At 55.1% G+C, this 54113-nt stretch carries 61 protein-coding genes, 1 tRNA gene, 1 pseudogene and 1 riboswitch (2 of these 64 only partly in view); of the genes and pseudogenes, 24 read left to right on the forward strand and 39 right to left on the reverse strand.

Going from position 1 to position 54113, the window contains the following annotated elements:
- A protein-coding gene (locus tag HMPREF3178_RS18695) for a glutathionylspermidine synthase family protein (protein ID WP_017145412.1) crosses the window boundary here: on the forward strand, positions 1-156 show its final stretch. It extends 1005 nt beyond the left edge of the window; only the last 156 of its 1161 coding nucleotides appear in the window; the start codon falls outside the window, past its left edge; its stop codon occupies positions 154-156.
- Positions 157-201: 45 nt separating this feature from the next.
- Here HMPREF3178_RS18695 and ygiD read toward each other — a convergent pair whose 3' ends face one another.
- Entirely contained in the window at positions 202-993 is a 792-nt protein-coding gene (ygiD, locus tag HMPREF3178_RS18700) for a 4,5-DOPA-extradiol-dioxygenase (RefSeq protein WP_004105868.1), read from the reverse strand.
- A 195-nt stretch (positions 994-1188) separates the two neighbouring features.
- On the opposite strand from ygiD, the gene zupT reads away from it, so the two are divergent.
- Positions 1189-1959 (forward strand): zinc transporter ZupT, encoded by a 771-nt coding sequence (gene zupT, locus HMPREF3178_RS18705; protein ID WP_024274733.1) that lies wholly within the window; start codon positions 1189-1191, stop codon positions 1957-1959.
- A gap of 61 nt (positions 1960-2020) precedes the next feature.
- Here zupT and ribB read toward each other — a convergent pair whose 3' ends face one another.
- Positions 2021-2674 carry a 3,4-dihydroxy-2-butanone-4-phosphate synthase gene (gene ribB / locus HMPREF3178_RS18710; RefSeq protein WP_004105870.1) on the reverse strand — a complete coding sequence of 218 codons (654 nt, stop codon included), beginning with the start codon at positions 2672-2674 and terminating at the stop codon, positions 2021-2023.
- Positions 2675-2779: 105 nt separating this feature from the next.
- Positions 2780-2931: riboswitch (FMN riboswitch) on the reverse strand.
- 120 nt (positions 2932-3051) lie between these two features.
- On the opposite strand from ribB, the gene ubiK reads away from it, so the two are divergent.
- Positions 3052-3333 carry a ubiquinone biosynthesis accessory factor UbiK gene (gene ubiK, locus HMPREF3178_RS18715; RefSeq protein WP_017145410.1) on the forward strand — a complete coding sequence of 94 codons (282 nt, stop codon included), beginning with the start codon at positions 3052-3054 and terminating at the stop codon, positions 3331-3333.
- Between the two features lie 53 nt (positions 3334-3386).
- Here ubiK and glgS read toward each other — a convergent pair whose 3' ends face one another.
- From glgS to HMPREF3178_RS18735, 4 genes are all read right to left on the reverse strand, one after another.
- The gene (gene glgS, locus HMPREF3178_RS18720) at positions 3387-3596 is read right to left on the reverse strand and encodes a cell surface composition regulator GlgS (RefSeq protein ID WP_004115630.1); all 210 of its coding nucleotides are present in this window, start codon (positions 3594-3596) and stop codon (positions 3387-3389) included.
- Between the two features lie 273 nt (positions 3597-3869).
- Positions 3870-5303 carry a bifunctional D-glycero-beta-D-manno-heptose-7-phosphate kinase/D-glycero-beta-D-manno-heptose 1-phosphate adenylyltransferase HldE gene (gene hldE, locus HMPREF3178_RS18725; RefSeq protein ID WP_004115631.1) on the reverse strand — a complete coding sequence of 478 codons (1434 nt, stop codon included), beginning with the start codon at positions 5301-5303 and terminating at the stop codon, positions 3870-3872.
- A 58-nt stretch (positions 5304-5361) separates the two neighbouring features.
- The gene (gene glnE, locus HMPREF3178_RS18730; protein ID WP_017145409.1) at positions 5362-8196 is read right to left on the reverse strand and encodes a bifunctional [glutamate--ammonia ligase]-adenylyl-L-tyrosine phosphorylase/[glutamate--ammonia-ligase] adenylyltransferase; all 2835 of its coding nucleotides are present in this window, start codon (positions 8194-8196) and stop codon (positions 5362-5364) included.
- Positions 8197-8219: 23 nt separating this feature from the next.
- Positions 8220-9518, reverse strand: a complete 1299-nt coding sequence (locus tag HMPREF3178_RS18735; protein WP_017145408.1) for a CYTH domain-containing protein — start codon at positions 9516-9518, stop codon at positions 8220-8222.
- A 214-nt stretch (positions 9519-9732) separates the two neighbouring features.
- Between HMPREF3178_RS18735 and HMPREF3178_RS18740 the strand changes: the two genes are divergently transcribed.
- Both HMPREF3178_RS18740 and HMPREF3178_RS18745 read left to right on the forward strand, forming a co-directional pair.
- Positions 9733-10353 (forward strand): TIGR04211 family SH3 domain-containing protein, encoded by a 621-nt coding sequence (locus HMPREF3178_RS18740; RefSeq protein ID WP_017145407.1) that lies wholly within the window; start codon positions 9733-9735, stop codon positions 10351-10353.
- Between the two features lie 60 nt (positions 10354-10413).
- Entirely contained in the window at positions 10414-11655 is a 1242-nt protein-coding gene (locus HMPREF3178_RS18745; protein WP_017145406.1) for a multifunctional CCA addition/repair protein, read from the forward strand.
- 10 nt (positions 11656-11665) lie between these two features.
- Here the strand turns inward: HMPREF3178_RS18745 and bacA are convergent, their stop codons facing one another.
- Both bacA and folB read right to left on the reverse strand, forming a co-directional pair.
- Entirely contained in the window at positions 11666-12487 is an 822-nt protein-coding gene (gene bacA, locus HMPREF3178_RS18750; RefSeq protein ID WP_004105879.1) for an undecaprenyl-diphosphate phosphatase, read from the reverse strand.
- Positions 12488-12689: 202 nt separating this feature from the next.
- Positions 12690-13073: a bifunctional dihydroneopterin aldolase/7,8-dihydroneopterin epimerase gene (gene folB / locus HMPREF3178_RS18755; protein ID WP_004105881.1), complete on the reverse strand. Its 384-nt coding sequence runs from the start codon at positions 13071-13073 to the stop codon at positions 12690-12692.
- Between the two features lie 221 nt (positions 13074-13294).
- On the opposite strand from folB, the gene plsY reads away from it, so the two are divergent.
- Positions 13295-13915 carry a glycerol-3-phosphate 1-O-acyltransferase PlsY gene (gene plsY / locus HMPREF3178_RS18760; protein ID WP_004105883.1) on the forward strand — a complete coding sequence of 207 codons (621 nt, stop codon included), beginning with the start codon at positions 13295-13297 and terminating at the stop codon, positions 13913-13915.
- A 207-nt stretch (positions 13916-14122) separates the two neighbouring features.
- Here plsY and HMPREF3178_RS31810 read toward each other — a convergent pair.
- A pseudogene (locus HMPREF3178_RS31810) lies at positions 14123-14206 on the reverse strand (short-chain dehydrogenase); the annotation flags it as partial.
- Here HMPREF3178_RS31810 and HMPREF3178_RS18765 point away from each other — a divergent pair.
- The 8 genes from HMPREF3178_RS18765 (at position 14196) to HMPREF3178_RS18800 (ending at position 20898) form a co-directional block, all read left to right on the forward strand.
- Complete coding sequence (locus tag HMPREF3178_RS18765) at positions 14196-15020, forward strand: urease accessory protein UreD (protein ID WP_016808008.1); 825 nt, start codon at positions 14196-14198, stop codon at positions 15018-15020. The pseudogene HMPREF3178_RS31810 and the gene HMPREF3178_RS18765 sit on opposite strands and share 11 nt — an antisense overlap.
- Before the next feature lie 9 nt (positions 15021-15029).
- Positions 15030-15332, forward strand: a complete 303-nt coding sequence (locus HMPREF3178_RS18770; RefSeq protein WP_004105887.1) for an urease subunit gamma — start codon at positions 15030-15032, stop codon at positions 15330-15332.
- Between the two features lie 9 nt (positions 15333-15341).
- Complete coding sequence (locus HMPREF3178_RS18775; RefSeq protein WP_004105889.1) at positions 15342-15662, forward strand: urease subunit beta; 321 nt, start codon at positions 15342-15344, stop codon at positions 15660-15662.
- Positions 15655-17358, forward strand: a complete 1704-nt coding sequence (gene ureC, locus HMPREF3178_RS18780) for an urease subunit alpha (protein WP_016808009.1) — start codon at positions 15655-15657, stop codon at positions 17356-17358. The genes HMPREF3178_RS18775 and ureC overlap by 8 nt, the downstream gene beginning before the upstream one ends.
- Positions 17359-17367: 9 nt before the next feature.
- Entirely contained in the window at positions 17368-17838 is a 471-nt protein-coding gene (gene ureE, locus HMPREF3178_RS18785) for an urease accessory protein UreE (RefSeq protein WP_004105893.1), read from the forward strand.
- Positions 17839-18513 (forward strand): urease accessory protein UreF, encoded by a 675-nt coding sequence (locus HMPREF3178_RS18790; protein WP_017145405.1) that lies wholly within the window; start codon positions 17839-17841, stop codon positions 18511-18513.
- Positions 18514-18521: 8 nt separating this feature from the next.
- Positions 18522-19139, forward strand: a complete 618-nt coding sequence (gene ureG, locus HMPREF3178_RS18795) for an urease accessory protein UreG (RefSeq protein WP_004105899.1) — start codon at positions 18522-18524, stop codon at positions 19137-19139.
- A gap of 151 nt (positions 19140-19290) precedes the next feature.
- Entirely contained in the window at positions 19291-20898 is a 1608-nt protein-coding gene (locus HMPREF3178_RS18800) for a purine-cytosine permease family protein (protein WP_017145404.1), read from the forward strand.
- A gap of 47 nt (positions 20899-20945) precedes the next feature.
- On the opposite strand, the gene tsaD is transcribed toward HMPREF3178_RS18800, so the two are convergent.
- Positions 20946-21959 carry a tRNA (adenosine(37)-N6)-threonylcarbamoyltransferase complex transferase subunit TsaD gene (tsaD, locus tag HMPREF3178_RS18805; RefSeq protein ID WP_004105903.1) on the reverse strand — a complete coding sequence of 338 codons (1014 nt, stop codon included), beginning with the start codon at positions 21957-21959 and terminating at the stop codon, positions 20946-20948.
- Positions 21960-22196: 237 nt separating this feature from the next.
- On the opposite strand from tsaD, the gene rpsU reads away from it, so the two are divergent.
- The 5 genes from rpsU to HMPREF3178_RS18830 all read left to right on the forward strand — a co-directional run bounded on the left by rpsU (position 22197) and on the right by HMPREF3178_RS18830 (position 28392).
- Positions 22197-22412, forward strand: coding sequence for a 30S ribosomal protein S21 (gene rpsU, locus HMPREF3178_RS18810; RefSeq protein ID WP_001144069.1), 216 nt, complete (start codon positions 22197-22199; stop codon positions 22410-22412).
- A 233-nt stretch (positions 22413-22645) separates the two neighbouring features.
- Positions 22646-24388, forward strand: coding sequence for a DNA primase (gene dnaG, locus HMPREF3178_RS18815; RefSeq protein WP_016808010.1), 1743 nt, complete (start codon positions 22646-22648; stop codon positions 24386-24388).
- A 149-nt stretch (positions 24389-24537) separates the two neighbouring features.
- A complete protein-coding gene (rpoD, locus tag HMPREF3178_RS18820) occupies positions 24538-26382 on the forward strand; it encodes an RNA polymerase sigma factor RpoD (protein ID WP_004105908.1) in 1845 nt (614 codons plus the stop codon).
- Positions 26383-26623: 241 nt separating this feature from the next.
- Entirely contained in the window at positions 26624-27268 is a 645-nt protein-coding gene (locus HMPREF3178_RS18825; RefSeq protein ID WP_004105910.1) for a TetR/AcrR family transcriptional regulator, read from the forward strand.
- Entirely contained in the window at positions 27265-28392 is a 1128-nt protein-coding gene (locus HMPREF3178_RS18830) for an Acg family FMN-binding oxidoreductase (protein ID WP_017145402.1), read from the forward strand. Before HMPREF3178_RS18825 ends, HMPREF3178_RS18830 begins: the two co-directional genes overlap by 4 nt.
- Here HMPREF3178_RS18830 and mug read toward each other — a convergent pair.
- Entirely contained in the window at positions 28389-28895 is a 507-nt protein-coding gene (gene mug, locus HMPREF3178_RS18835) for a G/U mismatch-specific DNA glycosylase (RefSeq protein WP_004105914.1), read from the reverse strand. The two genes, HMPREF3178_RS18830 and mug, sit on opposite strands and share 4 nt — an antisense overlap.
- Positions 28896-29019: 124 nt before the next feature.
- On the opposite strand from mug, the gene HMPREF3178_RS18840 reads away from it, so the two are divergent.
- Together HMPREF3178_RS18840 and HMPREF3178_RS31360 are read left to right on the forward strand one after the other, a co-directional pair.
- A tRNA-Ile gene (locus HMPREF3178_RS18840) sits at positions 29020-29095 on the forward strand.
- A 210-nt stretch (positions 29096-29305) separates the two neighbouring features.
- Positions 29306-29467: a hypothetical protein gene (locus tag HMPREF3178_RS31360; RefSeq protein WP_175438960.1), complete on the forward strand. Its 162-nt coding sequence runs from the start codon at positions 29306-29308 to the stop codon at positions 29465-29467.
- 147 nt (positions 29468-29614) lie between these two features.
- Here the strand turns inward: HMPREF3178_RS31360 and HMPREF3178_RS31815 are convergent, their stop codons facing one another.
- From HMPREF3178_RS31815 to HMPREF3178_RS18945, 24 genes are all read right to left on the reverse strand, one after another.
- The gene (locus tag HMPREF3178_RS31815; protein WP_077270126.1) at positions 29615-30019 is read right to left on the reverse strand and encodes a hypothetical protein; all 405 of its coding nucleotides are present in this window, start codon (positions 30017-30019) and stop codon (positions 29615-29617) included.
- A gap of 35 nt (positions 30020-30054) precedes the next feature.
- Positions 30055-31734 (reverse strand): hypothetical protein, encoded by a 1680-nt coding sequence (locus HMPREF3178_RS18845; RefSeq protein WP_070585359.1) that lies wholly within the window; start codon positions 31732-31734, stop codon positions 30055-30057.
- A gap of 3 nt (positions 31735-31737) precedes the next feature.
- Positions 31738-32286, reverse strand: a complete 549-nt coding sequence (locus HMPREF3178_RS18850) for a baseplate complex protein (protein WP_070585360.1) — start codon at positions 32284-32286, stop codon at positions 31738-31740.
- Entirely contained in the window at positions 32258-32980 is a 723-nt protein-coding gene (locus tag HMPREF3178_RS18855; protein ID WP_070585362.1) for a hypothetical protein, read from the reverse strand. The genes HMPREF3178_RS18850 and HMPREF3178_RS18855 overlap by 29 nt, the downstream gene beginning before the upstream one ends.
- 53 nt (positions 32981-33033) lie before the next feature.
- Positions 33034-33306, reverse strand: a complete 273-nt coding sequence (locus HMPREF3178_RS18860; protein ID WP_070585364.1) for a hypothetical protein — start codon at positions 33304-33306, stop codon at positions 33034-33036.
- Between the two features lie 10 nt (positions 33307-33316).
- A complete protein-coding gene (locus HMPREF3178_RS30160) occupies positions 33317-35830 on the reverse strand; it encodes a phage tail-collar fiber domain-containing protein (RefSeq protein ID WP_077270128.1) in 2514 nt (837 codons plus the stop codon).
- Between the two features lie 9 nt (positions 35831-35839).
- On the reverse strand, positions 35840-36478 hold the full coding sequence (locus HMPREF3178_RS18870; protein WP_070585366.1) for a hypothetical protein: 639 nt from the start codon (positions 36476-36478) through the stop codon (positions 35840-35842).
- Positions 36471-37655, reverse strand: coding sequence for a baseplate J/gp47 family protein (locus HMPREF3178_RS18875; RefSeq protein WP_070585368.1), 1185 nt, complete (start codon positions 37653-37655; stop codon positions 36471-36473). Before HMPREF3178_RS18875 ends, HMPREF3178_RS18870 begins: the two co-directional genes overlap by 8 nt.
- On the reverse strand, positions 37652-37981 hold the full coding sequence (locus tag HMPREF3178_RS18880; RefSeq protein ID WP_070585370.1) for a DUF2590 family protein: 330 nt from the start codon (positions 37979-37981) through the stop codon (positions 37652-37654). Before HMPREF3178_RS18880 ends, HMPREF3178_RS18875 begins: the two co-directional genes overlap by 4 nt.
- Positions 37978-39858 (reverse strand): phage tail tape measure protein, encoded by a 1881-nt coding sequence (locus HMPREF3178_RS18885; RefSeq protein ID WP_070585371.1) that lies wholly within the window; start codon positions 39856-39858, stop codon positions 37978-37980. The genes HMPREF3178_RS18880 and HMPREF3178_RS18885 overlap by 4 nt, the downstream gene beginning before the upstream one ends.
- A complete protein-coding gene (locus tag HMPREF3178_RS32220; protein WP_416371862.1) occupies positions 39858-40013 on the reverse strand; it encodes a DUF6890 family protein in 156 nt (51 codons plus the stop codon). The genes HMPREF3178_RS18885 and HMPREF3178_RS32220 overlap by 1 nt, the downstream gene beginning before the upstream one ends.
- Positions 40014-40045: 32 nt before the next feature.
- On the reverse strand, positions 40046-40339 hold the full coding sequence (locus HMPREF3178_RS18890) for a putative phage tail assembly chaperone (RefSeq protein WP_217494334.1): 294 nt from the start codon (positions 40337-40339) through the stop codon (positions 40046-40048).
- Entirely contained in the window at positions 40290-40484 is a 195-nt protein-coding gene (locus HMPREF3178_RS31820; protein WP_077270129.1) for a hypothetical protein, read from the reverse strand. The genes HMPREF3178_RS18890 and HMPREF3178_RS31820 overlap by 50 nt, the downstream gene beginning before the upstream one ends.
- Entirely contained in the window at positions 40456-40788 is a 333-nt protein-coding gene (locus HMPREF3178_RS18895; protein WP_070585375.1) for a hypothetical protein, read from the reverse strand. The genes HMPREF3178_RS31820 and HMPREF3178_RS18895 overlap by 29 nt, the downstream gene beginning before the upstream one ends.
- Positions 40788-41129 (reverse strand): M15 family metallopeptidase, encoded by a 342-nt coding sequence (locus HMPREF3178_RS18900; RefSeq protein ID WP_070585377.1) that lies wholly within the window; start codon positions 41127-41129, stop codon positions 40788-40790. Before HMPREF3178_RS18900 ends, HMPREF3178_RS18895 begins: the two co-directional genes overlap by 1 nt.
- Positions 41126-41416, reverse strand: coding sequence for a phage holin family protein (locus HMPREF3178_RS18905; protein ID WP_042920132.1), 291 nt, complete (start codon positions 41414-41416; stop codon positions 41126-41128). The genes HMPREF3178_RS18900 and HMPREF3178_RS18905 overlap by 4 nt, the downstream gene beginning before the upstream one ends.
- Before the next feature lie 9 nt (positions 41417-41425).
- Positions 41426-41884: a phage protein gene (locus HMPREF3178_RS18910; RefSeq protein WP_038431874.1), complete on the reverse strand. Its 459-nt coding sequence runs from the start codon at positions 41882-41884 to the stop codon at positions 41426-41428.
- On the reverse strand, positions 41881-42999 hold the full coding sequence (locus HMPREF3178_RS18915) for a DUF2586 domain-containing protein (RefSeq protein WP_070585379.1): 1119 nt from the start codon (positions 42997-42999) through the stop codon (positions 41881-41883). The genes HMPREF3178_RS18910 and HMPREF3178_RS18915 overlap by 4 nt, the downstream gene beginning before the upstream one ends.
- Positions 42986-43702, reverse strand: a complete 717-nt coding sequence (locus tag HMPREF3178_RS18920) for a hypothetical protein (RefSeq protein WP_070585381.1) — start codon at positions 43700-43702, stop codon at positions 42986-42988. The genes HMPREF3178_RS18915 and HMPREF3178_RS18920 overlap by 14 nt, the downstream gene beginning before the upstream one ends.
- Positions 43702-44205, reverse strand: coding sequence for a phage tail protein (locus tag HMPREF3178_RS18925; RefSeq protein ID WP_070585383.1), 504 nt, complete (start codon positions 44203-44205; stop codon positions 43702-43704). The genes HMPREF3178_RS18920 and HMPREF3178_RS18925 overlap by 1 nt, the downstream gene beginning before the upstream one ends.
- Positions 44202-44654 (reverse strand): head completion/stabilization protein, encoded by a 453-nt coding sequence (locus HMPREF3178_RS18930; RefSeq protein ID WP_070585385.1) that lies wholly within the window; start codon positions 44652-44654, stop codon positions 44202-44204. Before HMPREF3178_RS18930 ends, HMPREF3178_RS18925 begins: the two co-directional genes overlap by 4 nt.
- A gap of 96 nt (positions 44655-44750) precedes the next feature.
- Positions 44751-45452: a phage terminase small subunit gene (gene gpM, locus HMPREF3178_RS18935; RefSeq protein WP_070585387.1), complete on the reverse strand. Its 702-nt coding sequence runs from the start codon at positions 45450-45452 to the stop codon at positions 44751-44753.
- A 3-nt stretch (positions 45453-45455) separates the two neighbouring features.
- Positions 45456-46478, reverse strand: coding sequence for a phage major capsid protein, P2 family (locus HMPREF3178_RS18940; RefSeq protein WP_070585389.1), 1023 nt, complete (start codon positions 46476-46478; stop codon positions 45456-45458).
- Between the two features lie 62 nt (positions 46479-46540).
- Positions 46541-47335 (reverse strand): GPO family capsid scaffolding protein, encoded by a 795-nt coding sequence (locus HMPREF3178_RS18945; protein ID WP_070585391.1) that lies wholly within the window; start codon positions 47333-47335, stop codon positions 46541-46543.
- 172 nt (positions 47336-47507) lie between these two features.
- On the opposite strand from HMPREF3178_RS18945, the gene HMPREF3178_RS18950 reads away from it, so the two are divergent.
- Genes HMPREF3178_RS18950 through HMPREF3178_RS18960 form a run of 3 tightly spaced genes read left to right on the forward strand, consistent with a single transcriptional unit; the run spans position 47508 to position 50652 of the window.
- Positions 47508-49286, forward strand: coding sequence for a terminase large subunit domain-containing protein (locus tag HMPREF3178_RS18950; protein WP_070585393.1), 1779 nt, complete (start codon positions 47508-47510; stop codon positions 49284-49286).
- Complete coding sequence (locus HMPREF3178_RS18955; RefSeq protein WP_070585394.1) at positions 49283-50332, forward strand: phage portal protein; 1050 nt, start codon at positions 49283-49285, stop codon at positions 50330-50332. The genes HMPREF3178_RS18950 and HMPREF3178_RS18955 overlap by 4 nt, the downstream gene beginning before the upstream one ends.
- Positions 50329-50652, forward strand: coding sequence for an Ogr/Delta-like zinc finger protein (locus HMPREF3178_RS18960; RefSeq protein WP_038431884.1), 324 nt, complete (start codon positions 50329-50331; stop codon positions 50650-50652). The genes HMPREF3178_RS18955 and HMPREF3178_RS18960 overlap by 4 nt, the downstream gene beginning before the upstream one ends.
- Here the strand turns inward: HMPREF3178_RS18960 and HMPREF3178_RS30170 are convergent.
- The 4 genes from HMPREF3178_RS30170 to HMPREF3178_RS18975 form a co-directional block, all read right to left on the reverse strand.
- The gene (locus tag HMPREF3178_RS30170; RefSeq protein WP_077270130.1) at positions 50626-50832 is read right to left on the reverse strand and encodes a hypothetical protein; all 207 of its coding nucleotides are present in this window, start codon (positions 50830-50832) and stop codon (positions 50626-50628) included. The two genes, HMPREF3178_RS18960 and HMPREF3178_RS30170, sit on opposite strands and share 27 nt — an antisense overlap.
- Before the next feature lie 108 nt (positions 50833-50940).
- A complete protein-coding gene (locus tag HMPREF3178_RS18965) occupies positions 50941-52962 on the reverse strand; it encodes a replication endonuclease (protein ID WP_070585396.1) in 2022 nt (673 codons plus the stop codon).
- Positions 52959-53816, reverse strand: a complete 858-nt coding sequence (locus tag HMPREF3178_RS18970) for a DNA adenine methylase (RefSeq protein WP_070585398.1) — start codon at positions 53814-53816, stop codon at positions 52959-52961. Before HMPREF3178_RS18970 ends, HMPREF3178_RS18965 begins: the two co-directional genes overlap by 4 nt.
- A protein-coding gene (locus HMPREF3178_RS18975; RefSeq protein WP_070585399.1) for a 3'-5' exonuclease crosses the window boundary here: on the reverse strand, positions 53813-54113 show its 3' portion. 290 nt of this gene lie beyond the right edge of the window; only the last 301 of its 591 coding nucleotides appear in the window; its start codon lies beyond the right edge, outside the window; its stop codon occupies positions 53813-53815. The genes HMPREF3178_RS18970 and HMPREF3178_RS18975 overlap by 4 nt, the downstream gene beginning before the upstream one ends.

The following is a 54113-nucleotide window of genomic DNA, read 5'->3' on the forward strand; positions in this document are numbered from 1 at the left end:
CAGGAGTTCTATCCGTTGCCGAAGTTTGGCGACAGCTACACGCTCATCGGCAGCTGGCTGATTAACGACCAGCCGGCGGGTATTGGCATTCGCGAAGACCGGGCGATGATCACCCAGGATCTATCGCGTTTTTATCCGCACATTTTCGTTGAGTAACCTCTAACCCCGGCAGTATCGCGTACGGCCGGGGTTTATCTGTTCTCAAGCGCCAATCACCACTGACAGCATGCTCAGGGATCCCATTTCCATTCCTTCTACCGGGATCGTAATCGGCTCCTCGCCGTCCCAGGCCCCCAGTACGTACAGCAGCGGCAGGAAGTGATCGGCCGTTGGGTTAGATAACGATCCGCCTTCATGCGTCAGGTAATTCACCAGCGGATGTTCCGCCACGGGGCCTTTCCATGCCAGGTTCGCCTTCACGTAGTTATTAAACGACTCCGCCCAGGGATAGGCCGTATTCTCGCCGTGCCAGCGTGCGGTGCGCAGGTTATGCACCACGTTGCCGCTTGCCACCAGCATAATGCCTTCATCGCGCAGCTGAGCCAGCTTACGCCCCATTTCGAAATGCCATGCGGCGGGTTTCGTGCTATCAATACTTAGCTGCACCATCGGAATATCGGCGTCGGGATACATTTTAATCAACACGCCCCATGAACCATGGTCAAAGCCCCAGGCTTCTTTATCCAGCGTCACCGGCACCGGCGCCAGCAGCTCAACCAGGCGCTGGGCCAGTTCAGGTGAACCCGGAGCCGGATAATGCATATCGTATAGCGCCTGTGGAAAACCGCCAAAATCATGAATCGTTTTCGGCGCTTCCATCGCCGTCACTCCCGTACCGCGAGTGAACCAGTGAGCGGAGATAACCACGATGGCTTTCGGCCGCGGTAAAGTCTCGCCCAGATGCCGCCAGGCGCGAGTATAGATGTTATCTTCCAGCACGTTCATCGGGCTGCCATGGCCTAAAAATAGCGCGGGCATGCGGATACGGGACATAGTGATATCCTTGATTGAGAGAGAGTTGATGTATTTACATTACGCGCTTTTGATTCAGGATAAACTCAGATAAGCATGATGATGATCGTCAGAAAATTTGAATGTAAGGGGCGGTAAAGAGTGAATCCGTGCACTCGCGATCGTCTATGAATAGCGATATTCTCAATAAGAATCATTTTCATAAGGAGGTGAATGTTGTCCTCACCCATCATTTTGACTCTGCTGGCAGGGAGCGCCACCTTTATTGGGGCAATATTCGGCGTGCTCGGCCAGAAACCCTCGAACCGCTTATTGGGTTTCTCTCTGGGTTTCGCCGCCGGGATCATGCTACTCATTTCCTTAATGGAGATGCTGCCCGCTGCGCTGGCGACTGAAGGCATGTCGCCGCTGCTCGGCTACGGCATGTTTATCATCGGCCTTCTCGGCTACTTTGCGCTTGACCGCATGCTGCCTCACGCCCATGCGCAAGATCTGATGAACCCCGGCATCTCCCGCCCGCGAAATCTGCGACGTACGGCGATATTGCTGACGTTAGGCATTAGCCTACATAACTTTCCTGAAGGTATTGCCACTTTTGTGACGGCCAGCAATAACCTTGAGCTGGGCATGGGGGTCGCGTTAGCCGTCGCGCTGCATAACATCCCGGAAGGGCTGGCAGTAGCAGGGCCGGTCTATGCCGCCACGGGTTCCAGGAGTAAAGCGGTATTCTGGGCAGGGCTTTCCGGGATGGCGGAAATCTTCGGCGGCGTGCTGGCCTGGCTGGTACTGGGCAGCGTGATCTCTCCGGTGATGATGGGCGCGGTCATGGCCGCGGTTGCCGGTATTATGATTGCGCTATCGGTTGATGAGCTCATGCCGCTGGCGAAAGAACTCGATCCGCAAAGCAACCCGAGCTATGGCGTGTTGTGCGGAATGTCGGTAATGGGATTAAGCCTGGTGGTTTTGCAAACGGTAGGGATTGGCTAAACAAAAGCTAAAAACAATAAAGCCCACCATAAGGCGGGCTTTATTCAGCAACCAGCGGCAATTAGCTGGCTTTACGCTCGTGTTCGCGACGGTAAGCCACTAAATCTTCAATGGTGACTACTTCCATATTGTGCTGTTTAGCAAACTCAATGCACTGCGGCGCACGCGCCATAGAGCCGTCGTCGTTAGTCAGTTCGCACAGTACGCCCGCCGGTTTGAGGCCAGCCAGGGTGACCAGATCGATTGTAGCTTCGGTGTGGCCGCCGCGGGTCAGAACGCCGCCCGGCTGAGCGCGCAGCGGGAAAACGTGGCCAGGACGGTTCAGGTCTGACGGCTTCGCGCCATCGGCAATTGCCGCACGTACGGTCGTTACGCGGTCAGCGGCGGAAACGCCGGTAGTCACGCCTTCAGCAGCTTCGATGGTGACGGTAAAACCGGTACCGTAGGCGCTGGTGTTGTTCTCTACCATCATTGGCAGGTCGAGCTGTTTACGACGATCTTCCGTCAGGCACAGGCAGACAATGCCGCTACCGTGGCGAATGGTCAACGCCATCTGCTCAACGGTCATGGTTTCTGCGGCGAAAATCATATCGCCTTCGTTTTCACGGTCTTCATCGTCAAGTACCATCACACCGCGGCCTTCGCGCAGTGCATCTAAAGCACGTTCCACACGTTCAAAAGCGGTACCAAAAGAGGAAAGTAGCGTCTGATTCATGGTAAATAAACCTCATTAATTGTATGGTTACCAGAATCAGGGCAGTCTTAGGAGCGCCGGTTTAGCGGCAAAAGTCAACGCAAGCGGGCGAAAACCCGACTGAGCCGTTACTCTCTCCCATCCGGACTCTAACCGTCGGCCCCGGAATTACACCGGATCTGCTGACCTTTCTGCATTTACAGAAAGCGCTCGCGGGCTTTCAACGCTATGGTTGATTTACCGCCGGTGGGGAATTTCGCCCCGCCCTGAGAATAAGCGAAGTAACTATAACGCTATTGACTATCGTCGGCAATGCATAAGCTTCAAACATTTATGGTTTATAGGTACCGCCGATCGCACTACAATGAGCGAATAACCGACCAGAGCAGGAAACCACCATGATTGACCCGAAAAAAATTGAACAAATCGCCCGCCAGGTTCATGAATCGATGCCGAAGGGGCTCCGCGATCTGGGGGAAGACGTGGAGAAAAAAATTCGTCAGGTGCTCCAGTCGCAGTTAACTCGCCTGGACCTGGTAAGCCGCGAAGAGTTCGACGTGCAGACGCAGGTGCTGCTGCGCACGCGTGAAAAGCTGGCGCTTCTGGAGCAACGTCTGAGCGAGCTGGAAAATCGTCCTCTAAACGCGCCGGCGACGCCGGACGCCGAAGAGAAGCTCTAAAAATAAGCAACGGGCCGTCAGGCCCGTTGTCGTATCGGTTGAGGGTAAGTAGATTAGTGCTCCAGCTCCGCTTCAGGGGTCATGGCTTTATTCGCCTGCTGGCAGTAAAGTTCATAGCGTTGACAAAACCATTCACGATGCTCTTCATCCATATTGCCGACAATGGCCTGAAGATCGACGGGCTGACCTTGTGCGTTCATTCTGGCGAAACTCTGGGCCAGAAAATCAAAATTCTTCATTAAATACATGTCTTTATTCTTCATACGCATACTCCTTCAGCCGTTGGTGTTCTGATTGGTCATATGCTTTTTACTGACTTCAGTATTTATCCTTACCTTAACTTTTTTTGTACGAAAAATGCGCCTGAAATGGCTATTTATTGAGCCAAATCATTTATGCCGTCATTAAATAGAAAGAGGCCCACGATTAGACGATCGCGGGCCTCTGTTGTACGAATTTGCAGCGTTATCGCTGGTTACGCTTATTTTCGCTTACCAGATCCGGATTAGCAGCCGCTCCAGTGAAGAGAGAAAACATTACTGATTGTTATCTTTCTGGATCTTCCTGATGATATTGGTCGTTGAGCAGCCATCTTCGAAGTTGAGCACCAGCACCTCGCCGCCGTTTGCCCACACCTCTTCGCTGCCGGCAATCTGCTCCGGCTTATAGTCCCCACCTTTCACCAGCAGATCCGGCAGAATTCCGGCAATCAGCCGCTGCGGAGTATCTTCTTCAAAAGAAACCACCCAGTCGACGGCCTCCAGCGCGCCCAGCACGATCATTCGCTGATCCAGCGGGTTGACCGGACGAGACTCGCCTTTCAGACGCCGGGTTGAAGCATCGCTGTTCACCGCGACAATCAGCCTGTCACCCAGTTTGCGAGCGTTCGCCAGGTAGGAAACGTGGCCCGCGTGTAAAATATCGAACACGCCGTTGGTCATCACAACTTTCTCGCCGCGCTTGCGCGCCGCGGCTACCGCCAGCTTGAGTTCTTCTTCGCTCATCACGCCAAAACCGGTCTCGGAGCGCCCGCGTACCGCGTTCTCCAGTTCGATAGGCGAAACGGTAGAGGTACCGAGTTTACCCACCACGACGCCAGCCGCCGCGTTGGCAAAGTAGCAAGCTTCTTCCAGAGTATTGCCGGAAGCCAGCGTCGCCGCCAGCACGCCGATGACCGTGTCGCCCGCGCCGGTAACGTCATAGACTTCCTGGGCCTGCGTGGGCATATGCAGCGGCGGTCGCCCCGGCTGCAGCAGCGTCATCCCCTGCTCGGAACGGGTCACCAGCAGCGCAGAGAGGTCGAAATCGGCGATGATTTTCATGCCGCGTTCAACGATCTCTTCTTCATCCTTACATTTACCCGCTACCGCCTCAAATTCTGAGAGGTTAGGCGTCAGCAGGGTAGCGCCGCGATAGCGTTCAAAATCCGTGCCTTTCGGATCGATAAGCACCGGAACGCCCGCATCGCGCGCCAGCTTGATCATGGTCTGGACGCTGGTCAGCGCGCCTTTGGCGTAATCAGAGAGCACCAGGGCGCCAATAGAGCCCAGCGCCTGCTGAATACGTTCGTGCATCGGCTGCGGATCGACGCCGGAGAACCCTTCTTCAAAATCGAGACGAATCAGCTGCTGGTTGCGCGACAGCACGCGCAGTTTGGTAATCGTCGGATGCGTCGGGACGGATACGAAGTCGCACTTCACGTTGACGTCAGCCAGCGCCTTACTTAACGCACGGGCGGCATCGTCAATCCCGGTCAGACCAACGAGGCGGGAGGTCGCGCCGAGCGACGCAATGTTCATCGCCACGTTTGCCGCGCCGCCAGGACGTTCTTCGATATTTTCCACCTTCACCACCGGTACCGGCGCTTCCGGCGAAATACGGCTGGTGGGACCATACCAGTAGCGGTCCAGCATCACATCGCCAACCACCAACACTCCTGCACGTTCAAACTCTGGCAGCGTTACTTTCATTACTCTCTCCTGCGAGACGCAAACTTTGCGCGCGATAATAGCACACCCGGTTTTTTAGTTAAGCCATCAACCACTTCTGCCAGCTGGCGCTGACCTGTTCACGCTCCTGGCTAAACGCATCTGGCGCCACGTGCCCCGGCTGTTCCTGCAGCGCCAGGTGATGTAGCGCATCGCGCAGCGTAGTGTAAGCGTGAGTTAACGCCCTCGCCTCTGCCTCGTCCATAATGTCGTTCTGCGCCAGCAGTTCCAGGATACGAACGTTATCGGACCAGCGCGTGAGCTTCGGTTTATCACTGGCATAGCGTAGGACCAGATACTGAGTAATAAATTCAATATCGGTGATCCCACCGGCATCGGCTTTAATATCAAAGCGATCGTGATGCTTATTCCCCAGGTGAGCGCGCATTTTTTCGCGCATTTCCCGCACTTCGGTCTGCAGTTTTTCGCCTTCTCGCGGGGTAGTAAGAATATCCCGACGAATGGCGTCAAAGCGCGCCTGTAGCTCAGGATCGCCATACACTACGCGGGCGCGAACCAGCGCCTGGTGTTCCCATGTCCATGCCTCATTCTGCTGATAATCAGCAAAGGAATCGGCGGTAGTGACCAGCATCCCCGCTGCGCCAGAGGGGCGTAAGCGAGCATCCACTTCGTACAGAATGCCTGACGAGGTGCGGGTACTGAAAAGATGCATGATGCGCTGCGCCAGGCGCAGATAAAACTGACGGCCGTCGATTTCGCGTTCGCCGTCGGTCATCACCTCCATCGGGCAATCGTGGAGGAACACCAAATCGAGATCGGAACTGTAGCCCAGCTCCCAGCCCCCCAGCTTGCCGTAGCCGACCACCGCAAAACCGCGCCCCTGGCGATCGTGCAGGTGCGTCGGCTGCCCGTAACGGGCCACCATCTGCAGCCATGCCTGCTGGACGACTGCGTCAATCATCGCCTCCGCCAGCCATGTTAAGTGATCGCTCACTTTCATCACTGGCAGCGTTCCGGCGATATCGGCCGCAGCGATGTGCAGCAGCTGCGCCTGCTTAAACTGGCGTAGCGCCTCCAGCTGCTGCTCTTCATCATCTTCCGGTACGCGCAGCAGATACTGGCGCAGTTCATCGCGATAGGCATCGGTGGCCGTTGGCTGATAAAGCGTATTCGGGTCCAGCAGTTCGTCCAGCAGCAGCGGATGGCGGGCCAGCTGACTGGCGACCATCGGCGACGCCGCGCACAGGCTAATCAGGTGCTTTAACGCGCCGGGGAATTCGCTCAGCAGCTCCAGGTAAGTGGTGCGGGTGACAATTCCGGTGAGCAGCGGCGTAATACGCGCCAGCGGTACCGGAGCATCGGCGCGCGAACAAATTTCGCTAAGCAGATGCGGCATGAGCTGGTCAAGCACCTGACGACCGCGCGGACCAATCGTGCGCCGGTCCAGCTCTTTGCGAAAATCGGCGATCAGCGCCAGCACGCTGCGGCGATCGCTGTCTACAAGATGCGCCAGCGCCGGGCTGGTATCATCTTCCTGCAGCGCGTCCTGCCACAGCTCGCGCCAGTACTCTTCAAGCTGCTCATCCGGCGACTGCGTTTCATCGTCGCCGATCAGTTCATTAAACACGCGCCGCACGTTAGCCATCTGTTCCGCCAGCCGCGCGCTGAGTGTCTCCCAGTCGGCAACGCCCATCCCCCAGGCCAGCCGGGCGCGATTAAGTTCATCCTGCGGCAAGGTTTGCGTCTGCTCGTCGTTGATGCTTTGCAGCAGGTTTTCCAGGCGACGCAAAAACAGATAGGCTTCGCGCAGCCTCTGCGCATCCCCTTCCGGCAGCAGATGTAGCTCTTCGATGGCGGCCAGCGTCGGCAGCAGCGCCCGCTGCTGCAGCATTGGCTCACGGCCGCCGCGAATCAACTGGAAGACCTGGACGATAAACTCCACTTCTCGGATGCCGCCCGCGCCGAGCTTGATATTGTCTTTTAATCCCCGGCGGCGCACTTCCCGGGCAATCATGCCCTTCATGTTGCGCAAAGACTGAATCACGCTGAAATCGATATAGCGGCGGAAGACAAACGGCCGCAGCATGGCGCGCAGCTCGTTGGCATAGACGCCATCGTTATCGCCCATAATTCGCGCTTTCACCATCGCGTAGCGCTCCCAATCGCGTCCCTGCTCCTGGTAATAATCTTCCAGCGCGGCAAAGCTCAACACCAGCGGACCGCTATCGCCAAACGGGCGCAGGCGCATATCCACGCGGTAGACAAAACCATCCTGGGTGGGTTGATCCAGTACCTTAATCAGGCGCTGCCCGAGGCGGGTAAAAAACTGGGCGTTATCCAGTTCGCGACGCCCGCCGCGCGTGGCGCCATGTTCCGGCCAGGCGAAAATCAGATCGATGTCGGAGGAGAAGTTCAGCTCGCCGCCGCCGAGCTTGCCCATCCCGAGGATGAGTAGCGGCTGCGGCGAACCTTCAGCATTACATGGAGTGCCCCATTCGCGACAGCAGGCAGCGTATAGCCAGTCGCGCGCGGCGACGATTAAGGTCTCCGCCAGCGCGCTTAGCTGCTGCAGGCTGCTCTCTTCGCTGACCAGCGATAGCGCCTGGGCCCAGGCGATACGCACCATGATCCGACGGCGAAACTGGCGCAGCTCGCGCATCAGCGCGGCTTCATCATTGACCTCGGCCAGGCGCACCTGCAGCCATTCGGCGTAGTGATGCCACTCCTGCGCCTCGGGGGGCGCACTTTCAAGCTCCGCCAGCCACTGCGGCTGCGCGATCAGACTCTGTTCGACGAAATCGCTGAATGCCATAACTGATTGCGCCCGATCGCTCAACGTCGATACGGGAAAATCCGCTGGCAGCCGGCCAGCGACCGTCTGCCAGTGCTGCTGTAATTGCGAAGAAAGCGGCATCTTAGGGGCTCCCTGGCCTGAAATTATCGTTTTCCACTATGCAGCCAGAACGGCTCTGCGGCCAGCGCCTGGCGACGAAAATATTCGATAACGCTGCTGTCATTATGCGTAATCGCCCGGCGGGTTTCTTGCCAGTTTTCCAGCCACGGCGCGGCAGCATCGGCATAGGCGCCGGATAACAGCTGAACGGTGTCAATTTCGCGGGTCAGACGCGGAAGCTGATCGGCATAACCGTCAGCGGACGGCTGACGAAAAGCGTTTTTCAGCTCCGCCGCCGCCCTGGAGAGCTGAATATCCGCAAAGCGTTTAAACGATCCGGCAATTTTCTGCTCTCCGGCTGCGTTCAGGAAAGGACGCCAGCCGCGGTTAACCAGCAGATCGGTGAGCGCCAGCTTCGCTCTGACGGTCGCCACGCTGAAAAGCGCCGCCTGGGTCGTTTCGGCTTCCGCCAGCGCCGCCTCGGCTTCGCTCAAACGTTCACGCAGCAGCGTGGTGGCCTTGCGCGGGACAATACCGCCAAACAGTACCAGCGCGTGCCGCACGCGGGCGATAGCGTGCAAAATCTCCGCTTTCGCTTTCGCATTGCCGCGATTGAGGACTTCATCATGATATAGCCAGTGCGCCAGCGCGCTTTCCAGCGCCGCCTCCAGCCCCTGTTCGACGCTGGCTTTCGGCGCGACGCGAAGGATCGTTAACGCGGTCAGCGGGCGTTCTTCGTTGCCCTGCGCCAGATGATAACCTCGCGCCGCTTTGCTCAGGCTTCCCTGACGCAGTACGCCGGTATCCAGCAGGCCGCGGGCAAGGGTCAGAATATCCTGCGTATTACCGGACAGAAGCTCCAGCTCCAGCTCGCAAATGGGTTCCTGATGCTCGCCGGCTTTGACTTCGCCGCGATCGAGTGCGATTTCAATTTCGCTGTCGCCTTCTTTGACCACCCATCGCTCACGCTCAAAATCGGTGCTGAAAAGCGGCTGTACGTTCTCAGCAAGCTCCGCCGGCAGTTCACCCTGCGGCCAGACTTCAGCCGGAAGCTTTTCCAGCGCCAGCTCAGGGCTTTCCAGCGGAATGTTATATTCCGGACGCTGATGCAGACCGCCGACGACGCGCCCGGCGATTTTCAGCGTCATCTCATAGCGCCCCTGGTCGCCGCGAACGCGCAGCCCCATGTCGTGGCGGCGCAGCCAGTTATCCGCCGTTTCATAGTAAATATTCAGTAATTGACCCGCGGGCGTGTGCTTTGCCTCCAGCGTATTGAGGTGCTGACGCAGCGCGTCAACGCCATTCTGATCAACGATAAACTTTAATTCGATTTCTTGAGCCATGACTGAATTCTTCCGCTTATATGCTGTGCCGGGAAATTGCGGCGAACTAACAACGATATTTCTTGTCAGTAAATAGTATTTTGCGGCGAATCGCCATGCAATGCGCATTTTGCCGGGCCACCTGATGGATGATTCCGATTGTGGCGGAAAACTTTGCGTCGCTTCGGCGATGCCACTACTATCGTTCAACTTTTTATGACCAAACGATGACCTGATGCCAAAATTACGCCTTATTACATTGACTTTGCTGGCGCTGAGCGCCGCCACGGCGGTTCACGCGGAAGAAAAACGTTACGTTTCAGATGAACTGAATACCTGGGTGCGCAGCGGTCCGGGCGATAACTATCGCCTTGTGGGCACCATCAACGCCGGCGAAGAAGTCGCAGTGCTGCAAACTAACGACAGCACTAACTATGCTCAGGTGCGCGACAGCAGCGGCCGTACCGCCTGGATCCCCTTGAAAGAGCTGAGCAACGAGCCCAGCCTGCGCACTCGCGTGCCGGATCTGGAAAACCAGGTCAAAACCCTGACCGATAAACTGAATAACATTGATACCACCTGGAACCAGCGCACGTCGGACATGCAGAAGAAAGTCGCCGGTAGCGATGCCGTCATCAACGGCCTGAAAGAAGAGAATCAAAAGCTGAAAAATGAGCTGGTTGTCGCGCAGAAGAAGGTGAACGCCGCAAATCTGCAGCTTGATGACAAACAGCGCACCATTATCATGCAGTGGTTTATGTACGGCGGCGGCGTGCTGGGCGTCGGCCTGATTCTGGGACTGGTGTTGCCGCACCTGGTACCGAGCCGCAAGCGCAAAGACCGTTGGATGAACTAATTCGTCTTCTCTGCCAGACTTACGTATCATCGTAAGAAAATGAAGACGGGAGAGTAAGGCGTGAAGGTTTATCTGGTCGGTGGTGCAGTACGAGATGCGTTATTAAGGCTACCGGTTAAAGACAAAGATTGGGTCGTGGTTGGCGCCACGCCTCAGCAACTCCTCGACGCGGGCTACCAGCAGGTAGGCCGTGATTTTCCCGTGTTCCTTCATCCGCAAAGCCGTGAAGAGTATGCCCTGGCGCGCACCGAGCGCAAGTCCGGTTCCGGTTACACCGGTTTTACCTGCGATGCCGCCGCTGACGTTACCCTTGAGCAAGACCTGCTGCGCCGCGATCTGACGATCAATGCGCTGGCCCAGGACGCCGACGGTCAGATTATCGATCCCTACGGCGGCCAGTCTGATTTACGCCAGCGCCTGCTGCGCCACGTCTCGCCCGCCTTTAGCGAGGATCCGCTACGCGTTCTGCGCGTGGCGCGTTTTGCCGCCCGCTACGCGCATCTGGGGTTTCGTATCGCCGATGAAACCATGGCGCTGATGCGCGCAATGGCCGATGCCGGTGAGCTTGCACATCTCACGCCGGAGCGGGTATGGAAAGAGACGGAAAGCGCCCTTACCACCCGCAACCCGCAGGTCTTCTTCCAGACCTTACGCGACTGCCGCGCGCTCAAGGTGCTGTTCCCGGAAGTCGACGCCCTTTACGGCGTACCGGCTCCGGCTAAATGGCACCCGGAAATCGACACCGGCCTGCACACCCTGATGACCGTCACCATGGCGGCGATGCTGTCACCCGAAGTCGACGTGCGTTTCGCTACCCTGTGCCACGACCTCGGGAAAGGACTGACGCCAAAAGAGCTCTGGCCGCGTCATCATGGTCACGGCCCGGCTGGCGTAAAGCTGGTCGAACAGCTCTGCGCCCGTCTGCGGGTACCCAACGAGCTGCGCGATCTGGCAAAGCTGGTCGCCGAATTTCACGATCTGATTCACACCCTGCCCATGCTGCAGCCAAAAACGCTGGTCAAGCTGTTCGATAATATTGATGCCTGGCGCAAGCCGCAGCGGGTCAGGCAAATCGCCTTGACCAGTGAAGCCGACGTGCGCGGGCGCACCGGTTTTGAGGCCTGCGATTACCCTCAGGGTCGCCTGCTGCTGGAAGCCTGGGACGTTGCCCGAGCGGTCTCAACAAAAGAGGTCGTTGCGGAAGGGTTTCAGGGAATTGAGATTCGTGAAGAGCTGACGCGTCGGCGGATTCAGGCCGTCGCCCGCTGGAAAGAAAAGCGTTGCCCCCAGCCGCAGGACTGAGGGCTGGCGCTTAGAAGAAGACCACGTACACCGCTGCCGCGACGATAAAGCGATAGATGGCGAACGGGATAAACGAAATACGTTTAATCAGCTGCAGGAAGGTTTTAATCGCAATCAGCGCGACGATAAACGCCGTGATAAAACCGACGGCAAACATCGGAATATCGCTGGCGTTGAGGAAACCAATACTTTTGTACATATCCAGTACGGTCGCGCCCATCATCATCGGCACCGCCAGCAGGAATGAGAACTCAGAGGCCGCATAGCGGCTTACGCCCATCAGCATCCCGCCGGAAATTGTCGCCCCGGAACGCGAGAAGCCCGGCCACAGCGCCAGACACTGGAAACAGCCGATCACGAACGCCTGACGATAGGTCATATCATCAATGCCCACCGCGCGGGGCTGTTTTGGCTTCAGCACTTCCGCTGCGATCAGCAGCACGCCGCCGACAATCAGCGCGTACATCACGTTTATCGGGTTAAACAGAGACTTGATGGTATCGTGGAAAATCAGCCCCAGCACTACCGCCGGGATCATCCCCAAGAGAATATGGATAAGCGACAGGCGACCGCTGCCCTGGCCTTCATGCTCGGGCTTTTTGCCGAAATGAATACCGATAAGGCCGAACAGACGACGCCAGAACATCACAACAACGGCAAGAATGGAACCAAGCTGAATCACTACTTCAAACGTATTTGCGGTATCGCCTTCAAAACCCAGCAGATGACCGACAATAATCATATGACCAGTACTGGAAACAGGTAAAAACTCGGTCAAACCTTCAACCACACCCAATATTGCCGCCACCAGCAGCGAGTGTATATCGCTCATCCAATTAAACCCTTTAAAAAGTAATATGAAAAAAACCAGAAACGAATAACCAGGCTATCAGGCTTCAATATTGGCCACGGACAGCGCGCAGAAACGGGAGCGTACAGGTTGTACGCGCGGCTTTCGGGCGCTTCCCGGGGACAAAACGGCAAATAAAATAGCCTGATGGTCGGATTCTATGACCGGTATAAACACAATTTGTTTAACGAGTATGACCTGAAAAGTTTTGTTTCAGATTAAGGCCACGTTCAATCACGACGCCAACGTTGGCCGCCCGGGCTACCGCGCCAGGCTTGCTGACTTTAATACGCACCCATGGAGATTGAAACTTTTCCAGCAGCAGGTCAGCAATCTCTTCCGCCACGCGCTCGACCAGCGCAAAGCGCCCGCCTTCAACGTGGTTGATGACCGCCTCGCTGATATCAGCATAGCTGAGACAATCGCTGACATCATCGCTGGCCGCCGCTTTGCGGTTATCCCACGCCATTTCGATATCGAACACCAGCTTCTGTTCAATGGTTTGTTCCCAGTCATAAACACCAATAGTGGTGATTACCGAAAGTTGCTCTATAAATACAATATCCATCACGACCTGCCTGCTTTTTGGCTAAACCGGATACCACTTCCGGCCAATTATGCGTATTATCCACAGATGCAAAGACATCCCCTAAATAATTTGCGTTGCAGGAAGAGAGCGACGCGGCAAGGCCCCAGGAGCATAGCATCGCTATGGGTCTCTGCGAGCCAATGCGCGGATAACGCGCAGCGCACCGGGGATAAAACGACACTTTCAAAATGGAACAGCTGATGAGTGCAATCGCGCCTGGACTGGTTATCCTCGCCTACCTCTGCGGCTCAATCTCCAGCGCCATTCTCGTTTGCCGCCTCGCTGGCCTTCCCGACCCTCGCGACAGCGGCTCCGGCAATCCAGGGGCGACTAACGTCCTGCGAATTGGCGGCAAGGGCGCAGCCGTAGCGGTGCTTATTTTTGACGTACTGAAAGGCATGCTGCCGGTCTGGGGAGCGTGGGCGCTAGGCCTGACGCCGTTCTGGCTCGGTCTGGTGGCCATTGCCGCCTGCGTAGGCCATATCTGGCCGGTATTTTTTAACTTTCGCGGCGGTAAAGGCGTGGCGACCGCTTTCGGAGCCATCGCCCCTATCGGCTGGGATCTCACCGGCGTGATGGCCGGAACCTGGCTGCTTACGATTCTGCTCAGCGGCTACTCCTCGCTGGGGGCGATCGTCAGCGCGCTGATCGCGCCGTTCTATGTCTGGTGGTTCAAACCGCAGTATACTTTCCCGGTTTCGATGCTCTCATGCCTGATTCTGCTGCGCCATCACGACAACATTCAGCGTCTGTGGCGGCGTCAGGAAACCCGCATCTGGACCCGGTTCAAAAAGAAGAAAAAAACGCCGGAGCAGAAATAACCTTTGCTTCGACGCAACTTCGCGGCAAGGCGGTGAGTGAGTCCCGATGAGCTTACTCCAGTCAGTGATTCGGGCGAACGACAAATCTGCCGGGAGCAGATTTGAACGTCGCTTGCGACGGCCCGCCAGGGCGAGGCCCATGGATGGGCCGAGTAGCCCGTAGCCAACGCGGCTGCGGCTCGAAGTATGACGGGCATAAGCTTTTCATATGACCGGGATGATCCCCCCCCGATCAATACTCTTCGCTGCTGTTTTATCTTGATTTTGCAGGGGCGCGACATTGCACGGCACGGTGTTACCACAGAATAAAAAAGGCTGGCAGGCCACGCTGGACCTCCGCTTTCAGCTTCTCGGCGGGAAAACAACGCTCGCCTCCCGTCGTCATGTCGGTCCACTCACCGTTCAGCGTCCGTTTTATCCCGAAGAAGAGACCTGCCACCTCTATCTGCTTCATCCGCCCGGCGGTATCGTCGGCGGCGATGAACTCACCATCAGCGCCACGATTGAGTCCGATTGCCATACGCTGATCACCATGCCCGGCGCCAGCAAGTTTTATCGCAGCAGCGGCGCGCAGGCGCGGCTTCTGCAAACCCTGACTCTGGGCGATAACGCAACGCTCGAGTGGTTGCCGCAGGATGCCATTTTCTTTCCCGGCGCTCACGCCGCTTTGCATACTGTGTTTCACCTCTCCTCCTCCAGCACGCTGCTGGCCTGGGACCTGCTATGTCTTGGCCGTCCGGTCATCGGCGAAACCTTTAGCCACGGCGCGCTCGCCAACCGACTGGAGGTGTGGGTCGACGGCTCTCCGCTGCTGATTGAGCGCCTGAACCTGGCCGATGGAGAGCTGGCCTGTATCGCGCAGCAGCCATGGGTGGGAACAATGCTGTTCTACCCGGCGAACGAGACGCTGCTGGAAGGCGTACGCGAAAAACTTACGCCGCTGGCAAACTATGCCGGCGCGACGCTCACCGACGGCCTGCTGACGGTACGCTTTTTAAGTGACGATAATCTGCGTTGCCAGCGGGCGATGCGCGATATCTGGCAGTTTATGCGCCCGCACCTGACCGGCAAATCTCCGGTACTCCCCCGAATCTGGCTGACTTAAGAGAACGCTATGGAACTGACACCCAGAGAAAAAGACAAACTGTTGCTGTTTACCGCTGCGCTGGTGGCGGAGCGTCGCCTGGCCCGCGGCCTGAAGCTCAACTATCCCGAATCCGTGGCCCTGATTAGCGCCTTTATTATGGAGGGCGCGCGCGACGGCAGAAGCGTCGCAGAGCTAATGGAAGAAGGGCGCCACGTCCTGAGCCGCGAGCAGGTCATGGAAGGCGTACCGGAAATGATCCCCGATATCCAGGTCGAAGCCACCTTTCCGGACGGCTCGAAGCTGGTTACCGTCCATAACCCGATAATCTGAGGTAGCGCGATGATCCCAGGAGAATATCAGGTTAAACCGGGCCAGATAGCGCTTAACGTCGGCCGGGCTACCTGCTGCATTATCGTTGAAAATCACGGCGACCGGCCGATTCAGGTCGGCTCCCATTATCACTTCGCCGAGGTCAACCCGGCGCTGAAGTTCGATCGCCAGCAGGCAACGGGCTACCGTCTCAATATCGCGGCCGGAACCGCAGTGCGCTTCGAGCCGGGCCAAAAGCGCGAGGTGGAGCTGGTAGCGCTGGCCGGAGCCCGCGTCGTGCACGGTTTTCGCGGCGAAATAATGGGTGAGCTGGAGGCAAATGATGAGTGAGATTTCACGTCAGGCCTATGCCGACATGTTCGGCCCCACCACCGGCGATAAAGTTCGCCTGGCGGACACCGAGCTGTGGATCGAGGTTGAAGATGATTTGACCACCTACGGCGAAGAGGTCAAATTCGGCGGCGGTAAAGTGATCCGCGACGGTATGGGACAGGGGCAGATGCTTTCCGCAGGGTGCGCGGATCTGGTGCTGACCAATGCCCTGATCGTCGATTACTGGGGGATCGTTAAAGCCGATATCGGCGTCAAAGATGGAAGGATCTTCGCCATCGGCAAAGCCGGCAACCCGGATATTCAACCCAACGTCACGATCCCGATCGGCGCGGCCACGGAAATTATTGCCGCAGAAGGCAAGATCGTCACCGCCGGCGGCGTCGATACGCATATTCACTGGATCTGCCCGCAGCAGGCGGAAGAAGCGCTGGTCTCCGGCGTCACCACCATGATCGGCGGCGGGACCGGCCCGGCGGCGGGTACCCACGCCACGACCTGCACCCCGGGTCCGTGGTACATCTCGCGGATGCTGCAGGCTGCGGACAGCCTGCCGGTCAATGTCGGCCTGCTGGGTAAAGGCAATGGCTCGAATCCGGATGCGCTGCGTGAGCAGGTCGCGGCCGGGGTTATCGGCCTGAAAATTCACGAAGACTGGGGCGCGACGCCAGCGGCAATCAACTGCGCGCTGACCGTAGCCGACGAAATGGACGTTCAGGTTGCGCTGCACAGCGATACCCTTAACGAGTCGGGATTCGTTGAGGATACCCTGGCGGCCATCGGCGGGCGCACTATCCATACTTTCCATACCGAAGGCGCGGGCGGCGGCCATGCGCCAGATATTATTACCGCCTGCGCACACCCTAATATTCTGCCCTCGTCGACTAATCCGACGCTGCCCTACACCGTCAACACCATTGACGAGCATCTGGACATGCTGATGGTTTGCCATCATCTCGACCCGGATATCGCCGAGGACGTGGCGTTTGCCGAATCGCGCATTCGGCGGGAAACCATCGCCGCGGAAGACGTCCTGCACGACCTGGGCGCCTTCTCCCTTACCTCGTCCGATTCGCAGGCCATGGGTCGCGTCGGCGAAGTGGTGTTACGTACCTGGCAGGTGGCGCACCGGATGAAAGTTCAGCGCGGCCCGCTGGCGGAAGAGAGCGGCGATAACGATAACTTCCGCGTGAAGCGCTATATCGCCAAATACACCATTAATCCGGCGTTAACCCACGGTATCGCCCATGAAGTCGGTTCGATTGAAGTGGGGAAACTGGCGGATCTGGTGCTGTGGTCCCCGGCATTCTTCGGCGTAAAACCGGCGACGATCGTCAAAGGCGGCATGATCGCCATGGCGCCGATGGGCGACATCAACGCATCTATCCCGACGCCGCAGCCGGTGCACTATCGCCCGATGTTCGGCGCGCTGGGCAGCGCTCGTCACCGCTGCCGTTTGACCTTCCTGTCGCAGGCGGCGGCGGAAAACGGCGTCGCTGAACGGCTGAACCTGCACAGCGCGACGGCGGTGGTTAAAGGCTGCCGCACGGTACAAAAAGCCGATATGCACCACAACGGCCTGTTGCCCAATATTACCGTGGATTCACAAACCTACGAGGTGCGCATCGACGGCGAACTGATAACCAGCGAACCGGCGGACGTGTTACCCATGGCGCAACGTTATTTCCTGTTTTAAGGAGCGCAAATGCTTTATTTGACCCAGCGGGTAGAGACCCCGGCGCAGGCCACGGCCAGCGTTACCCTGCCGATTGACGTGCGGGTAAAAAGCCGTATTAAAGTCACCCTCAACGATGGCCGTCAGGCGGGCCTGCTGCTGCCGCGCGGTCTGCTGCTGCGCGGCGGCGATATTCTCAGTAACGAAAACGGCAGCGAATTCATTGAAGTGATTGCCGCCGATGAAGCCGTTTCGGTCGTGCGCTGCGAGGATCCTTTTATGCTGGCGAAAGCCTGCTATCACCTCGGCAATCGCCATGTCCCGCTGCAGATTATGCCCGGCGAGCTGCGCTACCATCACGACCACGTCCTGGACGATATGCTGCGCCAGTTTGGCCTGGCCGTGGATTTCGCGCATCTGCCGTTTGAACCGGAAGCCGGCGCCTACGCCAGCGAGTCGCACGGCCATCATCATCATCACAATCACGAGCACAGCCACTAAATGCCGACGCCGGAAAAACGTCTGCGGCTGATGCAGCTTGCCAGCAGCAGCCTCCCGGTTGGCGGCTACAGCTGGTCCCAGGGGCTGGAGTGGGCGGTGGAAGCGGGCTGGGTAGCGGATACCGCCGCCTTTGAGCGCTGGCAGCTGCGGCAGATGGAGCAGAGCTTTTTTACCGTCGACCTGCCGCTGTTTGCCCGGCTCTACCGGGCCTGCGAAGCGGGCGATCTGGAGTGTGCCCGGCGCTGGACCGCTTATCTGCTCGCCTGCCGGGAAACCCGCGAGCTGCGCGATGAAGAGCGCAACCGCGGCGCAGCCTTCACCCGGCTGCTGGCCGACTGGCAGCCGGACTGCCCGCCCGAGTGGCGCAAGCTGTGTCAGCAAAGCCAGTTAACCGGTATGGCGTGGCTTGGCGTACGCTGGCAAATAGCCATTCCTGATCTGGCCCTGAGCCTTGGCTATAGCTGGATTGAAAGCGCGGTGATGGCGGGCGTCAAGCTGGTGCCCTTCGGCCAGCAGGCGGCCCAGCAGTTGATTCTGCGCCTGTGCGACCGCTATGCGGCGGACATGGACAGCGCCCTTGCGGCCCCGGATTGCGCAATCGGTTCGGCGACGCCGCTTGCGGCTATCGCTTCCGCGCGACACGAAACCCAGTATTCCCGACTATTCCGTTCTTAGGAGAAGATATGAACATGATTAAGCAACCGCTGCGCGTCGGCGTCGGCGGCCCGGTCGGCTCCGGAAAAACCGCGCTGCTGGAAGCCCTCTGCAAAGCCATGCGCGACACCTGGCAGCTGGCGGTGGTGACCAACGATATCTACACCAAAGAAGATCAGCGCATTCTCACCGAAGCCGGCGCCCTGGAGCCAGAGCGAATTGTCGGCGTCGAAACCGGCGGCTGCCCGCATACCGCCATTCGCGAAGACGCATCAATGAACCTGGCCGCAGTGGAAGCGCTAAGCGAGAAATTCGGCAATCTCGATCTGATCTTTGTAGAAAGCGGCGGCGATAACCTGAGCGCGACCTTCAGCCCGGAGCTGGCGGATCTCACCATCTACGTCATCGACGTGGCGGAAGGGGAAAAGATCCCGCGCAAAGGCGGGCCGGGGATCACCAAATCCGACTTCCTGGTGATCAACAAAACCGATCTTGCACCGTACGTGGGCGCGTCTCTGGAAGTGATGGAGCGCGATACCCTGCGCATGCGCGGCGAACGTCCGTGGAGCTTCACCAACCTGAAAAGCGGCGACGGCCTGCAAAATATCATCGCCTTTATCGAAGACAAAGGCATGCTTGGCAAATAACCTCTGCACCATCCCGACGCAAAGATGTCGGGATGGTGCATACCCTGCCCTCTCTTTAGCCATCCCCTTCATGAAGCCCTGACAGCGCCTGCCCTGCGATGTGGCATAAGGTTTGCTAATTCCAGTCATGCCCAACCATTAAGGAATGACTATGTCATCACTGGATATAAAAACTGATTTACCTGCGCAAACCAGTGCCTCCGGCTCCAAAGAAACGCTGGAAGACTATACGCTTCGCTATGCCCCGCTGAGCTTTCGCCGCTGGGGACCAGGGGTTGTCGCGGTGACGGCATTAGGCGGTATCGCCTACCTGGCCGACTTTTCTATCGGCGCCAGCATCGGCATGGCCTGGGGCACCACCAATGCGATTTACGCGATCCTGCTGGCGGCACTGGTTATTTTTCTTACCGGTATTCCGCTGGCGATTACTGCCGCGCGCTATAACATCGACCTCGACTTAATCACCCGCAGCGCCGGTTTCGGCTACTTTGGCTCGGTGATCACCAGCATTATCTTTGCCGGATTTACCTTTATCTTTTTCGCCCTCGAAGGCTCGATTATGGCGCAGGGGCTGCTGGTGGGCTTAGGGATCCCGCTGTGGATGGGCTACCTCATCGCCACCCTGATGGTATTGCCGCTGGTGGTCTACGGCATGAAGGCGCTGACTCGCCTTCAGGTCTGGACGACGCCGCTGTGGCTGGTCCTGATGGTGGTTCCGGTGGCCTGGCTTATCGCCAAAGACCCGGATCTGGTGGATGGGTTTATGAACTTCGCCGGTAAAAACCACGCAACAACGGTAGATTTAACCGCCATTATGCTCGGCGCGGGGGTATGCCTGTCGCTGATCATGCAGATTGGCGAGCAGATCGACTACCTGCGCTTTATGCCGCCGAAGACCGCAGAAAACAGCAAAAGCTGGTGGCTGGCGGTGTTCTCCGCCGGTCCGGGCTGGGTCGTGTTAGGTGCGATTAAACAGATTATCGGCGCTTTTCTCGGATTCTATCTGCTGACCCGCTTCCCGGCGGTGCACAACACCGAACCGGTACAGCAGTTCGTCAGCGTCTTCGATAACCTGGTTCCCGGCTGGCTGGCGCTCACCCTCGCGGTGGTGCTGGTGGTTATCTCGCAGATAAAAATAAACGTCACTAACGCCTATTCCGGCTCGCTGGCGTGGACCAGCGCCTGGACGCGCACCACCAAACGTTATCCGGGGCGAATTATTTTCGTCATCGTCAACCTGACGATTGCTCTCGCCCTGATGGAGGGCGACATGTTTAGCGCTCTGGCATGGATCCTCGGCTTCTACTCTAACTTTGCCATCGCCTGGGTGGTGGTGGTCGCCACCGATATCACCGTCAATAAAGGGGTGCTGAAGCTGGCGCCGGCGCAGCCGGAGTATCGCCGCGGGATGATCTACAACGTCAACCCAGTAGGCGTAGTCTCTTTTGCCCTCGCGGCAGGCCTTTCGATTAGCGCCTTCTTCGGCCTGTTAGGCGACACCCTGGCGCCGTTCTCGCCGCTGATCGCGCTGGCGGTAGCGTTCGTGATGACGCCGGTCATGGGAATCGCCACCCGCGGGCGCTATTACATTAAACAGCACGATGACGGTATCGCCGAGCCGCGCTACGATGCGCAGGGTAATGCGTCGATCACCGTTTACCGCTGCCTGAGCTGCCGGGAAGAGTACGAACGTCCTGACGTGATGCATTCGCATAAACATCAGGGGGCGATTTGCTCGCTGTGTAAGAGTATGGAATAAGTCGAGAAGGCAGGCCGACAGGACGTCGGCCTGTAAAACAGCAGAAATTATGCCGCCGGAAGTTCAGCCAGCGGCCAGCGCGGACGAACGGTGACGCCCAGCTCCGCTTTTGCCCCGGAACGCAGACGAACCATACCCGCATAGGCAATCATCGCACCGTTATCGGTACAGAATTCAGGACGGGCATAGAAGACTTCCCCGCCGCGCTTTTTCATCATTTCCGCCAGCTTCGCGCGCAGCGTACGGTTAGCGCTGACGCCGCCAGCCATCACCAGCCGTTTAAAACCGGTTTGCTCCAGCGCCCGGCGGCACTTGATCATCAGCGTATCCACGACCGCGTCTTCGAAAGCGCGGGCGATATCGGCGCGCGTCTGGTCGTCATCGCCGTTGCTGCGGATGGTGTTGGCAGCAAAGGTTTTCAGGCCTGAGAAACTAAAATCCAGCCCGGGACGGTCGGTCATCGGGCGCGGAAAGACAAAACGCCCTTCGGTGCCCTGGGAGGCCATCTTCGACAGCATCGGGCCGCCAGGGTAATCCAGGCCGAGCAGTTTAGCCGTCTTATCGAAGGCTTCCCCTGCCGCGTCGTCAATCGACTCGCCTAACAGCTCATACTGGCCAATACCGGTGACGCTAATCAGCTGGGTATGGCCGCCGGAAACCAGTAGCGCGACAAACGGATACTGCGGCGGATTATCTTCCAGCATCGGCGCCAACAGATGCCCTTCCATATGGTGTACCGGGATCGCCGGCACGTTCCACGCGAAGGCCAGCGAGCGGCCTACCGTCGCGCCGACCAGCAGCGCGCCAACCAGGCCTGGGCCCGCCGTATACGCAACGGCATCAATATCTTTTGCCGTCATCCCGGCCTCTTTGAGCGCCGCCTGAATCAGAGGGACGGTTTTACGCACGTGGTCGCGCGAGGCCAGTTCAGGCACCACGCCGCCGTAGTCAGCATGCAATTTCACCTGACTATACAGCTGGTTGGCTAACAGACCTTTTTCGTCGTCATAAATGGCGATGCCGGTTTCATCGCAGGATGTTTCAATTCCCAGTACACGCATGGCTAGTTTTACCTCGTTTCAATACCGCGCAGTGTAGGACCAATGCGGGTTGATGTAAAACTTTCCTCACCCCTGGCGCTCACTTCGTGTATACTCCCTGTCCTTATAAAAGTCCCTTTCAAAAATCGCGTCGGTGCTTTACAAAGCAGCAGCAATTGCAGTAAAATTCCGCACCATTTTGAAATAAGCTGGCGTTGATGCCAGCGGCAAACCGAATTTATCAAAGGTGAGAGTTACATGCCGGTAATTAAAGTACGTGAAAACGAGCCGTTCGACGTAGCGCTGCGTCGCTTCAAACGTTCATGCGAAAAAGCAGGTGTTCTGGCGGAAGTTCGTCGTCGTGAGTTCTATGAAAAACCGACTACCGAACGTAAACGCGCTAAAGCTTCCGCAGTGAAACGTCACGCGAAGAAACTGGCTCGCGAAAACGCACGCCGCACTCGTCTGTACTAATCTGTTGGGAGCCAGGCTCTCAATTCAGACCGAGTTGTAGTTGTAAGGCCGTGCTTCCGAAAGGAATGCGCGGCTTATTTTCGTTTATGCATTAGCATATACACCCAATCATTCAAGATGCATCAAGGCGGCAAGGGAGTAAGTCCCCGGAGCTTACTGAAGTAAGCGACAGGGGTGAACGAGCGAAGCCAACGCAGAGGCAGTTTGAAGGGGAAGTGTATACAACGGGGCATATGGCTGGACGAATTCCACGAGTATTTATCAATGACCTGCTGGCGCGCACCGATATCGTCGATCTGATAGACGCGCGGGTGAAGCTGAAAAAGCAGGGCAAGAATTATCACGCGTGCTGTCCGTTCCATAACGAAAAAACCCCCTCTTTCACCGTCAACGGTGAAAAACAGTTTTACCACTGCTTTGGCTGCGGTGCGCACGGCAACGCTATCGACTTCCTGATGAACTACGACAAGCTCGAGTTCGTGGAAACCGTCGAAGAGCTGGCTGCTATGCATAATCTTGAAGTGCCGTATGAAGCCGGAACGGGCCTGAGTCAGATAGAGCGCCATCAGCGGCAAAATCTCTATCAGCTAATGGAAGGGTTAAATGACTTTTATCAGCAATCCTTCAACCAACCTAATGCCGAACCTGCGCGCCAGTACCTGGAGCAACGCGGCCTGAGTGCCGAAGTTGTCCAGCAGTTTGCTATTGGTTTTGCGCCGCCAGGCTGGGATAACGCATTAAAACGTTTCGGCGGTAATGTCGACAACAGGAAACTGCTGCTCGATGCCGGAATGCTGGTCAATAATGACCAGGGAAGAACTTACGACCGTTTCCGCAATCGCGTGATGTTTCCGATTCGCGACAAACGAGGCCGGGTGATTGGATTTGGTGGTCGCGTACTGGGTAACGATACGCCGAAATACCTCAACTCCCCGGAGACCGATATTTTCCATAAGGGCCGCCAGCTTTACGGCCTTTATGAAGCGCAGCAGCACCAGGCAGAACCACCGCGGTTGCTGGTTGTCGAAGGGTATATGGATGTCGTCGCTCTGGCGCAGTACGGTATTAACTATGCCGTTGCATCGCTGGGTACATCGACCACGGCCGACCACATGCATATATTATTCCGTGCGACGAACAACGTAATTTGCTGTTACGACGGCGACCGCGCCGGTCGAGATGCCGCATGGCGTGCGCTGGAAACGGCAATGCCGTACATGACCGATGGTCGTCAGCTACGCTTTATGTTCCTGCCCGATGGTGAAGATCCGGATACGCTGGTACGTAAAGAGGGTAAAGAGGCTTTTGAAGCACGGATGGAGCAGGCTCAGCCGCTCTCCATGTTTTTATTTAACAGTCTCTTACCGCAGGTCGATCTGAGTTCGCCGGATGGCAGTACGCAGCTGGCCGCACTAGCGCTGCCGCTCATTAGCCAGGTGCCTGGCGATGCGCATCGTATTCAGCTGCGCCAGATGCTGGGCCTGAAGCTGGGCATTTTTGATGATACCCAGCTTGATCGTTTAATGCCGAAACAGGCAGAAAGTGGCGTCGTACGCCCGGCTCAGCAGATAAAACAGACGCCTATGCGTATACTTATAGGACTGCTGGTGCAGAATCCCAATCTGGCGCCGCTGGTGCCCCCTTTGCAGGGGCTGGCGCAGAGCAAATTACCGGGACTCAGCCTCTTCTCCGAGCTGGTGAACCTCTGTGTTGCGCAGCCGGGCCTGACCACGGGGCAGCTATTAGAGAACTATCGCGGGACTAGTGAATACTCAACACTTGAAAAACTCTCAGCCTGGAACGATATAAGGGATGAGAATGTTGAAAAAATGTTCACCGACACGCTAAACCGAATTTTTGATGCAATGCTTGAACAGCGGCAAGAAGAGTTGATAGCTCGCGACCGCACTCACGGTTTAAGCAGTGAAGAACGCCGGGAGTTCTGGGAAATCAGACAAGCCCTGGAAAAAAAATGAATTTAACGGCTTAAGTGCCGAATATCGTTCGGGAAGACCCCGACAGCCGCGCGAGGCGCAGCGGCAAAAATATAAGTACGCCCTCGCTTTAAATGTTGGCAGTTCATCTGCTTACACCAATCAAACGAATTAAGTGTGGATACCGTCTTATGGAGCAAAACCCGCAGTCACAGCTGAAGCTTCTTGTCCAACGTGGTAAGGAGCAAGGCTATCTGACCTATGCCGAGGTCAATGACCATCTGCCGGAAGATATCGTCGACTCCGATCAGATCGAAGACATCATCCAAATGATCAACGACATGGGCATTCAGGTGATGGAAGAAGCACCGGATGCCGATGATCTTTTGCTTGCTGAAACTAACAACAATACTGACGAAGATGCGGAAGAAGCTGCGGCGCAGGTTCTCTCCAGCGTTGAGTCTGAAATCGGACGCACTACCGACCCGGTGCGCATGTACATGCGTGAAATGGGTACCGTCGAACTGCTGACGCGCGAAGGCGAAATCGACATCGCTAAACGTATCGAAGACGGTATTAACCAGGTGCAGTGCTCGGTTGCTGAATACCCGGAAGCCATCACCTATCTGCTGGAGCAGTACGATCGCGTTGAGGCGGAAGAGGCGCGTCTGTCCGATCTGATCACCGGTTTTGTTGACCCGAACGCCGAAGAAGACATGGCGCCAACGGCGACGCACGTCGGTTCTGAACTCTCTCAGGAAGAGATGGATGACGACGAAGACGAAGATGAAGAAGAAGACGACGACAGCAGCGATGATGACAACAGCATCGATCCTGAGCTGGCGCGCGAGAAATTCGCCGAGCTGCGCACGCAGTACGAACTGACCCGCGATACCATCAAAGCGAAAGGTCGTAGCCACGCCGCAGCGCAGGAAGAGATTCTCAAGCTGTCTGAAGTGTTCAAACAGTTCCGCCTGGTGCCGAAGCAGTTCGATTACCTGGTTAACAGCATGCGCATCATGATGGATCGCGTTCGTACTCAAGAACGTATCATCATGAAGCTGTGCGTTGAGCAGTGCAAAATGCCGAAGAAAAACTTCATCACTCTGTTTACCGGCAACGAAACCAGCGAAACCTGGTTCAATGCGGCCATCGCGATGAATAAGCCGTGGTCAGAAAAGCTGCTTGACGTGAAAGAAGACGTTCAGCGCGGCCTGATGAAACTGCAGCAGATTGAACAAGAGACCGGCCTGACCATTGAGCAGGTAAAAGATATCAACCGTCGCATGTCCATCGGTGAAGCGAAAGCGCGCCGCGCGAAGAAAGAGATGGTTGAAGCGAACCTGCGTCTGGTTATCTCGATCGCCAAGAAATACACCAACCGCGGTCTGCAGTTCCTCGATCTGATCCAGGAAGGTAACATCGGTCTGATGAAAGCGGTAGATAAGTTTGAATACCGCCGCGGCTACAAGTTCTCCACCTACGCAACCTGGTGGATCCGTCAGGCGATCACCCGCTCTATCGCAGACCAGGCGCGCACCATCCGTATCCCGGTGCATATGATTGAGACTATCAACAAGCTCAACCGTATTTCCCGCCAGATGCTGCAGGAGATGGGCCGCGAACCGACGCCGGAAGAGCTGGCCGAGCGTATGCTGATGCCGGAAGATAAAATCCGTAAGGTGCTGAAAATCGCCAAAGAGCCGATCTCCATGGAAACGCCGATTGGCGACGATGAAGATTCGCATCTGGGAGATTTCATCGAGGATAACACCCTCGAGCTGCCGCTGGACTCTGCCACCACTGAGAGCCTGCGCGCCGCCACCCATGACGTTCTGGCTGGCCTGACCGCCCGTGAAGCAAAAGTCCTGCGTATGCGCTTTGGTATTGACATGAATACCGATCACACGCTGGAAGAAGTGGGTAAACAGTTCGACGTAACCCGCGAACGTATCCGTCAGATCGAAGCGAAGGCGCTGCGTAAACTGCGCCATCCGAGCCGTTCTGAAGTGCTGCGTAGCTTCCTCGACGATTAATCATCGCCGCTTAGCGCAAAAAAGCCAGTCAACTGACTGGCTTTTTTTATGGCTAATCGCAAATCATTCCTTTAATAAATATTAATACCTGCATCCAGAAATTATCAATATATATCCGGGTCATATTCTTATTATTTAATACCATAAAGCCAAACAGCTGGACTCATAGTTTTATATTTGTACTATTGGTTCATGAATCGCACTTAATGGACAATGCGAATCTAAATAATAGGGATATTCAATGAATAGCAAACGAAAGATTCAGCTGGCTGATTTTAATAGAACGGTTATTCTGGCCACCGCTAATACGTTATTTCTTAACCATGGTATAGAAGGAACGACCATGGATGAGATTGCGCACGAAGCCGGATTCAGTAAAACCACGCTTTATACCTACTTTGACAGTAAACAGGATATTGTCGATCACCTTATTCTCGATGGAATGGAGCGCTTTCACCAGGAGGTGGTTAAAATAGTCAGCCGGCAGGCCCCCTTCCGCGAGTTTTATCATGAGCTTTGCCAGTCGTTGGTTGCTATCCACGACTCCGGCATCGTCTATTTCCCCGGCATTACCGGGAAAATAGGTTGCTCAGAAAAAGAGATGAAAAATAATAAAGTACTGACTAATATCTATATGCTCGGCGAGGAGATTAATCATATTATCGCCGGAGAAATTTCCCGCGCGGCAGCAAACAAAGAGCTTCAGTTAAATGCTCCAATGGCAGACGTCATGATGCTGTTCTGGCTCTGCCTGACCGGGCTGATAGAGAAATCAGCAAGTAAAGAAGCCTATATTTTGCGGCATCTTGAGAAGGACCGAAAATCCTTTCTTAACTTCGCTTTTGACGCTTTATTATTAATGATAGAAAAAGGCGAGAGTCGATGATAAAGAAAATATTTCTGTCCTTACTAATAGGTATGATAGTGGTTTGCGCCTGTGCCTATCATAAAGCGAAGCCCCTGCGCCTGACCAAAGATCTTTCACTACCATTTGCGCTGCCAACCGAACAGCGCCATATAGTGTATTACGCCTCGCTGGCGCCAAATGCGCATAATGTCCAGCCCTGGCATATTCGCTATAACCCGGACGCACGGCGATTCACCCTGGCGTTCGACCGCAGTAAAGCCCTCCCGCATATCGACCCGACGGGGCGAGAAGCCTGTATTTCTCTGGGCGCGTTCCTGGAGAACTTCCGCCAGGCAGCCGCCGCATTTGGCATGCTGGCGGAAATAGACATTTTACCGGTGATGGCCCGCAATGGTGATGTTGCCCGCATGACGTTAAGCCCCCTCCACCGCGCCTCTTCTCTCAAACAGCCCGCCGTGCTGAAGTTAATTGAGCGCCGGCACACCGACAAACGTCCGTTTCAGGATATTGCCCTTGCGCCCCGCGATCTCGCTGCCCTGCTCAAACAGCACCAGCCGTATTTAAATTATTATCCACGCGGCAGCGCCGGGTTTAATAAGCTTGAGAGTTTTGCCATCCAGGCAGCAAAGGCTCAGGCGCTCGATGCGGCCAAAAGAGCGGAGTTCGCTCACTGGCTGCGCTTTTCCAACGAAGAGGCCCGCCGGTTGAAAGACGGCCTGCCCGCAGAACAGTTAGGCATCACCGGGATAAAAAAACTGCTCTATTACTCATTTTTCGATCGGCAAAAAGCCCAGGGAGAAGCCTTCGCCGCGGAAAGCATCAGTAAAACGGCCAGCAGCGTAGCGCAAAGCGCCGGATTTTTTATCATCGGCGGAGAAGAAACCTTTCCGCTGATGATGCGCAGCGGCATGAATCTGCAGGCCTTCTGGCTGGATGCCGTCCGCTACGGCATCTCTGTTCAGCCGGTGAGCCAGATGCTGGAGGATAAAGCGTTCCGTAAACAGCTGGCGGAAACCTTAGGCTTAAGCCAGCCGCCGCAAATGATCCTTCGCGCAGGCTACGTTGACGACTATGGCGAAAATAATAGAATTCGCCGTCCTATCGGCGAATTTACCCGCCTGGAACCGCCCGGGGCGAATTAAAGCCCTCGCGTTGCCAGCGCCTCGTCAAGCTCCCGGTAGGCCTCCACCAGCTTATCCAGCGTCGCCCGGTTGAGCCCGCTGGGATTTGGCAACACCCATACTTCCGTCGCGCCTATGGTCACCTGCTGTTTGCCCCATTTTACGCCGCGTACCTGAAACGCTTTCTCGAAAGCCTGTTTACCGAGGATCGCCAGCGCGCGCGGCTGATACTCTTCCATTTTCCTCACCAGCTCTCTTCCGCCATCGCGGAGCTCCAGCAGCGCGACCTCGCTGGCCTGTACCGTCGGGCGCTCGACTAGCATGGTAATCCCGCAGCGGGTATCCAGCAACTGCAGCTCCTCTTCGGGTTTCAGAAGACGGTCGGTAAACCCGGCCTGATGAATCACCTTCCAGAAGCGATTTCCCGGATGGGCGAAATGAAAACCGGTATGGGCGGAAGACTTCCCCGGATTGATACCGCAAAAGACCACCCGCAGGTCCGGCGCCAGAATATCGTTGATCATGTTTTCCCCAGCTCAATACCTAAAAGGTAATTATAAAGGATTGAAAATGCGTTGTTTATAAAAACAGCAGGCGTGCGTTTTAGGCTGGATTGCGGGCAACAGTTACTTTATAATCCTTCGCCACGGCCCCTTAGCTCAGTGGTTAGAGCAGGCGACTCATAATCGCTTGGTCGCTGGTTCAAGTCCAGCAGGGGCCACCAAATTTTAGCTTTAAAATCATATAATTAAGCCACTCGAAAGAGTGGCTTTTTTCATTGCCTCACATACAGTGTCGCAAAAGTGTCGCACGGGTTTTTCTTCATCCCAGCAATCCCATCTTTGAAATCCTCAGAGTCTAAAGATAATTTTTACTACCATAATTTTTCATATAGTGTTTTACTATATCAAATGTAATATTAAAGGACTCTATTATGCCCCTGCTTGACTACATCAAAAAATATTACAACGGTAACCAGGCATCCTTCGCCCGTTTGACAGGCGTTCAGCCTGCACAGGTAACGCAATGGCTGGAAAAAAAATTCATCGTTGTGGATCACACGCTTTACAGTCCGCGCCGCAAGCTCGGCGTATAATCCGGCTTTCGCTCTGTTCCCTCACCATCTGGATTGCTTAAAATGTAACCACCAGAATTCACAACACCGTTTACCTTTTTTCAGTTCAGCAGAATCGACAACATCTGCCAGAAGCCGCTCCGCTTCTCGGTTATCACTTATCCCAAATCAAAACCCCTCAAACGCAAACGATCCCTCCCACTCACATAAAATTAAAAATTCCTCTTTCTTTCTGATAGTTATCTTTTTTCTTGAATCCTCAGCAGATCCTTTTAACTGAAAAATACTGAAATTCTTTTCACTCTTTTCAGTTTGCGGCCAGCGACAGCGGCCCAGCCGTGGCGCGGGCTGACGGTGCCGTTTGTAAAAAATCCCGACTGAAAATTTTTTACGATCCAAAATGTGCAGGCGGGTGCGGTGTAGCGCCGATTTCGTCCGGGAAAGATTTATTTTGTCGGGCCGTGGCGCAGCCAGCGCCCCGCTGCTGCGACGATCTGTTTTGCTGATTGTCGGCGTGTCGGTGGTGTTATGTGCGCTCTGAGCGCGTCTTGCGCGGTCTGGTGGCGGGTACAAAAAAAACCCGCATTACGCGGGCTGAGTAAGAGGGGTTATTTAGCGATGACGGGGGAGTATTTCTCGTTGAGGGTATCGGTCTTCACCGCTATGCCTTCAATCTCTCCGGCATTGGTTGGCAGGCCGGTGTCCGGGTGGGTATGGCTGGCAGTGAGTGTGGCCAGTTCTTTTACCACGTCGAGCGTGTCCAGCATCAGTTGTGTCACATTGATTTGCTCTGATCCGATCCAGACCACGGGCGCAACAATCTGCTGCTGCACGGCGGCGACGCTGCGGCGTATCGCACCAATTTTCTCTGTCAGGCCTTTGCCAGTGGTTGTGGTCAGCTGGCCAGCAACATCCGTCTCATCATCGCCGCTGATTGTTGCCAGGCGGTTTCGACCTGTGGCCACAGCATAATCCCCGGTAGCAATCTGCTGAATGGCCCCTGCCGTCAGCTGCGCCGTGCCAATCACCGTGGTTTTGTCAGTGGCTTTCACCATCGTTTCCCGCGTGACCAGCTCGCGTTTTTCCGTATCGGCGGTCACTTCCCTGGACATGGAGTCTTCACGGATACTCTGATCGGTTTTTCGTTCCCAGTCTCCGGCCTGGGTGACGCGCTGCGATACCTCTTCGCGCTGCTGTTGCAGCTGCTCTCCCGGCTTCAGGTCAGGCAGACTTGTGCCGTCCGGGTGGCTGCCACGGATAAAAGGCTTATCCGGACGGCCTCCGGTGAACCCCATTTCGACCAGCGTCCCCAGTGCCGGGAACTGAAACAGTCCGGAATCATGCCCCGCCATCGGCACAGGCAGCGGTACGGCTGAATACACCGGCGTGCTGCCGTCCGGGTTGCCGTTCGCGTCCAGCAGCTGCACATCAACGGCGTAGCGCGGGCGAAACGGATCGGCAAAATTACCACTGCTGACCGGTTCGGTATGCGCCACGACCCGCCCCATTTTAGGGGTATGCAGTCCGCTGGCCAGCTCCGGGTAGTACGCCTCAATCTGGCGCTGAAGCGGCGTTTTCTGTAGTGACTGGCCGGTCTGTTTATTGCGGGGCGTCCAGGTCACGGTCATATCCGCATTATGCAGATGAACGCGGGTGATCCGCTGGCCGTTCATCTCCACCCCGGGGCGCAGACTCTGTACCACCGGCAGCGTCATACTGTTGCCGCCCGCCGTGCTTTTGGCAAATTCAGCCGGAATGTCCACTTCCCGACCTGCAAACATGGCACCTTCAGCACCACCCAGATACAGCCCACCGTCCGGCAATGGATGCCAGATATAGTCCGGCACGTTAAATGCCTGCCCCAGAGCCTTCAGCAACTGAAAGCCAGTGCCGCTGTGGGTAAAATGGGGGATCGGCGTTGTCGCATACGCGACGTCCGGCACCTGAACCGTGATGCCGCTCTGCTCTGCCAGCCAGCCGCCAATTTGTTTCAGTGTCGGGTGCTGCATGGAGCATGGCCACTGTTTATCAAAAACACCTGCCAGCTCGCGCACAAAGAGACGCTGGAAGCCGTTCTCCGCTGGCTGGGAGCGCTCAACGTATCCGGTAAACCAGCGCAACAGCAGATCGGTATAGCCCACATCGACCCGCACCAGCTTGCCGGTATAGTCCTGATCCGTCTGCGCGGTGATAAATCCCCGGCCGCAGCTGTTCAGTTCCAGCACAAGGTCGATATCCGGGCAGTGAACCTGCTGCGTTGATAAATAGACTCGTTGGATTGGTTTCACGCATTACCCCAGCGCTTCATTTACGGGCTTAAGCACCTTGCTCTCAAACCACGTCAGTTTCTCGTCACTTTCCCCGGCTGAGGCTGTTCCGCTCCCCGTGGCACCTGTACCCGCTGTTTGTTTCTGTGCGGAGACCTTTCTGGCCGCACGCTCTTCCCGCTTTTCCGGTACGCTGATAAATTCGGTCAGCGTGAACGTGACCAGCCAGGACATGCGTCCTTCCTGCTGCGGCGCGTCCAGGCTCCCGGTAAACGTGGCTTCACGAAATCCCACCGCACGGGCTGCATCATGCGCAACCCGGTATTTCTGGCGCTGACCATCATCGCCAGTGGCGCTGGCCAGTTCAAAGATGCGCTTCAGCACTTCCGGGGTTTTAAACGGCACTTCGCCGGATACGCGCAGCTCTTTGCCCTTCGTTCCCTGCTCTGCCCTGGCAGTGGAACTGGTCTGCCCGGACTGCTCTTTGTCCTGAAACTGCATGGTGAGCGTGACCCGCATGTTTTTCAGCGGGATACCTTCGCCGTTAAGCGCCAGTGTCGCTATCGAGTTCATGTATCATCTCCCTGAGTCCTGCCAGATTTTCCCCTCCCATCATCACCGCAGCGCAATGCACCGCCGACGCGGCCGGAATATCTTTCACCATGCTGCGCAGCGTGGTGGTGATATCGCCCTGCGCGGTGAACGCCCAGGCACGGGCGCTTTTTTCTTTCAGCGATTCCAGGCCGCTGGCCACCTCACTGAGAATATTGCTTCTTTCGTGGATGAAACCCGTCAGCGCCGCCTTTGCCTCCGACAGACTGAATCCGGATGCGGCCTGCATCTGCCCTTCTAAAATTCGTTGCGCATTCAACGCAGCGCGGGTTGTCAGTGTGGACAACGGCACAGCCGCAACTGAACCGGTAGCAGATGACGGGATCAGCATTTTTTCTGTGGCCAACTCTGCTGACGACTGCGCCAGTCGCTTAACCTGTGTCATAGCGGGCAGCGGTAGAACATCAGCCAGTTCGCCAAGACTTTGCATAAAATCTTCATGCTGATTGCTGGCGATCATTAAGATCACCACTTCAATGCTCTTTCCAGTACTGGCCAGCTGCTGCGCCAGATAAGAAATAGCATTTTGTGGACTTAAATAAATACCGTTGGCTGTATCCTGCCCCAGCCCAAATACCCACGGATGAGCCGAAATAGTTGTACATATTGAATGCTCAATTTCGCCAGACAGTGATATTTTCGAATCACGCCACATATGAGGTATCACCTACTACTTTTTATTGCCGAAATAAATTCACATACTTCAAGTCATGCAAAATCAGGAAGTAATTTAATCTGGCATTCTGCCTGTTCAAGTACATTCACGCCGGAAGTGTAATCAGGCATAAACTCGTAAGTATTAAATAACTGCCATGATTCACCATCAAAACTGCTGTATAAGTCAGCCGTCGCACCATGTGCTGTAACATAGACGGTTCTTACCTTGAAATTAGTTTCAATAATCTGTGATTCTGTGCCAAGAGATACACCATTAGCCGCTGTTTTATTGAAAGTGAATGCAACATCTTTTTTAAATGTCATATTTATACCTTTATGAATTAAAACCACTGCTGTGAAACTTCACGCTGGAGTTTGCCTGTAATACATTTATATTAAGTACGCCCGTCCCCGCAGATAAAGTGAATAATCTTTTACCGCCTGTACTCCCGCTGGTTCCGGATGGAGTCTGATCGTGCTCACCGATGATGGTGAATGTAACTGTGCCTTCTCTGTTCGTGACAATAGCCTCAATTGTCTGTGCCCATGTTGTCTGAACAGAAGACCAGACATCAATGAATAGCTTGACTGACATTCGGTTAGGGATATTTACAGAAACCACATCACCTGTTGTATACAGTCCGCCTGTTCTGGAGTGCTTTTCTTTCCACTCCAGATTATATCCGGGAGACCCGGCCGTAGGCGACTGTGAAGTGTAAGCCCATTTAGTGACCTCTCCCGTCTGATCGGCAGCGTATAACAGCCTTGAGAACTGATCTCTCAGACCATAGGCATATTTACGGGAATTAATCGCCTGTAAATCAATATCAGCTGTTTTCGGGTTTGGATACAATCCTGTCCCTCCGACCTCTAATACATCATAATGACTGGCGGTCGGGGCTGTCCATCCATTCCTGTTAACATTCGAAAAAAACTCCTGAAAGGCCAGCCAGTATGATTTTTGATGCCCGAATAAGTTCGGATGCACATTCTGTCCTGGATTAAAGAGTGTTGTTTCACCATATTCTGCCACTGCATCAAACCAGTATTTTTCAACATCTATCAGGACACAATTAAGTTCTGTTGCAATTTTTCGGATCGCGTCATTTCCTCTGAGGAAACGAACGGCCGCAGGAACAGATGCCTCCCCCCACTTAATTTTGACAACAGAATCGGCCGCTGAAGGTACAATTAGCTCATCAGATACAGGCGCGGGCACAGCCCAGGGCCACGTCTGAGATACCCCCTCCGGCATACTCCAGCTGTAGTTAACTGAAAGAGGATGAGGCGTGGTTGTTAAAACCACGTCTCCGCCCGCATTCCTTACTTTCCGGATCGCCTTTCTCAGACGGTTTTTAAAACCATTATCACCAAAAGTCTGCCCGGCATTAAACTGGGCTGTAGGAAAATCGTTCATCCCATAAATGAACAAAGCCAGATCCGGATAAATCCCTTCAGAAACAACATCCGGCCATTGTTTATCCAGAAAATCATTAACTGTAGAGCCATTTACGGATTTGTTAGCAAATGAAACAGGATAAATCCCTCCCCGGTTTACAGTAGCACTGAGATATTCATAAAATTTTGCAACCGGGGCCTGTGTATTCTTATCTGGTAGTGTTGCTCCGTCCCCTACAGATGAACCAAATCCATATATTCTGACCTGTTCTCCATTTGTATAGCGATAACTGGTTAACTTATCCATGAATAACGGAAAAAGAGAATGTGAAGCTCCTGAGGTTGAACGAATAGAGTCTTCTACATTACGCCCCGTGCTCGTCACAATTTTTGCGGCACCCTCAGGATTATCCAGCCCCATGCAGGATATGGCTTCATTTTCATTTTCACTGGCGATAAGAAGCCGTCCGTATCCGGTTAAACTGGTTGCGTCCACTTTCCTTTCTTCATTAAAAAAAGGAACCTTATCCCGTTCTGATTTCAGCTCAGATAGCTCTGTTAATGTCTGGTGTAAAGGTTGCTTATCTTTTAATTGCGATAATATACCCTTATCAGAGTCATTTAATTTATCACGAAAATCCTTAATCTTCCCGGCAGCATCTATTTCCGCGAGAGGGCAAACATAATGCTGTTCATCATTTATTTTATAATCTTCAAGATTATCAGCAATGACTATTTTTGATGCAGAAGCCCATACGCTGGTCAGCGTTCCTTTCCAGCACACATCCACCCATACTATTGCAGGAGGTACAATATCTATATGCTGGTCAAAAAGTAACTCTGCCCGAATACCTGAAACATATCCGGTTCCTTTTTTAAGGATAAAATCACCCGCTTCTTTTGTAACAAGAAATCCATCACCAAAAAAACGGGATACACCATAGAGATCGATATTTTCCTGACGAATACGCTCATCAACCCCGTTCAGGCGGGCAGTAAAATCTATCTGCCAGGTATCTGCCGGGGTGATAATCTGGGTCTGTTCTGACGCGCCGTTATACTCCATCAGAAATGAGCGGGTTAAAACGTTCCCCTGCTGGCCGGTGGCCGTTTTGATTTTCTTCTGCGTGGGCGCATGAACAATCATCGCCACTACATTGTTAGCCGAGTTAACCAGCCCAACCCAGTTGAAGTCAAAATCCCCCACATCCGCACCCATCACCACGGAGTAAACCACAGCGTTGTTATTCACCATCCCGGTTTTACCCACAGCCTGACGATGGACAATCAGCGCCTCGTCCGGCAAACCTTCGCCACGATCAATTGGGCTGGTAATGTCCAGATTTGGGACGTTGGCAAACACGAACTTATCAAGAATGACAACGCCACCGTTTGCCGCTTCCTGGGCTTTCAGCTGTTCAAAGGCGGAAGTAATCACCGTCTGACTCATAAATAATACCTACAGTTTTGCGCCAAACATGGCGTTATCATTGATTCCATCACTGGCCGGGAAACAGACATATTCCCCGTCCAGCCGTTTTTCCCCGCCGATATATTCCCCGGCGTAATAGCAGATTAATTCCCCGTCATTCCACCCGGCGTTGATATACAGCTGAAGCGTGGTCATCACCTCAAACCGATAGCGCCGGCAGGTGCGGCCGTACTGGCGAATGATCTGCATCATCAGATCGGCGTTCTGGGCAATCTGGCTGTCCGAAACGCGGACAATAATCACATCCCAGTCTATGTCCGGCTGGCGCTCCAGCAGCTCCACGTAGCCGATACCCAGACGTTCAAAGATGGCAATAAACCCGGCGATAGAACCTGAGTCCGCCGCGTTCACAAAGGCATACGCCACACGCTTTCTGAACAGGTACAGCGGCTCACCATTGAAGCGGGTAATATCCCGGTCATAGGCCATCAGCCGTAAAATCGACTCCGAACAGGTCAGCGGATCGAACTGGTTCACCGGCCAGGTTATCCACTGCCAGACCTGCTGCCAGAAGCGCCGGGCCGTATTCAGTAACTTGCGCGGCTCGCCTTTGTTCATCCATGACGGCAGCGTTAACCCGGCCAGTTTTTTATTAAAATCAGTCATGTTCGATACTCACCGTCAGGCTGGCCAGGCGCGGCACATTCAGCTCACTGACGATATCCCGAAGCGAGAAAGTGACTGAATCCACCGCCGTAAATGTCCGGTGGATCTCCCGGCCCAGATTAGAGAAGGAGAACCGACCATATGGCCACGTCTTCTTCACGTCATAATCCGTATTTTCCCGAAACGCGCTGCGCACCAGATTTTCCACCCCGGACAACAGCGCATCACGCTCATCGGCCAGCATGTTGTCCGGATCAGGCAGGTACAGGACAACATCCAGATCGTGGGATGTTTCCGGCATAGCGAAACACTGCATATCATCGCCGTGTCCGTGGTGGCCCTGCGTGTTGATGTAGTCATTCACCACCGCTACAAACGGATCGGAGATCACGCCGCTGTCCAGCAACAAATAGGCGTTAGCGGTTCCGGGGCCACGGGGAGCGTCGTGCTCAAAATAGATACGGTCAATACTCAACCCGGCGATACCCGCAATCATGGATCGGTAAACCGCATCGGTGTGGTAATTACCCACCAGGTTGAACTGGTTACGGCAGCGTTCACGCAGTTCATCGTCGCTCTCCTCATCAGCACCCGGCACCGTCAGCCAGTTTTCTTCACTCACCACATGGCTGATACCTGACACCGCCACAGGCAAAATCCGGTAATATCCCGGCGCGAGGTTATACGCCCCGCCCGTCCCCTCCGCTTTCACCGGCACCAGTGCGCTGGCGGTGCCTGCGGTGAGGGTGAAATCTTCCGTGACCGCCAGGCGGTATACGGTGCCGTTGATTCGCTCGGTCTGCACCAGCGTTCCGGCTTTAATCGTGACGGCTGCGGCCGGTGAGGCTTTATAGAATCGGATCACACCCTGAGCGGCCGTTGCCGGTTTCACCTTGATATTGACCGCCCAGGCCAGCAGACGCAGCATCTGCCCGGTTGCCGTCGCTACAAACATATTGGCCAGCACGGTATGGATCATCACATCGCGCAGCCACATCACCGGCGCAGTGACGATGGATGTGATCAGCCGCCAGAACGGCGACATTTTCGACGTGTTTGTGATAATGCCCTCATCAGCGGCGATGGCATTAAACCGGCTGCGGGCCTCGTCGGCCGTTGCAGGCATACCGCTTTCATTGACCAGGGTTTCAAAATCCACCTGCGGTTTTTCCGTCATAGATCCACCCTCAACGACAGCGGCCCAAAATCATAGGTGTCTGCCGTCACCCACAGGCGCGACAGGGTTTCTTCGGTAATGGATACCGTGCCGGGTATCAGCCGTTCATCGTCTTCAATCAGCAATTCCATGCGGGTAAAAATATCGCCGCGCAGTGTCGGGCTACGTTCGGCAATTAATTCCGTTGCCAGCCCGCTTTCAATAATGCTGTGAATCACGTCCTGTCCGATACTCTGGCGGTTATTACATAAAACAGGCTCATTACCGGTATTCAGGACAAAATCATCATTTGTAATCAGCAGGTCGATATATAACACATCACTCATAACCCCATCTCCTGCCATTCCTGCAATTTGCCCGGCGTAAACGGCTCCTGCGGATAAATATTCACCGTACCAATGCTGTTTCCGCGCTTATCCACTTTATTATTGTTGCTGTTATTAATGGTTCGACTGATACCGCCCGGCTCAACGCTGCGTAACTGGCCACCCGTTGAAATTTTATTTTCTGTAACGGGCGGCGTTGTTGTTGTGCTGATATTCACGCCGGGGATCATATTTAGTTTATCGACAATCCAGTTCCACGATGTGGTAAAACTTTTTTTAATGGCCTGCCATATTCCATCAAAGAGTTTCATTATTCCCGACGCCATGCCGCTTAATGCGTCGAGCGGTGAAAACCCCGTCAGCAGCGCAATAAAGCTATTCCAGCCCGCTGAAATATATTCCCACACGGAGGTAAAGAGATTCGCCAGCCAGCTGACGGCCTGCGCCACAACCTGAAATGCAGCCGTATCCATCACGGCGGCTTTGACCGTGTCCCAGTGCTTAATCAGCAGATAACACCCGGCGACCAGCAGCGCGATGACCCCAATAACCAACAAAACCGGCCAGCTCATAAAGTTAATGGCGGCACCGGTCAGCATCGCTGCCGTACGAACCACCGTCAGCGCTCCACTGACCAGTTTCAGCGCGGCTCCCCAGCCGGTCAGGATGAAAGCAGACAGCCCCATGACAATATTCAGGATCGCCCCCACCGCAGCAAACCCCAGTACCGCCATTGACACCCATCCCACCACGCGGGCGATATTCGGAAACAGGCTCATCCAGCGGGCAAAGGTCTGGCCTGTCCGCGCGGCCCAGTCCAGCAGAGGGTTAAGCGCCGGAACCAGCGTTAACCCGATGGCAATCTGAACGGCCCGGATAATGGCCATAAACCGATCCATCGGTTTAACCAGTTTTGCTGCCGCCTCCTGGGTGCGTTTAAGCCCATCCGCGCCGCCCAACTCGGTGATATTTCGCTGGAGCACGGACACATTGCCGTAAAGCTGCTTTACCACCGCCGAACTGTCGCCAAAGGCGTCGTCAAGCTCCTTCTGGGCCTTCAGGTTTCCTTCCAGGCTCTGGCCGTATTTCCCCTGTAACTTAGTGAGAATATCCGGCATGGAGAGCATTTTCCCGGCTGTATCGGTGAACGAGAGGCCCAGTTTTTTACCGCCCTCAATAGCTGAGGTCATAAATCCCTCGTAGGCGCTACTGGCTTCCGTTCCCAGGGTGCGACTCAACTCACCCATCACGGCCAGTTGCTCATTCATGCCGACCCCGTAGTTGGTGCCCGCGCCGCGAGCACCTTCCATCAGGTCTTTTACCATCCCCATTTCCAGCCCGAAGCGCTGGCGCATCAGCGTCATTTTCCCGGCCAGTTGCTCGGCAAACTGCACTTTCCCCAGCGAATCGGCATCAGTGCGGAAGTTAGCGAACATCTGGCGCATAAACTCAGCCGTTTCGCCCGTGGAGGACTTCATCTCGAAGGCCATCAGGTTGGCGACCTTCGTCACCTTCGGCAGCTCCTGCCCGGTCAGCCCGGCGATGGCGCTGTTAATCTCCGCGGTTGAACTGACAAAATCTGTGGCCACCGTACCGTAAGTGGTGCTGAAGGCCAGCGCGTCACGCTGAACACTCTTCAGCACACCAGAATCAATGCCCCTCGCGGACTGCTCCTGAAGTGCGTTAAACATATCAAATGCCGGTGCCAGCATTCCGCCGATGGACTGCCCCACGCCATACAGGGCAGCACCACCGATACCGATACGTTTAAACGCCTGAACGGACTTATCCGCGAACTGAACAGCCGAATTCTGCGCGGCCCTGAGCGGGCGCGTGAATTTATCAATCAGACTTAACGTAAAATCCAGGCTGTTCATTAGTTTCCCTTAAAAGCAGTCCCAATTCCGTTCGCTACTGCCACACTCATATTTTCCCAGTAGCGATTATCCAGCCACAATGCAGCAGCAATATCATCCAGTGAATCATCACCGCATGGTAAATAATGTCTGCGCAAAATATAATACTGCTCCATCCCGTTCTGATTAATGGCGGTAATCCGGGAGCTCAGTTTTTTGCGACAATATCCAGCTCAGGCGCAAAGCGTTTATTTACTTCGTTAACCAGCTGCAATGCTGCACCCGGTAACTTCAGAATATCCGCCAGATTCTCTTTGGTTTCCGCCGTCACAATACGCATCAGATAATTATGTGCCGGTGACACTTTATTATCCATTGACATATCGTTAATTAATTTATTGTATGCCGCGATATTCGGTTCAAAAGCAATATCCTTTCCGGCCACGGTCAGTTCAATAATCTGTTTTTCCACGCTGTAAATCCTCTCGTAAATTAATTTCATCAACCAGCTGGTTATGACGGGCGGCACACTGCCCGTAAAGGTCGAGATAAAATGTTAATAGCTCTGCGGCATCCCTGCCCGTAACACCTGCAAGCCTCGGCAGGCTCACTACACATTTAGTTTTCAGGTTTTCCTGAAAGCGCACGTTCGGTACTGGCAGCGGCGTCGTTGTACATGCGGACAAAATCATCAGACATGCACACGTTAGTGAACACCGGCTTAACCACTTCGGTGCGGATCTCACGCGGTGGCGCATTTTTCAAAGCCTCCAGTTGCTCTTCAAGCCTGCGCCCGGACTGGCTTGCCACGTCCGCCAGGCGGTTGCCGGTAGCCGTCGCCGCCTTGCTGATTTCCAGCGCCACGCTGTCATGCTGCCAGGTGGCCACTTTCCACCCTCCGGCAAATGCCAGCACGCAAAGCAGCAGCACACCCGCGACAAGCCTTTCCATCAGCGCACCCCGTTATGTTCCAGGCTGAAGTGATTGCCGTCCGGGTTGGTTTTGAAGCGACCGCCCCAGCTGCCGCCCAGCGACTCCCAGTATTCGCCCAGGGGGCGGTAATCCTCTGTGCGGGTCTTATACTGGCCGTTCATAAACAGATTGAAATCCACTGCCAGACGCTGGGTGTGCAGACTATTGGAAATCCCGCTGCCCTTTTTCGCGTTCAGCGCCGCCTGCTCCGGTGTGCGGTAGGCTTCACCAAACGTCAGACGGTAGCCGTGCTCTTCGGCCCAGTGGATCAGATTGGCCACCATCACCACAAACAGCTGTTGTTTTTCGCTTAACGTCATTTCCCGACTCCTTTACCCAAATCAAAGCCTTTTTTACGCAGCCACACTTCCACGCCGTTCAGACCCGCAATACCCAGCGCGGAGCCAATCCCTGCCAGCGCCAGCGGGTGGATATCCGGCACAAAGTACAGCGCCACGCCTGCGGCGAGAGACAATGCACTGCCGACGATAACGCGCCCCAGGATCAGGCGGGCGGTAATCGGCTCATTACTGGTCAGCATCTTACCCAGCGCAATCAGCGCCCCCATGATGGCCAAAGTGATAAACCCCTTTTCATACTCCTGCATAACTCTCCCTTACGATGCGATCAGGCTCTGCGTGGTTTCCGGCTCCAGATACGGAATGCCGTCGATATTGATAAAGCGCGGGTCTGTAACCAGCACTTTGATTTTGCGGGTGGACAGAGAGCCGCCCTTCGGATCGAGGTCGAGAATGCTGCTCAGTACCAGCTTGACGCCGAAGGCTTCAATTTTGGCCTCTTCCTCTCCGGCTTTGCCGTAAAAGAGCATGTCCGCAACCGGAATACCACGCCACGACCCTGCTGAACTGGCCTGCGCCTTGAGGGTGGCCAGTGCCTTGATGGACAGTTCAATTTCTCCCTCAGCGGACACATCCCCGTCCACATAGCCATCCGGCACCCCCTTCGTCTGCGCCAGCGCAGTGTTATCCGTAATATCCAGCGTCAGCTTTTCGACGTGGATCAAATCCGTCCCCCAGTAGGTGTCAAACGACGCCCCGGAAATACGCTTACTCATGCGGCCCCCTCAAGGCTGGCATCCAGCATCAGATTGATGGTGATTTCCAGCGGCATCTCATACGGACGGATCACTACATAAACCTCCACTTTTTTGCGCGTTTTCCAGACAATAGTCACATCGCCGTCTTTCGGTGATTTGATCTCCCCTGGAAACTGCACCCCGTTAATTTCGCTGGATTTCGACATTTCGCGCAGTGGCCGGGCAAAATACAGCTGGTTTGCCGCAATGCTTCCCGGCGTGCTGTTCAGCGCCCGATCGGCAATTTTGGCAATGGCAAGCAGTCGCACGCGACGGGCGACTTTATCGACGATCCGCACCATCTCCAGCGCCTGGTAATCGCCTCCCTCCGCATCCAGCGTGCGGCAGTCAGACCAGTAGTAACCGTCATAGTCCGCATACCACATCGGTACACTAAAACGCTGGGCTTCCAGTGCCTGAAGCGTGGCCAGCTGAAGCGATACACCGTCGCCATCTACCGGCACATCATCACTTCCCATGCTGACCAGCGCCCCGGTTTTGACCCGTGCCGGGCTGTCCGCGATGGTCACGGCGCGGTTACAGAGTCGCCCGGCAAGCACGCCTGGCTCATTGCCCCACAGCACCGGCACCAGACAAACGGATTTTTCAGATATCCCCGCCTGTAGCGCAGTCAGTCGCGCCAGATAATCGGCCTGGGCTTCGTCCGCCTGCATTGCCTGAACAGCCAGGATAAACCACACCCAGCGGCCATATTTCGCGATCAGGGTGCTACGCAGCGTGATGGCTTCATTAATCACAGCCTTCTCTGAAACCGCATCGCACAGCACTACACCTTCCACAGAGGCCACCTGCTGCGCATCCTGCACAGCATCTGTCCACTTCCCGTCCTCATCCAGCACCCGCACAAACGCCCACCAGTTTTGCCCGGCATTGTCGCGGGCCGCAGTCAGCTGACGTTTCAGATCGCTGTCAGCCTCACCCAGCAACACATCCAGATCGCTCTGGCTGTTCACCGGCAACGTTTTGCCGGTATTCACGGTTCCCCGGCCGACAAACAGCAACACGCGTTCCACTTCCGTGGTTTCGCCCTGCTGCTGATTCAGCTGATTCACCCCAACATTAGGCCACGCCATTTCGTCCCCTTATATCCTGTGCTCTTACATCCCAGCCGAAGCCAATCCCCTGCAACTGACGAGCAAGTGCCTGACTGAAATCCTGGTCACTCATGCCCAGAAACTCACGGGCTGGCAGATCAATCGTCCAGCTGTCCTTTACCGCCTTACCCGACAGTTTGCGGATCAGCAGACCGGCCTGGTCATAGGGCATTGACGCCAGCATTTCTTTGCCCGTGGGCTTACGCCAGCGCTTACCCTTCCTGACCCGGTAGCCCAGCCCCCGCAGGCGTTTTACCTGAGCGGGCGTCGCCATCTGCCCGGCCCTGTTGCCGCGCCTGACGCTGCTGCGGTTGACCCTGACGCTCATTCCGTTCTGCTGGCTGTACGCCACCACCCCGGCAGGCACATCCCCTGTGCCGTTGCGGTAGCCACCTCCCTGGAGATACACCCGCACTGCGCTGATTTCCGGCATATCCCTGATATGCAGCAACTTCGGCATGTTGCGCAGCATTTTGCCTTTGCGCTTCGTCCTGCGCCCCGGCCAGGCTTCCCCATCCGGATCAGCCTGATTGCGGACGTTTCGCTTTGCGGCGGCGATCAGCCCGTATTTGGCCAGACGCCACAGCAGGCGCTGCCGCTTCGCTTTTGGCAGGTCTGCGCGGGCCAGCGTTTTGCGCAGCTCCGCAAGCTGGGATTTGTTCAGCTCGCCACCGATAATCATCAGGCATCCCCTACCGGCGCACCGGTGCTGTCAGCGCCAAAAATCTGCGCACTGAATGCCGTCCAGATCTCAGGGTCAGCCAGTCGCCAGCGTTGCCCCCGCCACGGAATGGCCCCTTTTTCATCAGGCACCAGAACCAGCTCTTCCACCATCGGGACACTGACCAGCACCGTGGCCGTTTCTTCGCTGTCCACCGATACATCCCAGTCAGGATCGGCCTCGTTAATCCCCAGCTCGTCGAACAATTCCCGGTCTGTGTCGTCAAGCCACGCGGCCATCAGCGAAAACAGCAGGCGCGGATCGCAAATCCGGTACGGAAAGCGCTCCCAGGAAAGCACGGCGCTGTAACGGATAACCGCCTGGCGGTACTGTCCCAGCCCCAAATCCTTTGCAGCGGGAATAAACTGCATTTCGTCCATGACGCTGGTAAATGCCCCCATTGCGCGGGCGGGTACGTTTTCCCTGAAAAAGGCGGTCAGTGATTCCAGCTGTGTGTTTTTCATACCTTTTTCACCGTTGCTCTCTTCAACCCCTTCATTCTGCGGATCACCACCGAGGCTTCAGTTAACAGCCCGGCGCGTGTCTCCGCGCTTTCCTGCCCCGGGTGCGAGTCACGCCGCCCGATGGTAGCGAACTCGCCCAGCAAATCCGCCTTTCCCCGCGCAAACACCGCTTTGGTGTACTGGGCGCATAAACCGTTCAGGCCATTCATCGTGACACCCGGCACCGCTTCTGCCGTCAGATGCCCTTTTGCCAGATATCCGGCCTGTACCCCTTCCAGCTCTGCGTTAACTTCCATCACAGCACTCAACAACGCCTGCGCGAGTGTTTCTGCGTCGATATCTGGCGGCAGGGAGCGCTGTACCTGAAAATCCTTCAGGTTTAAGTCCGGCCAGAAGCCGTTATTGCTCAGTTGCTCATCCTGGTAATCAATCGGGTTGCCACTGAACATAAATCCCCCTTAAAAAGACGGGCTGACCGGTTTCCACGGCGCAAATTCACATCAGTGATTTGCCCTCCACCGCGCCCGTCTGGCGGTTGGTAGTTGTCAGCCTTGCGTCAGTTTGCGCAGACGTGCGGCGATGGTCTGCCGGGCTGTTTTCACGCCGATTTTGAAATAGTGCTGTTCCGCGACAGCCAGTAACCGATCGGCTTTTTCCAGCGTGTCGATATCGTCCACGCCCGCCGCCGTCTTCTGGCCATCCTCATTGCGCAGCAGTTCCAGTCCGGCGAATTTGAACCACTTCGCCGTGACCTGCTCATGCAGCCGCCAGGTATTGGCGACGCGCTCAAAGGTGCGCGAAAAATACGGTTCGATACTTTCCCCGCGTCCGGCAGACTCTTCCGCCCACGCCAGCATCGTATCGGCCACGAACGTGGGAAAGTTGCTGCGCAGACGGTCAGGCGTGGCCTGCTGCTGTCTGATAGCGATATCCGCCCAGTCAAGCGCCTTATCCAGATTTCCCACATCAAACAGCCAGATCACGCACCAGGCGAAAACCGGGTTTGCGTATACCTGGCCGCTGGCCAGATAGGCTTCCACCGTGGGCACCCAGCGAGGAAGCAGCACATCCCGCTTAAATACAATGCGATCGGGAATAAACTGAATGCTCCGCGCCTGTTCCACGTCCTTTTCCAGCGCTTTCACCAGAATGTGCATACTCTCGCTGCTGTCCACTGCCTGACTGCGCTGTAACTGGCGTTCAGTGGCGATGCGCTGACTGTGCCGTTGTGCGGGAGAAAGTGCCATTTATTAGCCCTCCGGCTGCTCACTGACCTTGCCGATGGTCACGGCGGACTCGTCGATCGCGGCGTACAATTCCGGCACCTCAACGGCGTAACCTTCGTTGCGCAGGTATTTGTTTTCAAACTGCTTACGGTCATCAACAAACTCAGCCTTGCGCTGACGGGTGTTACGCTGGGTGTAGATGTGCAGGTTACTGAGTGGCGTTACAACCATGCGTTTTCCCGGCATAAACGGCGGAATAATGGCCTTACGGCCCGCGATGGTGTTACCCAGCAGCTGCGCGGCGATTTTCTCAGTCGGACGGTCTGCCGCCTGATACAGCCGGTACTGCTCCGCCGCCACCAGATCGGCACCGACCAGCACCACCAGACGCGGGTCATTGCGGAACTGCGCCGGAATTTTGGCGTTAATCAGGTCTGACGCCATCGCATCCAGAGAGTGATAATCTCCGGCATCGTCCAGCACGACCGGATCGGTCATAATCTGGTTGCCATTGAGCAGCGTTTTCATGCGCTCATGCCAGCCGATGTTGACGTCTTCACCGTTCGGATTCGCAGTCGGATCGGTGGTTTTGGCGCGACTCTTACCGTTAAAGCCAATGCGCAGCATGTCCAGCGCAAACGCCTGGGTGGTAAACGCCTGCACCAGGTTGTAAAACTCATTCTCTTCTTTCCCGGCATTCGCCCAGACGGAAAGCAGATCCCAGCGCAGGGCGGCACAACTGTCGGTTTCCACCAGGGAATAATCGTTACCGTCCACGCCGACCTGACGGATAAAGCGCCCATTTTCGCTGCGGCCGGTACGCAGTACAGACGACCCTACGGAAATCACCTGGCCACTCAGCTGGTCAACGTCCAGACAGGTGATCATGTTCAGGAACTCCACCGATTCCAGCAGGGCCAGACGCAACGCATTTTCCTGCGGGTCATTCAGGGCAAAATAACGGCTGGTATCACGCGCCCCAAACTGCTGCGCCATCCCCGCCGAATATTTGTCCAGTAATTCCCGCGCACGGTTATTAAGGTGCATAAAACTCCCTCGCCATTAAGCGATAATAAATTTTGTTTCTACGTTATTCGCAGCGCGAACAATTACAGGAAATTAAATTTTCCGGCCTTGCCTGGGATCTGACGCTGTTTACGTTTACCGTTATTACCCAGTTCATTAAAGCGGGTCACAATTTCTGCCGCATTATCACGAATAGCGGCAAACTCTTCGGTATCTACCACTTCAGAAATGGTATCAACATCGTCCTGTACAGAATTAAGCTGCGTTTCGATAGCCCCCACACGCGCTTCCAGATCGTTTAATGCGCTGGCCAGCGCCTGCAACTTATCATCACCCGCTGGCGTATCGTCAGCCTGGTTTTCGCTTTCAAATTTCGGCTTCAGACCAAAAAGTTTTTGCCAGTTTTTCATCAGTCCATCCTGTTTAATTTTTCCATCACGGGAGATCACACCACTGTAATATCCCTGCCTGTTCAATCGACGGCGACCGAATCGCAGTCTTGTTGTGCCTGTGCTGGCCGGATTATCCGTGACACCCAGCCCCATCAGATAGGTGCGCTCACCGCCGCGCCAGTTCAGCTCCGGCTCTACGGAGAAAAACAACAGCTGACCTTCGTCATTGGCATAAATCAGGCGCTTATTCGGGCGGATACTGACAAACAATCTCGCCAGCCCGTCCTCACCCTCATGCCATTCAGCTTCCAGCACCTCGCCAAAATTCCCGAAATCGCGCTCATGCTCCGGCCACAGCAGGGCGGCATAATGATTAGCGTCGTAGGTTTCCCCCATGTCGATAATCCACTGTCGCTCAATCACCCGCCCGTCAACCGTATCGCCTTCAGTCGCGACGCACAGCCAACCCGTTTTTAAATGCGACACATATTCCCTCCCCTGCCGATTTAATGAATCTCATGCTGTGAACTGAATTATTGCGAAATAATCCCCAGACCGCATCCGGCTTAATTCTGGTTAATTCGGTTAAGCGCTTATTCCGAACAACCCCGAACATCGACCGCCGTTTTTTAATTCAGGCCACGGCATAATTAAATCTATGGCTAAATACTCCGACGAATTAAAAGGCGTGGCGCGGGCACTTTATCTGCGCCGCTATACGCCAAAAGAAATTGCATCAGAATTAAATCTGCCGAATGCGCGGATCATTTACTACTGGGCGCATAAAGATGGCTGGGCAGATTTGCTCAGTTTTGAAAGCACTGAGGAGGCGATTGAACGCCGCTACCAGCTGCTGACCAGACGCGACGGAAAAACCGATCTCGACCTGAAAGAAATGGACATGCTCATTGCGCACGCCGTGAAGCTGCGGGCGCAGAGCAATAAACATAAAGAGAAACTGGCCTCAAGCAAGGGAGCACACGCCGATCACGCCTGCGATAACGGGAATGACGACGGCGAGCCGCGTAAAAAGCGTAAGTATAAGAAGAACGATATTTCCTCCCTCACCCAGGAGGACTTCGATACTTGGGCCGATGAGCATCTTTTCGACTATCAGAAACATCTGCGCCTGAACATTGGCCAGCAGGTGCGCAACATTCTGAAAAGCCGTCAGATTGGCGCGACCTGGTATTTTGCTTTTGAGGCGTTTGAAAACGCCGTCATGACCGGCGATCCGCAAATATTCCTTTCTGCATCAAAAGTTCAGGCAGAATATTTCCGCTCTTATATTGTCAATATCGCTGAACAGTATTTCGGTATCACCCTGACCGGCAATCCGATCAGGCTCAGCAACGGCGCAGAACTGCGCTTTTTGTCCACTAACAAAAATACCGCGCAGTCCTACAGCGGCCATCTGTACTGCGATGAATATTTCTGGGTGCCGAACTTCGCCAGGCTTAACGAAGTGGCCAGCGCAATGGCCACGCATGACAAATGGCGCACCACCTACTTTTCCACCCCGTCCGCGAAAACGCACCAGGCCTACCCGTTCTGGACAGGCGAAGAGTGGAAAAGAGGCAGTAAAAAACGCGCGGCCGTTAAGTTTCCGTCATTTGATGAAATGCGCGACGGCGGGCAACTCTGCCCGGATGGCCAGTGGCGCTACATCATCACGATGGAGGATGCGATCGCGGGCGGGTTCAACCTGGCCAGCATCGAAAAACTGCGCAACCGCTACAACGATTCCACCTTCAATATGCTCTATATGTGCGTGTTCGTTGACAGCAAAGATAGTGTTTTCAGCTTCTCCGACCTGGAAGCGTGCGCCGTCGAAACGGAAGCATGGCAGGATCACGATCCGAACGCTGCGCGGCCGTTCGGCAATCGCCCGGTATGGGGCGGCTTCGACCCGGCCCGCAGCGGGGATTTATCCTGCTTTATCATACTGGCCCCTCCGGTACTGGCCGCAGAAAAATTCCGCGTACTGGCCGTCTTTAACTGGAAGGGGATGAACTTCCGCTGGCAGGCTCAGCAGATAGAGACGCTGTTTAAGCGCTACAACTTCACCTACCTGGGTATTGACGTGACCGGCATCGGCCAGGGCGTCTTTGACAATATCCAGCACTTTGCCATGCGCGTGGCTGTTCCCATTCGCTACGACATGAGCACCAAAAACCAGCTGGTACTGAAAGCCGCGGACGTGGTGGAAAGTCAGCGCATTGAGTGGGACAAAGAGCTGAAGGAGATCCCGGCCAGCTTTATGGCCATCCGGCGCACCACCACACAGAGCGGTAACGCCATGACCTTTGTTGCAGACCGCAGCCCGGAGACGGGCCACGCAGAATCATTCTGGGCGATCACCCACGCCCTGCACAACGAACCGCTGAACTACGAAAATAAACCAAAATCCCGTTGGGGAATGAAGAAGGCAGCATGACGAAAAAACGATATACCGCCCGTAACAAGCGCGGCGATAAAGCCAAAAAGATGAGCATTATTTCGTTCGGCAAACCCGAGCCGGTGCTGACTACCGGTACGGATTACCGGGATATCTGGTACGACAACGCCGCCGATCACTACACCCAGCCAATAGACCGCCTGGCGCTGGCGCAGCTGATTAACCTGAACGGCCAGCACGGCGGCATCCTGCACGCCCGCAAAAATATGGTGATATCGGACTACATCAGCGGTGGCCTGACCCATGACGAACTTGACGCGGCGGTGTTTGATTTTCTGACCTTCGGTGATATCGCCATTGCAAAAATCCGCAATGGCTGGGGTGACGTTATCGACCTGGCACCGCTGCCTGGCCTTTACATGCGACGCCGTAAGGACAGGGAGAACGCGCAGCCGGTTCCAGGCGACTATGTGGTACTACAGGAAGGAGAGCCACTGGTTTACCCGGAGGAAGATATTATTTTCATCAAGATGTACGACCCGCAGCAGCATATCTATGGCCTGCCGGACTACATCGGCGGCGTCCACTCTGCGCTGCTCAACAGCGAAGCGGTTATTTTCCGCCGTCGCTACTACCACAATGGTGCGCACACGGGCGGTATCCTCTACACCCGCGACCCCAGCATGACGGACGAGATGGAGGAAGAGATTGAACAGCAGCTGCGTGACAGCAAGGGGATCGGCAACTTCTCCACCATCCTGGTGAATATCCCCGGTGGTGAGGGCGACGCCATCAAATTCATTGAAATGGGCGATATTTCTGCAAAGGATGAATTTGCCAACGTGAAGAACATCAGCGCCCAGGACATTCTGAATGCGCACCGCTTTCCGGCCGGGCTGGCCGGTATCGTGCCGCAAAATGCGGCGGGACTGGGCGACCCGGAAAAGACAGAGCGAACCTATAAACGCAACGAAGTACGCCCGGTTCAGCGCCGCCTGGCGATGGCCATCAACGGCGATCCTGAAGTTCCCCCACGACTGCACCTACATTTTTCAGATGAAACAACGGATAAGGATGCGGCATGAGACAAAAAAGGCTAAAATCCAGGCATATTTTGACAGCTGGAGAGTGGAATATGCGCGTGCTGAAAATCGAATGCCCGGAATGCGGCTCAAAGGCGGTTATTCGCAAGACAAACCGGAAGCACCGGCAGATTGCTGATATTTACTGCGCCTGTGCGGACGTAGAGTGTGGGCATACTTTTGTTATGAACCTGACTTTTTCCCACACTCTCAGCCCGAGTGCGAAAACAGGTGATGCGATGGTTCAGGCTCTGCTTAACAACCTGTCACCTGTTCAGAAGCAGATGGCGCTTGATCTACTGAAAGCCACACCCGCCGCGTGAAATGCCCCTGCACTGGGGGCTTTGCAAACTCTTTCGAACTTCCTTTCCAAGCTCTTCCGCTATCTCACCAATCCAGCCCAAAGCAACTGTTTTTTCTTTACTTGTCATTTCTTCAAAATGGGAAATTTTTGCGAGTAACTCAATACGTTCAAGCTGAGCTGACGCCTCCAGCAAATCCATGCAACCCCCTAAATCACAATACTGTATAAATAAACAGTATTTATTAAATCACATGTTTTAAATAAAAAACAGTGGTTTAAGATACTCCTTGTATAACTTCAGATCACATCATGACCAACCCGGCCAGCGCTGGCTGCTCGCATCATGTTGTTTCTCCTGTAACCGACCATTCCTGTAAATCAACGTTCCCCGGCCATACATCAGCCCGCTGCCGCGCATCAGTATGGCTATTTCTTCGTCGGTTCCGTCAAACCCCCTCTGGTTTAAATCACTTTTTAACCGCCAGGGGGCTTCACCCTCCGTACAGTTATTGACAGAACTCCAAGGGGCGGCGCTGCCGCCAAAAAACCCCGCCTCCGCTGGCGCTTCGGCCAACTTCGCAACCTTCTGCCACTTAACCAGACGGGTGCAAACTTCAGAATCAGGGATCAAAGGTGAATAGATACCCTGCACACGCTGAACATCTTCGGCGTACTCGTTACCCTGCTCTGTTATTTCATAGGCCAAGCGAACAACCAGATCTCGACGCGCAACCAGAGCGCCCCCCTGCAACTGGGTATAGGCGGCCCAGTCTCCAACATCAGCCGCCGCCAGCACCGCATCCATGCGGCTATCAGTCAGGCGCTGATCGCCCAGGCGGCGCAACTCCCGCCAGACAGTCACAGGCGCACCACCAATTTGCTGAAACTGGCGAATACGCCAGCGGGATGCCCAGGCTGATACGGATTTGGCCATATCACGCAGGTTTTCCCCGGTTTCTTCATCCTGTTCGCTATCGAGCGCAAAGCCATCGATATTTTTTGAGATGTATTTAGCGATATACCCCGTTGCCGATCCTTTAGCGGGATCGATGGGCTCAACGTGAAAACGCGCTTTAAGCGCGTTGGGTGTCTGAAGCTCTTCTGAATCGGCAATCCTGGCGTGATAGCAAAGGATATCGCGCACCGCCTCAACGTCATGCGGCCGCATGAACAGCAGCATATGCCAGTGCGGTGTCCCATCGTGGTGTGGTTCCACCACGCGAAAACCAAAAATATGAATACCGGCACGGGATATCGCCGCGCGTGCTTTTGCCCAGACGTTGCATAAATAACGCTGCGTGTCCCGTGGACTTAATCCGTTCCACTGAGACACAAAGCCGCCCTTGCTGTGTACAGCGTGATATCGTGAAGGCGCAGTGATTGTGTAAAACTCGCCAGCCAGTCCCTGTTCATTGGCGATATCTTCAAACCCACGCATGCGCACCATCAGTTCACAGCGACGAATGGCCGGGTTAGCAACGCTGCGGTGTACCATGCTGTCCAGCGCAATGCGGTTGCCCTCTTCGTCCATCAGATCAAACTTTTTAAAGAACTCCAGATTACGTTTCTTCTGGTCTATCCATTCGCCCAGGGTTTTACGTGATACGTAGGCGCTGGCAGATTTCTGCACCTGGCCAACGGCGATGGCCAGATGTTCACGTTGCAGATCACGGGCACGCTTCAGGCGCTGATACCACCATTCCGGTGCCATGAGACGCAAAATCCCGGACTCCGCTTTTCGGGTTTCCAGATGGCCTTCATTGGCTTCATGTTCTGCCCAGTACGGCGGCTGATTGTTCAGCATGAGGGAAAGCGAGCAAAGGTTGCGGTAAGCCTCCAGCGTGCGCTGGCGCATTTCCCTTTCGTCTTTTGGTTTGCCCTTCAGCGTGTCGGTGAAGTCATAAAACATCTGAGCTATCCAGCCAGAAACCTGGCCAGACAGCTTTTTGAGATCTGTACGGTCAAGCGATGGCAAACGCTGCAATGACTTGCCAAAAGGGAGATCGAATACATCAGCGGCCAGCTGGTAACGAGCGGCCACTTTCCGCAGACGTGGCAATACATTCCCGCCGATGGTCTTGCGCAGGAATGTATTGGCACGGCGGCGGCCGTCACGGCCAGCAAACAGCTTTTCGTAACGGTTGCCAAAATACCCGGCTAACCAGTCGGGTATCTCGTGAAGAAATTGTGAGCGCCATTCATAATCCTGTGGGTTAACTGCCCACAAACGGCGCTCTGTGAGCGTCGCATTCGCTGGCGTTCCTGGCGCAAAAGTATCACGCCGCCAGGCATCGACGGCGTGATGTTGGCCATAAGCAACGTGCGTCATGCGCAAGCCATTGCAACAGAACCCGCTGGGGTTTTCAGGATCAGCTCTGCGGCTGATTTCTGGCTTGCAGCTGCGGCACCAACACTTCTGGGCGCGTTAACCTTTATCGCCTCAAACCCGGCGTAAAGGTAATGCACCATTTCCAGATCGCTGTTTGAAGCAACAACACTCACGCCCTTTTCAGCAAGACGGCGCAGTTTTCTGGCCAGCCGCCCCTGATCAAGATGTGAAAAGCCGCTTTCAGTGTATGAGGTGAAATTTCCTGATTCCGTCAGATATGGAGGATCGCAATAGACCACATCCCCGGCGCGAACCAGTGCCAGCGTTTCGGAGTAATGCGCAGTGATGAACGTCGCGCGTTTCGCCTTATCAGCAAATGCCCTAACTTCTTTCTGCGGGAAATAGTTTTTCTTGTACTTCCCAAACGGGACATTGAACTGGCCACGGCGGTTGTAACGGCAAAGCCCGTTAAAGCCGTGGCGGTTCAGGTACATGAAACGGGCAGCGGCTTCAACGCTTTCAGATCCAAGCCCCTTTCCTGACAAATTAAACGCATCCCGCACGGCATAGTAAAAAACTGCGCAGCTCTCCTGTTCGCCTAAAGCCCCGGCAGAAAACAGGGATTCAAGTTCCAAAAGAAACGCGTCGGTATGGTAGGCCATCGCCTTATACAGATTGACTAAATCCGGGTTCAGGTCAGCGATCAGGTATTCGTCATAATCAGTATTCATCATGACGGCGCATGAACCCGCGAACGGCTCAACCAGGCGTTTGCCTTCCGGCAGGTGCGGGAGCAGCTGCGGCATGAGGCGGGCTTTACTGCCCACCCACTTAAGCGGAGATCTAATGGTCATACGGCACCGCCCTGTGCTAATGCTTTAATGACACCTAATGTCATTTGGCAATCAGCTAAAGCACGATGTGCCTGCCCCTCAACCACAACACCTTCATGCGCAGCGGCATCAACTAACTTGTGCCATTTATAGGCGCTATATTTCCCTGGCTCACCACGATACTCAGCATAAAGTTTCATCGCACAAACAGCATGGTCTGCAAGCATCCACGGCCCTGCATCGGAAGATCTTCCGGTCAGTTCATAAGTCTGACGAATCAGCCGAATGTCATATTCAGTGTTATAGATAACAAAGCCA

Source organism: Klebsiella sp. HMSC09D12, assembly GCF_001808475.1.
In the GTDB taxonomy this organism is placed as follows: Bacteria; Pseudomonadota; Gammaproteobacteria; order Enterobacterales; family Enterobacteriaceae; genus Klebsiella; species Klebsiella oxytoca.

Coding starts and splice junctions, on each gene's coding strand:
- HMPREF3178_RS18775 (WP_004105889.1), top strand. CDS start 15,342: ATGATCCCAGGAGAATATCAGGTTAAACCGGGCCAGATAGCGCTTAAC.
- HMPREF3178_RS18925 (WP_070585383.1), bottom strand. CDS start 44,205: ATGAAAAACACACAGCTGGAATCACTGACCGCCTTTTTCAGGGAAAAC.
- ubiK (WP_017145410.1), top strand. CDS start 3,052: ATGATTGACCCGAAAAAAATTGAACAAATCGCCCGCCAGGTTCATGAA.
- HMPREF3178_RS18800 (WP_017145404.1), top strand. CDS start 19,291: ATGTCATCACTGGATATAAAAACTGATTTACCTGCGCAAACCAGTGCC.
- HMPREF3178_RS18920 (WP_070585381.1), bottom strand. CDS start 43,702: ATGATTATCGGTGGCGAGCTGAACAAATCCCAGCTTGCGGAGCTGCGC.
- HMPREF3178_RS18965 (WP_070585396.1), bottom strand. CDS start 52,962: ATGACGCACGTTGCTTATGGCCAACATCACGCCGTCGATGCCTGGCGG.
- rpsU (WP_001144069.1), top strand. CDS start 22,197: ATGCCGGTAATTAAAGTACGTGAAAACGAGCCGTTCGACGTAGCGCTG.
- folB (WP_004105881.1), bottom strand. CDS start 13,073: ATGGATATTGTATTTATAGAGCAACTTTCGGTAATCACCACTATTGGT.
- HMPREF3178_RS18930 (WP_070585385.1), bottom strand. CDS start 44,654: ATGTTCAGTGGCAACCCGATTGATTACCAGGATGAGCAACTGAGCAAT.
- HMPREF3178_RS18955 (WP_070585394.1), top strand. CDS start 49,283: ATGACGAAAAAACGATATACCGCCCGTAACAAGCGCGGCGATAAAGCC.
- plsY (WP_004105883.1), top strand. CDS start 13,295: ATGAGTGCAATCGCGCCTGGACTGGTTATCCTCGCCTACCTCTGCGGC.
- HMPREF3178_RS18870 (WP_070585366.1), bottom strand. CDS start 36,478: ATGACTGATTTTAATAAAAAACTGGCCGGGTTAACGCTGCCGTCATGG.
- HMPREF3178_RS18950 (WP_070585393.1), top strand. CDS start 47,508: ATGGCTAAATACTCCGACGAATTAAAAGGCGTGGCGCGGGCACTTTAT.
- hldE (WP_004115631.1), bottom strand. CDS start 5,303: ATGAAAGTAACGCTGCCAGAGTTTGAACGTGCAGGAGTGTTGGTGGTT.
- HMPREF3178_RS30170 (WP_077270130.1), bottom strand. CDS start 50,832: ATGGATTTGCTGGAGGCGTCAGCTCAGCTTGAACGTATTGAGTTACTC.
- HMPREF3178_RS18960 (WP_038431884.1), top strand. CDS start 50,329: ATGAGACAAAAAAGGCTAAAATCCAGGCATATTTTGACAGCTGGAGAG.
- gpM (WP_070585387.1), bottom strand. CDS start 45,452: ATGGCACTTTCTCCCGCACAACGGCACAGTCAGCGCATCGCCACTGAA.
- HMPREF3178_RS18885 (WP_070585371.1), bottom strand. CDS start 39,858: ATGAACAGCCTGGATTTTACGTTAAGTCTGATTGATAAATTCACGCGC.
- HMPREF3178_RS18770 (WP_004105887.1), top strand. CDS start 15,030: ATGGAACTGACACCCAGAGAAAAAGACAAACTGTTGCTGTTTACCGCT.
- tsaD (WP_004105903.1), bottom strand. CDS start 21,959: ATGCGTGTACTGGGAATTGAAACATCCTGCGATGAAACCGGCATCGCC.
- glnE (WP_017145409.1), bottom strand. CDS start 8,196: ATGCCGCTTTCTTCGCAATTACAGCAGCACTGGCAGACGGTCGCTGGC.
- HMPREF3178_RS18860 (WP_070585364.1), bottom strand. CDS start 33,306: ATGACATTTAAAAAAGATGTTGCATTCACTTTCAATAAAACAGCGGCT.
- HMPREF3178_RS30160 (WP_077270128.1), bottom strand. CDS start 35,830: ATGAGTCAGACGGTGATTACTTCCGCCTTTGAACAGCTGAAAGCCCAG.
- HMPREF3178_RS18880 (WP_070585370.1), bottom strand. CDS start 37,981: ATGAGTGATGTGTTATATATCGACCTGCTGATTACAAATGATGATTTT.
- ureC (WP_016808009.1), top strand. CDS start 15,655: ATGAGTGAGATTTCACGTCAGGCCTATGCCGACATGTTCGGCCCCACC.
- HMPREF3178_RS18825 (WP_004105910.1), top strand. CDS start 26,624: ATGAATAGCAAACGAAAGATTCAGCTGGCTGATTTTAATAGAACGGTT.
- bacA (WP_004105879.1), bottom strand. CDS start 12,487: ATGAGCGATATACACTCGCTGCTGGTGGCGGCAATATTGGGTGTGGTT.
- HMPREF3178_RS18830 (WP_017145402.1), top strand. CDS start 27,265: ATGATAAAGAAAATATTTCTGTCCTTACTAATAGGTATGATAGTGGTT.
- HMPREF3178_RS18850 (WP_070585360.1), bottom strand. CDS start 32,286: ATGAACTCGATAGCGACACTGGCGCTTAACGGCGAAGGTATCCCGCTG.
- HMPREF3178_RS18875 (WP_070585368.1), bottom strand. CDS start 37,655: ATGACGGAAAAACCGCAGGTGGATTTTGAAACCCTGGTCAATGAAAGC.
- dnaG (WP_016808010.1), top strand. CDS start 22,646: ATGGCTGGACGAATTCCACGAGTATTTATCAATGACCTGCTGGCGCGC.
- HMPREF3178_RS18910 (WP_038431874.1), bottom strand. CDS start 41,884: ATGAGTAAGCGTATTTCCGGGGCGTCGTTTGACACCTACTGGGGGACG.
- HMPREF3178_RS18970 (WP_070585398.1), bottom strand. CDS start 53,816: ATGACCATTAGATCTCCGCTTAAGTGGGTGGGCAGTAAAGCCCGCCTC.
- HMPREF3178_RS18915 (WP_070585379.1), bottom strand. CDS start 42,999: ATGGCGTGGCCTAATGTTGGGGTGAATCAGCTGAATCAGCAGCAGGGC.
- HMPREF3178_RS18905 (WP_042920132.1), bottom strand. CDS start 41,416: ATGCAGGAGTATGAAAAGGGGTTTATCACTTTGGCCATCATGGGGGCG.
- HMPREF3178_RS18740 (WP_017145407.1), top strand. CDS start 9,733: ATGCCAAAATTACGCCTTATTACATTGACTTTGCTGGCGCTGAGCGCC.
- rpoD (WP_004105908.1), top strand. CDS start 24,538: ATGGAGCAAAACCCGCAGTCACAGCTGAAGCTTCTTGTCCAACGTGGT.
- HMPREF3178_RS18895 (WP_070585375.1), bottom strand. CDS start 40,788: ATGGAAAGGCTTGTCGCGGGTGTGCTGCTGCTTTGCGTGCTGGCATTT.
- glgS (WP_004115630.1), bottom strand. CDS start 3,596: ATGAAGAATAAAGACATGTATTTAATGAAGAATTTTGATTTTCTGGCC.
- mug (WP_004105914.1), bottom strand. CDS start 28,895: ATGATCAACGATATTCTGGCGCCGGACCTGCGGGTGGTCTTTTGCGGT.
- HMPREF3178_RS18855 (WP_070585362.1), bottom strand. CDS start 32,980: ATGTGGCGTGATTCGAAAATATCACTGTCTGGCGAAATTGAGCATTCA.
- HMPREF3178_RS18890 (WP_217494334.1), bottom strand. CDS start 40,339: ATGAAATTAATTTACGAGAGGATTTACAGCGTGGAAAAACAGATTATT.
- HMPREF3178_RS18735 (WP_017145408.1), bottom strand. CDS start 9,518: ATGGCTCAAGAAATCGAATTAAAGTTTATCGTTGATCAGAATGGCGTT.
- HMPREF3178_RS31360 (WP_175438960.1), top strand. CDS start 29,306: ATGCCCCTGCTTGACTACATCAAAAAATATTACAACGGTAACCAGGCA.
- ureE (WP_004105893.1), top strand. CDS start 17,368: ATGCTTTATTTGACCCAGCGGGTAGAGACCCCGGCGCAGGCCACGGCC.
- ureG (WP_004105899.1), top strand. CDS start 18,522: ATGAACATGATTAAGCAACCGCTGCGCGTCGGCGTCGGCGGCCCGGTC.
- HMPREF3178_RS32220 (WP_416371862.1), bottom strand. CDS start 40,013: ATGGAGCAGTATTATATTTTGCGCAGACATTATTTACCATGCGGTGAT.
- HMPREF3178_RS18940 (WP_070585389.1), bottom strand. CDS start 46,478: ATGCACCTTAATAACCGTGCGCGGGAATTACTGGACAAATATTCGGCG.
- ygiD (WP_004105868.1), bottom strand. CDS start 993: ATGTCCCGTATCCGCATGCCCGCGCTATTTTTAGGCCATGGCAGCCCG.
- HMPREF3178_RS18900 (WP_070585377.1), bottom strand. CDS start 41,129: ATGACGTTAAGCGAAAAACAACAGCTGTTTGTGGTGATGGTGGCCAAT.
- ribB (WP_004105870.1), bottom strand. CDS start 2,674: ATGAATCAGACGCTACTTTCCTCTTTTGGTACCGCTTTTGAACGTGTG.
- HMPREF3178_RS18790 (WP_017145405.1), top strand. CDS start 17,839: ATGCCGACGCCGGAAAAACGTCTGCGGCTGATGCAGCTTGCCAGCAGC.